Raw genomic sequence first — 57,671 nt, 5'->3', positions numbered from 1 at the left:
ACAGGCCGGTGCGCGGCAGCAGACCGTTGAGAACGTACTGGGCGCTCTCCGTGCCGAGGTCGGCACGCAACCAGGCCAGGGCCTCGTCGGCGGCGGCCCGTGCCTCCGCCGGTGACAAGTCGGTGCGCCGGAGCAGCTTGCGCAGAGCGGGAGCCGACTTCTCCTGGTCGGCGGGCCCTCCATGGTCCGCCCGCGCGGAATCGGCGAGAGCGCGGAAGCGCTCGGCACGCTCCACGTCGCCGCGGTCGTGCGCGGCCCGGGCGATGGCCTCCAGGTCCGGCGCGGACGCGTGGTCGGCCAGGGCGTTCCACAGGCTTTCGGGTGGGACGAGACGGCTGCGGCGCTCACGTCCGAACCGCACGATGTCGTCCGAGAGCCGGAAGTACATCTGCGAGCCGGACCCCGGTGACACGAGGAACAGGCCCAGGCCTGCCAGGGCGGCGACAGAGACATCCCCCGCAATGGACGGGGCCGATGTGGTGCCGAGGTAGTCTCTGGCCGCCTCCGAGAGGAGCGTGCCGGACATCAGTGGGCCGTGTCCGCATCGGCAGGCATCGGCCGCGGCGTCCACGACGGCCCGCTCGACACCCGTCCCGGAGAGATACCTCTCGATCACGTCACTGGCCTGCGTCGCCCGCACTTCGAGGATCAGGTTCTCCTCGCACAGGGTGCGCGCCTGTGCGTGGGCGTCGTCGGTGGCGGCTGGGGGGACTGTCGTCAGGTCGGTCCATTCCTCGGTCCTCAGCGATCCCAGCACGAGTACGGGACCGCGGTCGGCCGCGTGCAGGAGTGTTCTCAGACCGGCCGCGACGCGCTCGCCCCGGCCGCCGTCCGACCGGTCCAGGAGGTAGCGGTCCGCGTTGTCCAGCCAGACCACCGTGCGCGGGCGGATCGTGGACGGGCTGTCCAGGCACGCTTCCAGCTCGGCAACGGAGTCCGGTTCCCACAGCCACCAGTCGCCCGGAAGCAGGCGCGCGGCCTCCACGCTCGACCGGCTCTTGCCGGAGCCGGGCGGCCCCACGAGCAGTGCCATCACGCTCGCCCCGGCGGCGCAGTCCCGCACGACGTCACGGAACCGCAGGTCGGTGTCGCGCACGTGGTAGGGGGGCAGATGGAGTCGCTCGGCGCCCGCGACGAGTTCGGCCACGGGACGGCCGAGCCGTGAGCGTCGCTCCGACGGCCCGTTGCCCCGCCGCTTCTCCGCCGCGGCGGCGTGATGCCGCAGTGCGGCGAGCCGGAACAGGGAGCGGCCGGCTTCGGCCTCCGGATCCGCCCGTGCGACGAGATGGTGCGTCAGCCAGTCGAAGGCCTCTGTGTCCTTCGGGACGCTCTGTCCGGTGAACCACTCGTACAGCGTGGTGGACCGCAGGATCACGGGAGGCGACTCCCCGGCGGCCTGTCTGATCAGCTCCGAGTGTGTCGGGCGCCCGGCCCGGCCGTGCAGGGCCCGCAGGGCGTCGGCGAGCTCGGCCGGACTGTCGGACGGTGCGGGACCGTACAGGGTCTGGAGGCGGATCACGATCGCCACGCCCGGCCGGGGACCCTCCCGCTCGACCACCGCGACGCACCTCTCCAGAGGCATGAGACCGTCGGGCTTGTCCGACTCGTCGAGCACCACCACGAACTCGATGACGGAACTGACCGCGGGCCTGCCACCCAGGGCGGCTTCGACGGCGTGCGCGTCCGACGGCGCCGTGGCCAGGGCGACCGTGACGTACAGGGGCCCGCCGGGGCAGTGCCACCGTATGTCCCGTCCGGTCACGTCGTCCGCCGGGAGGAGTTCCAGGTTGACGGGCAAGGTGGCGGCAGACTCCTGGGCGAGGGTTCCGACCACATCGGCGAGCGTGAGCGGGCGGCCCCGCAGCTCACGGAGGTGGTCAAAGGCTGTCTCCTGCCCCGGCCGGAGCCCCAGGGAAGCCGGCAGATACGCGCGCGCCCAGCCGAGCAGCTCCCGCAGCAGGATTTCGGCATCCTGGAGCGTGCTGTCGGCCGCAGGGCCCAGCACAGCCCGCACGCTCTCCCGCACGTTCTGTATGACGTCCGACCACTCATCGGCCGGATCTGCCGGACCTGCCGCCCGGTCTTCGCCCGTGACCGGGCGTGCACCTTCCGCCCCCACTTGCGCGCCACCGTGCGCGGCTGTCGTCCTCCCGCCCCCCGCCGGGCGCGAGGGAACCGCGACGGAGTCCGCCAACGACGATTCCTCCACCGGGAGTTCGGTCGTCGCCCACACGTCGTGCAGGACGGCCGCGATGCCCTGCGGGGCATACGGCTGCGCCGCGGCATGCCGGCCGAAAGCGGCCCGGGCCTGCCATGCGTCGTGGGTCGTCAGATGTGTCCGCAGATACGTCCGGGCGGACGCGTGCAGGGCCAGCACCGGATCGCCGTCCGGGACGCGTCGAACCGCGAACAGGCCGCTGGTCAGGACCTCGGCGAGATCGGCGTACGCGGCCTCGGGCACTGCCTGGTCGCGCAGTACGTGCAGCAGGGGAAGGGGCAGTTCCCGCACCACGGAGCAGAGGACGGCCAGGCGTACGGCGGGCGCCGGTGCCGTATGGACGAACGCCTCCGCCAGCAGGGCGGGATCGGACGGGGCCGGAGCCTGGCCGGTCCGCCCCCGGGGAAGGCGGCCGGTGGCGGGGACGAGGACGGCGCCGCAGCCGGCGGGGTCGGCGCGCATGAGGGTGTTCGCCCAGGCGCCCAAGGAGTGCGGGGTGCACGACAGGACGGGCAGAGCGGACCAGGGCCCGGCCGACTGCTCCTCGCCCTCGCGGGGTCTCAGCCGGGGCGGCACCGTGAAGCGCAGGGAGCCGTTGTGACCGCCGGCCCGGCCACCGGCCACGCGTACGGCGGGAAGGTTCAGGGCGGAGCGGCGCCACAGACGCGGGGGCAGCGGGTCGAGCAGGGCCACCGGGATCTGCCGGCCCCACTCGCGCAGGAGCAGCCACGGCGCCGGGGCGTGCCAGCCGCGGGCGGCGCAGTCGGAAAGCACCAGGACCAGCCTCCTGCCCTGGGTGCCGCTGCCGTGGTGGGGGACGCGCGTACCCAGGACCTCGCGGCCGTGGTGGTCGAGCACGCGCGGCTCGGCGCCCTGCCACTCCAGGCGCCAGGTGTGGACGGCGCGGAAGCCTCCCAGGGTGTTCAGGAGCCGGATCACCGCGCGTGAGGTCTCCTCCCACACGCTCATGCTCAGGGAGGAGTCGACCAGGACGACCGCCTCGAACCAGGGTTCCGGAGCAGGGCGGAACAGCGGCACCAGGGGACCGCCGCGCGCGTAGTGCTCCACGGTGGCCTCGACGTCCAGCCTGTTCCGCCCGCCACGTCGCCACGGCCGGCGGAACGGCTGGATCGCACGGCCGACAGCGAGGGCGTCCGGCAGCGGATCGGCACGTCCCAGGGACAGCGGAACGCCCCGCACCGTGGTCTCCGACCCGGACCTGCGCAGGGACAGCTCCGTCCTCCCCGCGCTCGGTGCACCGGCGGTCCGCACGTCCTGCGGCGTGTCGGAGTCAGCAGCCACCGCCTCTCCGGACCCCGCGTCCGGTGCCGTCTCGCCGGCCACCGCGGCCGCCGACGGTTCGGTTCCTTCTCCGACCACACCGGAGGCCGCCAGCCACACGGCGTCGGCGAGCGTGCTCGCGTCGGCGCCGTCGGGCAGCGGCACCCGGCTCAGCGCCCGGAGGAGGCGGGCCAGGGTGTCAGACACGGGAGAGTTCACGCAGGATCAGCTTGCGCAGCTCCTTGTACTGGTCCGGTCCGGGTGCGTGGCCGCCGGTGAGCAGGGCCACGGCGTTCAGCAGCTGGTCGATGGCCAGGTGCTCGCCGGACCTGACACGATCGGCGAACAGCGTGATGACCTCCTCGGCACCGCTCGGCAGCTCGTCGAAGTGAGCCCTGACGATGCCTTCGAGCAGTTCGTCGTCCAGCGGACGCATGGTGTAGCGGATGCACCGCCGCAGGAAGGCCGGTGAGAAGTCCCGCTCGTTGTTGCTGGTCAGGAGGATGAACGGGAACTGTGTGCACCGCACCCGACCGCGCTCGACGGAGTGCTCCTCGTCGCTCTGCCACTGACGGACCTGGACCCGGGGGCGGCGGTACCGCACGAGTTCGGGGATCTCGAACTCCCCGCGCTCCAGCACTTCCAGCAGATCGCTGGGCAGATCCAGGTCGCTCTTGTCGATCTCGTCGATGAGCAGGGCTCGGGGCCGGTCCCCGGGCAGCAGAGCGGTGCCCAGCGGGCCCAGTTGGAGGAAGGGGGAGATGTCGTCCCTGCTGCGTCCCTGCCCCGCCCGGCCCGTGCGGCCCTGCGGCATGGCCGCACGCAGGCTCTGGGCGTGGATGCGCCCCAACGCGTCGTAACGGTAAAGGGCTTCGGTCAGCGAGCTGCGGGACGTGATGTGCCAGCGCAGCACGGGACCGAGGTTCAGCTCGTGAGCCACCTGCTCGATCACGGTGGACTTGCCCGATCCCGCAGGCCCGCTGACGAGGAGCGGCCGGCGCAGGTGCAGGGCGGTGTTGACCGCGTCGGTCAGACCGGGCGGTGGCTGGTACTGCCGGTGCTGCGGCGTACGGGGGAACGTGCGCCACGGGGGCGGATCGGCCAGCGGAGTGTCCCGCTGCTCGCCGTCACCTCGGTAATAGGGCTTCCAGCTCACCATTCCTCCTCGGGTCCGACCACGACGCGTTGTTCGAAGGGTCGGCAGAACTCCAGCCATGCCTCGTCGTGCCAGACGGTGCGTACGTCTCCCAGACACGCCCCGCAGCCCTCGTGCTCCTGGGACCACCGCTGCCGGTAGGCGGCGGGCAGGCCGTCCGGAAGGCTGTGCCAGTGCTGCCGCACCAGGGACGGCAGCGCTCCGGCCGTCCGGGTGCCCGGGCGCGGCCACAGGATGATCGGAGCGTAGGGCAGCAGCAGCTCCAGGGCGTCCTGCAAGGTGTCGGGGTGGTGGTCGAGTCCGACGGCGGTGTCGTACCGGCCGGTCGTGAGGCCCCGTTCGAGTCCCTGCCGGTCGTCCAGGACCGACACCCCGATCCACTCCACCGACACGGCGCCGCATGAGGCCATGGCGCGCAGTGCCTTGCGGGCGGCGTCGTTCATCTCGGCGTTCTCCTCGGCCGGGTCCATCCGGCCGCTCCACCGGACCACGACGTCGTGGTTGACCCCGAGCAGCCGGCGACCGACCTTTTCCTCCTCGGGCTGCCAGCGTGCCAGCAGGTGGGCGGGGGCCGCGACGTCCACGTTGACCAGTTGTTCCGGCGACGGGAGTCGGCCACGCGCCCACGCCAGCACGGCACCGATCGCCCGGCCCGTGCCCAGGCGGTCCGCGGACTCGCACCGGAAGCGGTGGTGCACCGGCAGTCGCTCCCCGGTGCCGACCAGCCAGGCGTCCACCTCCTCCGGCCAGTCGGTCAGCGCGCCGGCCAGGCTGACGACGAGGCGGAGCTCCCCCTGCTGCCGCTTCCGCGCCAGCTCCGTCCGGGCATCGTTGAACTCGGTGACGGCCCCGAGGCCACCCGCCCAACTCCGCAGCCGTGCCACGACGTCGGCACTGCCGGACAGTTCGGCCAGCGCCGCCACGAGACGCGCGGGCGCCTTCCAGCGGGGCTCGTCCACGCCCGACGCGCGCAGCGCCGCGTACTCGACCAGGCCACGCAGCAGCTGGGCACCCTCCGCCTCCGGGGGCAGCCCCGCCAACTGGCGTGCCTCACGCAGGAGATCACTGGTGAGGACGTCGGCGAGCACCGTGTTGAGGAGCGACACCGTGTCGGCACAGGTGAGGAGCGTCTCCACCACCTGGATGACCCGATCGCGCCACTGCGGGTCGGCCGTGTCGTCGATCCGGCCCTCCCGCGCGAACGTGTACAGCTCATCGAGGTCCCCGCGGGTCCGGGGGGTCGGCAGTCGCATATCGGCTCGCCACATGGACACGGCCTGTTCGAGGTCCCTCATGCCTGCCGGCCCGACCACTCCGCCTCCGGCGCCGGGAGCGGAGCGCACGTTGCGGGCCAGCCAGAGCCCCTCGGCGACGAAAGGGTCGTTGTCGTACTCGAACCTCCCGATGGCCTGTCCCCTGACCCGGCCGCGCAGGTTCTCGATGAGCAGTGCGTCCGCGTACACCGTGGTGTGTGCTCCGGCGATGCCTTCCCGTAACGCCGCGACCAGGGCGAAGCTCAGTCGCATGTCGCGGGCTTCCTGGCCGGCGGCCGCGGCGGTGACGACGGACATCCTCGTACGGCCGGCCCGGACCCCGCCCGTGATCCGGCGCATGTCGGGCATCCCGCCAGTGGCGTGGCAGGTGTCGACGAGGGCGATCACGCCCTCGACCCCGGGCTCGTCGACGGCGTCCGTGAGCAACTGGCCGACGTTCAGGGCGGAGATGGTGCTTCCGGTCGTGGAACCGGCGACCATGAAGTACAGGTCGGCCTGGAGCGGAGGGGTGAAGCCGTGTCCGAGCAGTGCCAGTACCAGCACCGCGTTGTCCTCCCGCGCGCACCGGACCGCCTCGCGCACGGCGGCACGGACGTCCTCGGTGGTGAGCGTCGAACCGAGCAGGAGCGAGCCGTTGGCGCCGGTGCGGGGGGTGCACGCCCCGAGTGCCGGGGTCGTCAGCACGTCGTGCAGGGCCCGGGCGGCCTCCTCCAGCCGGGACAGCCTGCGCATGGCCGTGCACTGCGCACCCACGACCAGCACATGCCGGCGTTGCTCGTCGGTCACCTCTTCAGTGCTTCGACCAGGGGACCGGCGACCCCCGGCTGCCGGAGGTACTTCGTCGCGGTGTGGACCCACAGACCGTCGGAATCCACCCGGCTGGTCTCTGGCACGACCCCCGCCTCATTGGGCAGCATCCACTTGTCGAGGCGCGGCCGGCCCACCACCACGTCGTCGCGGTCCCAGAAGTTCAGCCACCGCTCGACGCGGTCGGGGGTGCGGGGCGGCTGCGGAACCAGCCGTTGCAGAACCGCGGCCCCGGTGGCCAGCGGCGACCCCAGCGTCATGAGCAGCGGAACCGGCCCTTTGTGCTGGCGCAGCGCCTCGAACGCGACCACGGTGCCCAGCGAGTGGCTCACCACGATCAGCGGCCGGCCGGGATCCGTCCCCTCCAGCACCCGCTCGCGGATCCGGACGTCCAGGGTGTGCCCCCTGTCGTCGGCCTCCCGCCTGCGGAGGTAGCGCCCGACCTGGGCCAGGTGCCACAGCAACGGCGTGCCGCTCGCCCACTGCGCGCACCCCCGCAGCCCCGGCGTCTGCGACAAGGTCGTCAGCACCTGCCCGAGCACCCGGAACGGCTCCCCGGCGCCCTGCTCCTCGGTCTCGCCGGCACCCGGCAGTTGCGCACGGGCGTCCTCGGCCACGGCCGCCGTCCGCCGGTCTCCCCGTTCCGCTGCCTGCCGTGCGAGTTCGTCGACCAGGGACGCGACGAACTCGGTCATGAAGGCGGCGTCCTCCGGCTCGTCGAGCGTCCAGGGCCCGTCGCCCTGGGCCTCGGCGTCCGTGAACAGGTCGCTGTAGTCGGCGAAGCGCACCTCCGCCAGCCAGCCCTGCGTCAGCCCGGAGACCGCGTCGGCGTGCCCGGCCGCGCGTGCTCCCTCGGCCAGCGCCACGAGCCACTCACGTCGTTCGCCCGCGGCGTCCCGCGGACCGCCGATCCCGTGGACGAACACCAGTTGAGGAGTGCCCGAAACGCTCACTCGTGCCCCCGAAGTACCTTGCGCCGACTATCGGATGAACCATAGCGACAACTCACGGGCCCGGGGCGTGAATCAGTCAGGTGACGGACCGTCCGGCCGTGCGACGGGAATCGCGCCCCCGCCCGCCCCGGGCTGCCGATCAGCAGGGCGCCGGGGCTCCGGCGTCAGGGCCGCACCGACGCCGCGCAGCGGAAGCCCCCGTGTCCGGTCGTGCTGTCGGGGGTGTTGGAGGTCCGCGCGGCGACCCGGTAGCGGTTGCAGTACGAGCGGTGGCACAGGTATGAGCCGCCGCGCAGCACGCGGTTCTCGCCGTGCGGTGGTCCGGCCGGGTCCGAGCGGGTCTCCGGCCGGGCTTCGGCGTGCCAGTCGGCGCTGAACCGGTCGGCGCACCACTCCCACACGTTGCCCGAGGTGTTGTGGAGGCCGAGGCCGTTGGGGGCGTACGTCTTGACGGGCGCGGTGCCCGTGAAGCCGTCCTCGTGCGTGTTGCGTACGGGGAAGTCGCCCTGCCAGATGTTGCAGCGGTGCCGGCCGTTCGGCGTCAGTTCGTCACCCCAGGGGAAGCGCGCCCGGACGAGTCCGCCGCGGGCCGCCTTCTCCCACTCGGCCTCGGTCGGCAGCCGCTTGCCCGCCCAGCGGGCGTAGGCCGTCGCGTCGTTCCACGACATGTGGACCACCGGGTGGTCGCGGCGGTCTCCGACCGAGGTGCCCGGGCCTTCGGGGGCACGCCAGTGCGCTCCGGCCACCGCGCGCCACCAGGGGGCGCCGGGCACCGTGCCCGGCAGCACGGCGTGGCGGGCCCGGGGCGGGACGAAGGAGCCGAACACATAGGACCAGCCGATGAGTTCGGCCTCCGTGCGATAGCCGGTGGCCTTGACGAAGACGGCGAAACGGGCGTTGGTGACACAGGCCGCGTCGATGTGGAACGGGGCGAGCGTGACCTCCCGTACGGGCCCCTCGCCGTCGGCCGGGAACGCGTCCTCGTCCTCGCCGCCCATCAGGAACGGACCGCCGGGCACCGCCACCATGCCGCGCAGCAGCTCGGCGGTGCGGCGCTGCGGGACGGCGAAGTCCGCCGGGGGAGCGGTCGTGGCGCTCCCGCGGGCGGGCCCGCAGCAGGCGCTCACCGCGAGACCCCCGGGTCCAGCAGCTCCGCCAGGTCCTGGCCGGTGGTGCGCAGCAGCAGGGCCACCCCGCCGAGCGCGGCGGCGTCGCCGCCCAGCGTGGAGCCGCGCACCTCGATCGTGCGGGGGGCGGACGGCAGGGAGAGCGCGGCCAGCTGTTCGCGGATCGGGGTGAGGACGAGCGCGTCGAGGGCCGCCGGTTCCCCGTAGACGACGATGCACTCGGGGTCGACCTGCGCGGCGAGTGCCGCGAGCACCCGCCCCGCCACGACGGCGGCGTTCCGGATCACCTCGGCCGTCTGCGGACTGCCCTCGGCCGCGAGGGCGATCAGTTCCGCGGCGTCCGCGGCGTTCACTCCGCGATCGGCGCAGGCGGCGAGCAGCGCCGGGATGGAGATGAGTCCCTCCAGGCAGCCGCGGCCCCCGCAGTGGCAGGGCTTTCCCTCGGGGTCGCAGCTGGTGTGGCCGATCTCCCCGGCGGTGCCGTGGGCGCCGTGCACCAGCGCGCCGTTGACGACGAGCCCGCCGCCGACCCCTTCGGACCAGCGCAGGTACACGGCGTTCTCGATCCCGCGTGCCGCTCCCCAGGTCACCTCGGCGAGGGCCGCGAGCCGGGAGTTGTTGTCGGTGAGCACGGGGGCGTCGAAGTGCCGGCCCAGCTCCTCGGCGACATGGCCCGCGAACGGCGTCATGGTGTGCGGGTCGCCGGAGGCCGGGTTCTGCACGAAGCCGGGAAGGCCGAGACCGATGCCGGCGACGGGCGCGAGGCTGATGTTCTCGCGCCGCACCAGGTCCTCGACGGCGCGGATCGCCTGCGAGGCGCGTTCGGCCGCGCCGCTGTCCGCCGGGACGGGGGCGCTGTGGCGGCCGACGATCTCGTGGGCGCAGTTGGCCACCACCACATGGATGTGGTGGCGCTGGAGATCGATGCCGATCAGCTCGGCGCCGCGGGAGTTGAGCGAGATCTCCAGGGCCGGTCTGCCGCGCCCGCGCGGCTGCTCGGAGTCCGGGGCCTGCTGCTCGACGACGGCCTTGCGTTCCAGCAGATCGGACACGATCGCGAACAGGGTCGTGCGGGAGAGACCGACCCGCGCCTTCAGCTCGCCGCGGCTCAGCGCGCCCGACCTGCGCAGTTCACCGAGTACGGCGGCTTCGTTGGCCCTGCGCAGGCGCTGGAGGGCATCGGTGCGTTCCGTCATGGACGCATGGTCGATCGGTCAAGGGGTTTCTGTCAACGCCCGGGACGAATTCACACAATGTTTATTCCCAAGGGTTGACGTAAAAAAGTCACCGTCCCTACAGTTCCGGTCAATTGCCGGCAGCGGCACGCGTCGGGACATCACCTGGCGGCGTGTCGGCCGGTTCCCCGGCAGCACCGTGAGCGACCACCGAAAGGGCGGCCCGAGTGGCTCCGCGCAACGTCCTGTTCCTGATGACCGACCAGCACCGGGTCGACACCCTGGGCTGTTACGGCAACCCACTCGTCGACACCCCCGCCCTGGACGCACTGGCGGCCGAGGGGACACGCCTCGACCGCTTCTACACCCCGACCGCGATCTGCACGCCGGCCCGTGCCTCGCTCGCCACCGGGCTCCACCCCTTCCGCCACGGCATGCTGAACAACCCCGAGCGCAACGGCGGGAGCAAGGACGAGCTCTCCGACGAAGACCCCATGCTCTGGAGCCAGTTGAAGGACCAGGGCTACTCGGTCGGCCATGTCGGCAAGTGGCACATCGGCCGCGAGCGTGGACCCGAGTTCTACGGCCTGGACGGCGAGCACCTGCCCGGCGCCCTCAACCCCGTCCACCACCCCTCGTACGAGAAGTGGCTGGAGGAGAACGGCTTCCCGCCCTTCTCGGTGAGCGAACCCGTCTTCGGCACAGCGGCCAACGGCACCGGCCGCGGCCACCTCATCGCCGGACGGCTCCAGCAGCCCGCCGAAGCCACCATCGAGGCCTTCCTCACCGACCGCACGCTCGGCCTGCTCGACCGCTACGCCGCCGAGTGGAAGGCGAACGCCACCCCGTTCATGCTCTCCTGCCACTGGTACGGCCCGCACCTGCCCTACCTGATCCCGGACAGCTACTACGACCTGTACGACCCCGACGACGTACCCCTGCCCGCCTCGATGGCCGAGACCTTCGCCGGGAAGCCCGAGGTGCAGCGCCAGTACAGCGCCTACTGGTCCTCGGACGACTTCGACGCCGCCGCCTGGCGCAAGCTCATCGCCGTCTACTGGGGCTACGTCACGATGATCGACCACCAGGCCGGCCGGCTGATCGAGGCCCTCAAGGGCCACGGCCTGTGGGACGACACCGCGGTCTTCTTCACCGCGGACCACGGCGAGTTCACCGGCGCTCACCGGCTCAACGACAAGGGCCCGGCGATGTACGAGGACATCTACCACATCCCCGGCATCGCCCGCGTCCCCGGCGCCCCCGCCCAGGTCAGCGACGACTTCGCCTCCCTCATCGACCTCAACCCGACCATTCTCGAACTGGCCGGGGCCCCCGTGCCCGAGCAGTGCGACGGCACCAGCCTGCTGCCCCTGCTGCACGGGGCCGACTCCGGGGGCACCCGCGACGAGATCGTCGCCGAGTTCCACGGCCACCACTTCCCGTACTCCCAGCGCATGCTCCGCGACCGGCGCCACAAGCTGGTGCACAACCCGGAGAGTGTGCACGAGCTGTACGACCTGGAGACCGACCCGCACGAACTGCACAACGTGTACGACGCGCCCGCCTACGCCGAAGTCCGGCGCGACCTCACTGTCCGGCTCTACCGCGAACTGCTGCGCCGCGGCGACCCCGCCTACACCTGGATGAGCTACATGGCCGACATCGGCGGCGACCGGGCCGCGGACGTCGACGGAGTCGCGGAGGAAGTGGCATGAAGACACCCGTCAACGCTCCGGCGGAGCACCGGACCGAGCGCGCGGACCCGGAGCGCGTCGAAAGCCCGAAGCGCACGGGCGGCACCAGGAAGAAGGCGCGGGAAACGGGCCGGATCACCGCCGTGCTGCTCGCCCTCGCCTCCGCCGCGCTGGGACTGCTCGTCTGGGTGGTGCTCGCCAACAGCGGCATCGAGGGCTTCCCCGGTCCGGTCGTCGTGGCCCGCCGAGCGGGTGAACTCATCGCCGACGGAACGCTCTTCGAGGACGCGGGCGCCAGCCTGAAGCGAGTCCTCATCGGCTACGTCCTCGGTGTCGTCCTGGCGGTGCCCGTCGGTTTCGTCATGGGCTGGTACCCCGTGGTCCGCAGGCTGATCGAGCCGTGGCTCCAGTTCTTCCGTATGGTGCCCCCGCTCGCGATCATCCCGCTCGCCATCGTCCTCATGGGCATCGACGAGACCCCGAAGATCTTCGTGATCTTCCTGGCCTCGTTCCTCTCATCGGTCGTCTCCACCTTCCAGGGCGTCGTAGCCGTCGACGTCACCCTCGTCAACGCGGCCCGGGTACTCGGCGCCCGCGACCCGCAGGTCTTCCTCGGCGTCGTCGTACCGGCCTCCACCCCCTTCATCCTGGTCGGCATGCGGATCGGGCTCGGCGCCTCCTGGGCGACCGTCGTCGCCGCCGAACTCATCGCGGCCCAGGGCGGACTGGGCTTCCGGATGCAGCAGGCACAGCTCTACTACGACCTGCCGACCATCTTCGTCCAGCTCATCGCGATCGGTGCGATCGGACTCGCCATGGACCGGCTGCTGCTCGTCGCCGAGCGCAGGCTCACCCACTGGCAGGAACGGCGGTAACCATGCCCACCATCCAATTCCACGACGTGACAAGGGACTTCGCGGTCAAGGACGGCGACTTCCTGGCCCTGGACCGGGTGAACCTCGACATCCAGGACGGCGAGTTCGTCACCGTCGTCGGCCCGTCCGGCTGCGGCAAGAGCACCTTGATGAACATCGCCGCCGGACTCCTCGACGCCACCGACGGAGAAGTCACCGTGGACGGCGTCCCCGTCCACGGCCCGGCCCCCGAGCGGGGTGTCATCTTCCAGCAGTACGCGCTCTTCCCCTGGATGACCGTCACCGCCAACGTCGAGTACGGCCTCAAGGTCGCGGGCGTCAAGAAGGCGGAGCGCCGGCGCAGGGCCCGCGAGGTCATCGAGCTCGTCGGCCTCACCGACTTCGCCGACTCCCTGCCCAAGACCCTGTCCGGCGGCATGAAACAGCGCTGCGCCATCGCCCGCGCCTACGCCGTGGACCCCAAGGTCCTGCTCATGGACGAACCCTTCGGCGCGCTCGACTCACTCACCCGGGTCCGTATGCAGGAGTCGCTCCTCGACACCTGGGGCCGCGACCGGCGCACCGTCATGTTCATCACCCACGACGTCGACGAGGCCGTCTTCCTCGCCAACCGCGTCGTCGTCATGGCGGCCCGCCCGGGCCGCATCCACACCGTCATCCCGGTCACGCTGCCCTACCCCCGTACAGAGGAGCAGCGCCTGTCGCCCGGGTTCGCCGAACTGCGGGCCCAGGTGTGGCACGCCGTCCACCACCAGCCCGCCCCGCTCGAAGGAATGGTGTCATGAAGTCGATCCCTGCCGTCCGCCGCCGAACCGCCGGCCTGCTCCTGGCCCTGGCGCTCGTCTCCACCGCCACCGCCTGCGGGGACGACTCCGCGGACGCCGCCGGCGGAGCGCAGAAGGTGAAGTTCGGCTACATCGCCGACTACAGCGGCTCCGTCGCCCTGGCCGTAGCCCAGAAGCAGGGGCTGTGGAAGAAGGCGGGCGTCACCCCCGACCTGAGAGTCTTCACCAACGGACCGCTCCAGGTCACCGCTCTGGGAACCGGTGACCTGGACTTCGGCTACCTCGGCCCCGGCGCCCTGTGGCTGCCCGCCTCGGGCCGCGCCTCCATCGTCTCCGTCAACATGCTGGGCCTCGCCGACCGGGTCATCGCCCGGCCCGGTTCCGGCATCGAGAAGCCGGCCGACCTCAAGGGCAAGAAGGTGGCCGTCGCCGAAGGCACCTCGGGCGACATGATCCTGAACCTCGCTCTGAACGAGGCCGGTCTGAAGCCGGACGACATCACGAAGGTCGCCATGGACGCCTCGACCGTCGTCACGGCGTTCTCGTCGGGCCAGGTCGACGCGGCCGCCACCTGGTACCCGCTGATCGACACGATGAAGAAGAAGGTCCCCGGCCTCAAGGAGATCAGCCGGACGCAGGACTACTACCCCAAGCTGACCTTCCCCAACGTCTTCGTCACCCAGCCGAAGCTGGCCTCCGGCAACCCGGAGCTCGTCAAGAAGGTGACCGGAGTGCTCAAGGAGGCCGGTGACTGGATCGCCGCGCATCCCGAGGAGTCGGAGACCGTCGCCGCCGACTTCCTGAAGCTGCCGGCCGACCAGCTCAAGGGCTCCACGAAGTACGTGAAGATCCTGCCCTCCGACGAGCTGACGAAGCTCACCCAGGACGGAACCGTCGACGGCTGGTTCGACGAACTGGCCGGTGTCTTCGGCCGGATGGGCAAGCTGCCCGAGGCGGGCAAGGCCTCGGACTACTACCTCGGTGACCTGTACACCGCAGCCGGAAAGGCGGACCGCTCATGAACGACGCCCCGTACGAAGGCCAGGCCGACGCCCTGAGACGGCGCGGGTTCCTCGTGGGAGCCGCCGGCCTGGCCGGCGCCGCCCTCCTGCCCGGGTTCACCGCCACCGAAGCCGCGGCGGCCACCGCACAGCCGGCGGGGGCCCCGCTCAAGGTGGTCTCCGGCGGCCGGGCCGGGGCCACGTTGCTCTGGTGGGGCGGGGGCAGCGCGGAGTTCGCCGCCACCGAACTCCGTGACTACCTCCACCGGATCACCGGCGCCCGGCTCCCGTTGCGCGCCGTCCCCGACCCCGGCGCCGCCCGGCCCGAGGGCGTCACCGGCCTGGTGGCCCTGCACGCCGGAACCGGCGCACGGGACGCGATACCCGAGGCGCGGCTCGCGGACGCCGGCCGGGAACTCTCCGGCGCCCCCGAGGACTCCTTCACCCTGCTCGGTGACAACACCTGCCTCCTGCTGACGGGGCAGGGCGACCGGGCGCCGCTGTACGCCGTCTACGCCCTCCTGGAACGGACCGGCGTGCGCTTCTTCGCCCCGGCCTTCCCCGCGTACGAGGGCCACCACGAGTACGTACCGAAAACCCGCACCCTCGCCCTGCCCGCCGTGCGCCTCACCGACCGTCCGGGCTCGCAGTTGCGCCGGCAGTACGCCGAGGAGGGCTTCAGCCACACAGCGAAGAGCCTGCCGCCGCTGCTCGACTGGATGGCGAAGAACCGCCTCAACACCTACGTCCACCCGACCGACTACCTGGGCCTCGGCGTCACCACGTACGACGGTGTACGGGACGTACTGGTCCGCGAGGCCGGCAAGCGCGCGCTGCGCGTCGAGACCGGCGGCCACGGCTACGACAGCTTCCTGCCGAAGGCCGACTACCCGCAGTACTACGCGTCCGGCGGGCCGCTCTTCGACATCTACAACCCCGAGGCCCTGGACGCGTACGTGGCCAAGGTCCTGGCCTTCCTGCGTGAGCGTCCGGAGATCACGGTCTTCGACTGCTGGCCGCCGGACGTCGGCGCCTTCCAGAAGCCGATCCTCGACCGCTACGGCAGCCCGGCCAACGCGGAGTCGGTGGTCGTCAACGAACTCGTCCGGGTGCTGCGCGAGGAACTGCCCGGGGTCCGGGTCGAACGGATCGCGTACGCCTCCACCGTCCAGCCGCCCGACCCGGAGTACGCGAGCGACCCCGAGGTCATCGTGGACTTCGCCCCGTACTCCCGGAACTACGACGGCCACCTCGGCGACCCCGCGACCGGGGCCAACGTCTCCTTCGCGAAGGCACTGCGGGCCTGGCGCACCACACACCGCGGACCGCTCGCGATGTACGAGTACTACCGGCGCTACCGCTGGCGCAGCCTGCCGGTGCACCCGCTCGCCACCATCGCGGGCGACGTCGGTTTCGAGGCGGCTCTCGGGATCAACGGCTACGGGATGTACAGCGAGCCGGGCGACTGGATCACGTACGAACACGTCCAGAACCTGTTCGCCGCGCTGGCCTGGGACAGCACCCTGGACGCCGGTGCCTTCCTCGACGGCTACCTCCGGGCGCGGTTCGGCGCCCGTGCGGCAGCGGCGACGGGGCGCTACTACGACCTCACGCGCCTCGACCCGGACACCCACGGCCCGGCCGTGCTCACCACGAACTACACGCAGGCCCGTGCGGCCCTCCAGGAGGCGACCGGGCAGGCGGCCGGTGCGGCGGCGCGCACCGTGCTCGACCGGCTGACCCGCAACCTCGACATCGCCCTGGCCGACATGAGGATCGGCCTGGCTCCGGCGGGCAGCACCGAACTCGACACCGCCCGCCAGGAGTACCGGGCGCTCGTGCACCGCAACCGGTTCACCGGCATCTGCCTGCCCAACATGCAGGCCTGGTGGCGATGGAACGGCCCGCAGGGCCAGGCACCGTACGACGACGCGGGGATCCGCCAGGGCGTCGTCGACACGTATGCGAGTCCGGCGGCCGGCTTCGGCAACCCGGGCCTCCTCGTGCTCGAACCGGCCGGTGACTCCGTGCCCCTCGACGTGGAGGCCCAGGACGTCGACTTCACCGGCCACACCGTCCACTGGTCGGCCACCGCTCCGGAAGGCGTCCTCGTGGAGCCGGCCGGCGGCACGCTGACGGTCCGCGGGACCCGGGGCGGGATCCAGCGCGTGGCCGTGCGGGCCGGCGCCGGCACGGCATCCGGCAGGCAGCGGATCACGCTGGACTTCCGACTGGCCGACGGGACCCGGCTGGTCCCCTCGGAGGTGGCGGTCGACATTCGCTGACCGAACGGCCACCCGCCGGCTCCGCTGCTCCGAGCCGCCGGAGCCGGTCGGACGAACCGCAGCATCAGCGCACCATCAGCGCTTCAGCGAAAGGGCGTTCATGACGAAACACTCCCACCGGCCGCGCGCCTTACGGCGCCGCGCCGTCGTCGGCGGCCTGGCCACCGGCCTCGTGCTGTCCCTCGCGGCGCCCCTGCCTGTTTCCGCGCACCCCGCGGGACCGCCGGCGGCACCATCGGCCGCCACGGCCACCACCCACCGCTTCCCGGGCAACGACAGCCGCCCCCACACCGTCGCCTGGGACGAGAAGTCCCTGAAGGTCGACGGCGAGCGGCTGGTCGTGTGGTCCGGTGAGTTCCACTACTGGCGGCTGCCGAGCCCCGACCAGTGGCGCGACGTCCTGCAGAAGCTCAAGGCATCGGGCTTCAACGCCGTGTCGTTGTACTTCTTCTGGGGCTACCACTCCAGCAAGCCGGGATCCTACGACTTCACCGGCGTCCGCGACATCGACCGGCTCCTCACCATGGCTGAGCAGGAGGGCCTCTACGTCATCGCGCGCCCCGGCCCGTACATCAACGCCGAAGTGAGCATGGGCGGCCTGCCGCCCTACATGAGTACGTACGCGGGCGAGCAGCGCACGGCCGATCCGCAGAACCTGGCGGCCGACCTGGAGTGGCTGAAGGCCGTCAACGGCATCATCGGCAGGCACCAGATCACCGACGGCGGCGGCAGCGTCATCGCCTACCAGGTCGAGAACGAGCAGATCGACAACTCGGCCGAGCACACCGACTACATCGAGAAGCTGCAGAGCGCCGTCGTCGGGCAGGGCATCACCGTGCCGCTGTTCCACAACGACTACGGCAACGGCCACGGCTGGAACGTGCCCGGCGGACCCGGTGGGTCCCAGTTGGACCTCTACGCCTTCGACACGTATCCGCTGGGCTTCGACTGCGCGGGCAGCCGGGGCCGGCTGAGCGACTACGAGTCCCGGGTCCGCGGCTACTCACCCGGCACGCCCGTCTTCGTGGCCGAGGGGCAGGGCGGCGCGTTCACCGCGTGGGGCCGCGACTTCCAGACGGGCGACTGCGCGAAGTTCACCGACGCGGCCTTCATCCGCCAGTTCGCCGTGAACAACCTCGCCAACGGTGCCACCCTGTTCAACTCCTATATGGAGTACGGCGGCACCAACTGGGGCTGGACCGGCGACCCCGGCTCCGGATTCACCTCCTACGACTACGGGGCGGCGATATCCGAGAACCGTAGGATCACCCCGAACCTCGCCGTCCAGAAGGAATTCGGCTACCTGCAGCACGCGGTGAAGCCGATCGCCTCCGCAGGCCCCGTCACCGCCCCGCCGGTCACCGTCACGGGGGGCGGCCCCGTCAGGTCCCAGCAGCGCCTGTCCACCGAACACGCGGCCGGTACGTCCGTCTCGGGCAACGGCATGCGGCTGATCACGTTGCGCCACCCCGATTCCAACGACACCACGACCAGCCGCGTCACCTTCCCCCTGGACCCGGCCGTTCCCCCCGCCCTGTCGCAGGAGCCCGCGCAGGCCGCGGCGACCCCGGAATACCCCCGCGTCCCCCAGAAGCCGGGCACCGCGATCACCATCGACGGCCGTGATGCCACGACCCTCGTCGCGGACTACGCCTTCGGACCGCACCGGCTCGTCTACTCCACCTCACAGGTGCTCACCCAGCTGAACGCGGGGCGCGATCTGCTGGTCCTCGACGGCGCGAGGGGCACCGACGGCGAGACCGTGCTGCGCTACGCGGAGAGGCCCGAAGTCACCACCCTGGACGGGGCGCCGGTGGAAAGCACCTGGGACCCGGAGCGCAAGGACCTGCGGATCAACTACGTGCACGACGGCACCCGGACCGTACGCGTCTCGGGCGGCGGCCGGGTGCTCACCCTCGTGATCTCCGACCGGCAAGCCGTCGCCGGCACGTGGCAGCTCGACGCAGGGGGCAGCGACGTACTGGTCACCGGGCCCGAACTCGCCCGCACCGCCCGGGTCACAGGCGCCCGGCTGGAGCTGACCGGCGACACCCGGGAGGCCGGACGGCTGCGCGTCTTCGCCCCCGCCGGCGTGAACACCCTCACCTGGAACAACCGCCCTCTGCGGACGGTCCGGGACGAGGCAGGAGCGCTCGTCGCCGATCTGCCCGGCCCCGCGGACGTGGCGCTGCCGGCCCTGGACACCTGGCGCACCGCCGGGTCCGATCCCGAACGTACGACAGCGTTCGACGACTCGGGCTGGACGAAGGCGGACCGGACCACGGCCGCCAACCCGCGCCACGGGCCCGGCGCGGTCTCCGGCGTCGTACTGGACACGGACGAGTACGGATTCCACGAGGGCGACACCTGGTACCGCGGCCACTACACACCGGCCGCCGCCGGCAGCACGGTCGAGGTCACGGTGAAGACCGGCACCGCCGGCCACGCCCTCGTCTGGCTGAACGGCCACTACCTCGGCGCCCAGGGCGACGGAACCGCCACCCATACGGTCCCGGCGGGTCTGACCGAGCCGGGCAGGCCCGCCGTACTGGCGGTCCTCGTGCGGAACATGGGCCAGTACGAGGACTGGAGTTCCGACGGCCGGTCCAAGGGGGGCCGCGGCCTGGCCGACGTCGGCATCGCCGGAGCGGGCAGGGTCGACTGGCGGATCCAGGGCGCACCCGGCGGCCCGGCCCCCGCCGACACCGCACGCGGTCTCTACAACAACGGAGGTCTGTACGGAGAGCGCATGGGCTGGCACCTGCCGGGCGCGCCGGACTCGTCCTGGGAGCGGACCGGCGCGCTCAAGAGCGCGCGCCCGGGCGTGCGGTGGTACCGCACCACCGTCCGCCTGAACCTGCCCAGGGGTGCGGACACGGCGGTCGGCCTGCGGATCGACGACCACAGCGCGAAGGCGGACAAGTACCGCGTCCAGATCTTCGTCAACGGCTGGAACACCGGCCAGTACGTCAACAACGTCGGTCCGCAGAAGGAGTTCGTCATCCCCGCCGGCTTCCTGAAGGCGCAGGGCGAGAACACCCTCGCGCTGGCGGTCACCGCAGAGCAGGCCGGCGTCGGACCCGACGCGGTCGCGCTCGTGAACCAGGGCACCGTGCTGGGAGGTGTCGCGGGTACGCAGAACTCGGCGCCCGGCTACGCGGCGGTCGCCGCACGGCGCGCCGCGCGGTAACCGGCCCGCACACCGAGCCGTGTCCGCCCCCGTCGCCCGTCGACCGTCGACCGTCGGGGCGGGCACGGCCGTGTCCGCCCCGCTCAGCCGAAGAGCTTGGCGACGTACGCCGCGAGATTCGCCTTCGTACGGTCGATCTGCTCCTCCACGGTCAGCGACTCCTTGAAACGGGCGCCCGAGGCGACGGCCTTCTTCCCCCGCACGTAGAGCGAGCAGGCCAGGTCGGTGCACATATACAGACCGACCGAGTTGCCCTCACGCCCCGCCGGGCCCGCCTTGCGGGCGGTCTGCAGCGATACCCCGCTGCCCGGGTGCGTGGTCAGGCACAGCGAGCACATGCTGCGGTGGAGGAACCCGCGCTGCTGGGAGGGGAAGCGCAGCGAGATGCCGGTCAGCCGGCCCTCGTGCTCGGTGACGATATAGCTCCGCCCGGGGGCGGAGAGATCGCGCCACCCCAGGAAGTCGAGATCGTCCCACGGCAGCTCGTCGAGATCGCGGGGCAGCGGCAGACGCCCTGCTTCTCCCTTGGAGCAGTTGACGAACGATGTGCGGATGTCCTGCTCGGTCACGGCCTTCATACCGACGACGCTAACTCTGCCTATGAGCCCTAGGCAAATGATTAATGGATATAGGGCTATGCCTGAGTGCTGCTCTCGGAACCCTGGGGGTCTTCGGTGCTCCCGTTGCTCCCGGACGCGATGTCCAGCCGGTGCACGGGCGGGTGCGCGATCCCGAGGTCGGGGCGCCAGGCCGCGATGATCTGTGCCGAGGGATCGAAGAGCGGTGCGGGCAGGTCCTCTGGCCGGATCCATCGCCAGGTGCTGATGAGATGGGGTTCGGTCACCCGCGCGGTGCCGTCCCCGACGGTCACCAGCGCGGCCATCGTCACCCGGTTGATCCCGTGGACCGAGTCGTGCAGCATCGCGAAGACGCGCACCTCGCGTTCGGCGGCCTCCAGCCCCGTTTCCTCCCGCAGCTCACGCACGGCCGCCGCCGCGATCGACTCATGCGTCGGATCGACCTTGCCGCCGGGCAGCTCCCAGGTGCCGCTGTGGTGCCGCCCGAGCAGGATCCGCCCCTGCCCGTCCCGCACCAGCACCCCGACACCCAGCGCCGCCTGGGCCAGAGGGGGGCGGGAGTTGCGGGCGGGGACCGTGTCCATGGTGCTCCTCATGAGGTTCGGTGACCGTACGAGGAACAGAGCGTACGGCCGGGGCCGGTACGCGCGGTCCCGGCCGCAGTCACACCGTCAGCCGCAGCGAGGTGGCCGAGATGCCGAGCCGTACGGTCTGGCCCCAGGTCAGCTCCAGCGCGTCGGTCTCCATGCCGTCGCCGAAGACCACCAGCCGGTCGGACTCGACGGTCAGCCGCAGTCCCTGACCGCTGCCCAGCTCACCCGAGACGAGCGAGGTGCCCGTCGCCGGCGACGGCCAGGCCTCCCGGACGAACCAGAGCAGCCGGGGGTCGGTCGGTGCCGGCAGGACGAGCGGGCTGCGGCGTTCCTGCCACAGGGAGCGCAGCCACCCGGTGGCGCCGGTGCCCGTGCCGACCAGGACGCCGGACGAGGCCTGTGACTCGGCGGGGGAGTCCGCCGGTCCGGCTCCGAGCCGGTAGCGCGCCGTCTGGTGCCCGGACGGCCCGAGGTAGATCTCATTGAGGGCCAGCAGCCGCTGGGTGTCGTCGGCCACCGCCTCCACCATGGTGAGCTCGTCCGCCGCACCGCCCGGCGCCACGGCCGCCCGCAGGAGGGCCGCCGCGTCGCCCGGCCGGTGGCGGACCAGGACGCCGGGGTTGCGGCCGGGGTCGGTGTCGATCCCCACGACCGGCTGGCCGGAGAGGTACTTGGCGGCGTTGGCGACCAGCCCGTCCTGGCCGACGACGACCACCACGTCCTCGGGTGCGAACAGGAACCGGTCCAGATCCGCCCGCTCCACCCGCGAGTGGCGCCACTGGAGCGGAACGGCCGCCGCCACATCGGCCAGCGCCTGCTGGACCCGTTGGTGCCGCCGGGCCACCTCGTCGATGGACCGGCCCCGGCTGGAGAGGAAGAACGCCGCCTGGCCGTGTGTGCCGTGCCGGGCCAGCAACTCCTCGTACTCGGTGGTGCGGTGGACCAGGACCGCCCTCGGGGCCAGGCTCACGCCCGGGTCTCCGGCGCGGTCCGGCCGAGCTTGGAGAGCAGGCCGGTGAGGACGTCGGGGGAGAGGGTGAGGCTCTCGATGCGCGGGAGGTTCTCGGCGAGCCGGGTCGCGGCCAGCGCGTGCAGGGTCGCGGGGGCCACCTCCGCGTGCACCCGGAGCCAGGCCGCCTGCGACTCGGCACGGGCCGCGCCGACCTCACGGGCCGCCTCCGCCTCGGCGCGGGCGAGGCGCACCGTGCGCGCGGCTTCGGCCTCGGCGCGCACTCCGTCGGCCGCCGCGTGCTCCTCGGCCTCGCGGCGGGTGTTGGTCCCGCGCTGCTCGACGAGCTGCTCCTCGCGCCGGGCGAGCTCGATCTGGCTGGCCAGCTCGTTCTCGGCGATCGTCCGCTCGCGCTCGACGGCCACGGCCCGGCGTTCGTAGGTGGCCCGGTCGGCCTCCTGCTGGATCTGCTCCCGGGCGGGGGTGCGCAGCGCACGTTCGACCTCGGCCTCGGGGCGGATGGCGACGACGCGCACCGCCACCACGTCGATGCCGGTGGCGGGGAGCCTGGGCTCAGCGGCGAGGCCGGCCGCCACTCGTTCGCGTACCGAGGCGACGCCGTCCACCAGTGCGGAGGCCAGCGGGGTGCGGGCCAGGACGTCGAGGGTGTGCTGCTGGGCCGTCTCGGTCAGCAGCGTCGCGATCTGCTCCAGCGGGGCGCCGCGCCAGGCGCCGGTGTCAGGGTCGACGGAGAAGTCGAGGCGTGCGGCTGCCTCGGCCGGATCGCTGATCCGGTACGTGACGGTGGCCTGCACGGTGACGTCCTGGAAGTCGGCCGTACGGGCGTGGAACGCCATGGCCAGCTCGCGGTCGTTGACCGGGACCTCGGAGAGCGCGGCGCTCAGCGACCGGTACCAGAAGCTCAGCCCCGCCCCGTCGTGGGCGAGCCGGCCACGCTTGTGGTGGCGGATGTGGGCGGTGGGAGCTGAGCGCAGATGACGCCAGCCGAAGCGCCGGGTGATGTCGGCCATGGTGGGACCCCCTCGTTCTCGTCATGGAGACGATATGGGTCCGCGCTGCATATCGTCAAGCAGACGAGAAGGAGTGGCCGGGAACTCGGCGGTCAAACGCGGGCGGCCGGTGACTTCCGCAGAAGTCACCGGCCGGCCGGGTGGTGCGCCGCCCCCGTCCCCACGGTGCGGCGCGGGCGGACCGTCGTCATCCGCTGGGACGACGGTCCACGTCTGTCAGGACCCGGGCGCTCGAGCGTCCAGGCCGAGTGCGGGAAAGACCGCGCCCTCCACGAAGCGGACGAGGAACGTCTCGTCCGCGTAGGCGCACTCCAGCAGTGGGCGGGCGCGCATCACGCCCACCAGCTGGGTGGCGACGAACTCCGTGGCCGGGTTGTCCGCGGCCACCTCGCCGCGCTCCACGCCGCGCGCGACCATGGCGTCGATCGCCGCCAGCTCGGGCAGGATCAGCGACTCGCGCAGCGCGCACAGCAGCTCCGGGCTCTGCAGGGCGGCATGGCTCAGGGCCAGCATCAGAGGCGTGTCGCGTCCGGAGCCCTCGCCGATGGCGCGTGCCGCCTCGCGCAGGTCGTCGGCCAGCGTGCCCGTGTCGATCCGGCCGAGCAGTCCGCGCCTGGTCCCGTGCAGCGCCGCGACGACCAGTTCGGGTTTCGAGCCCCACTGGCGGTAGAGGGTGGACTTGCCGCAGCGGGAGCGCGAGGCGACGCCTTCCATGGTGAGCGATTCGTAGCCGCTCTCCCTCAGCGTGTCGAGCACGGCCGTGAAGAGCTCCTGTTCCCGCTCCGGCGTGATCTTCGAGCGGCGCGACGCGGTGGCCTGCTCCGGCTCCGTTTCCAGCGACGACATGCGCTTTCCCTCTCTGCGACTCTGCGACGAGGTCCATCGATACGCCAGTGTACCGATACGTGAGTGTTCCGATACGCCTCCGTATCGGTACACTGGCGTATCGATACGGCGTGGACTCGTCCCTGCCGCCGAAACACCGCTTCAACACCGCTTCGTCAGCAAAGGGGCACCGGATGATGTTCGCCGGTAGCAGGCCCGCCGATCGGGAGCCGGACACTACTGCCCGACCGCCCCTCGTCCGCGAGCTTCTTCTTGTCGTAGGACTCTTCGTGATCTACAAGTTCGGCCGCCAGGCGGCCAACGGTCACGTCGACGAGGCGTTCCACAACGCCGGACGCGTATGGGATCTCGAACGTGCCGTGCACCTGCCCGGCGAGGGCGCCGTACAGGGTCTGCTGCTCCACGACGAGACGCTGATCCACCTCGCGAACACCTACTACGCGACCGTGCACTTCCCGGCCACCCTGCTCTTCCTCGGCTGGCTGTACTGGCGCCGGCCGCGCCACTACGTGTGGTCCCGCCGCATCCTCGCCGTGCTCACCGGTGCCGCACTGGCCCTGCACCTGCTGTTCCCGCTCGCCCCGCCGCGGCTGCTCGCCGCCACCGGCCTCGTCGACACCGGCCAGGTCTACGGACCGACGGTGTACGGGTCCACGCCCGCCACCGACTCGATGGCCAACCAGTTCGCCGCGATGCCCTCCCTGCACTTCGGCTGGGCGGTCATGGTCGGCGTCGGCCTCGTCGTCGCCACCCGCTCGCGGTGGCGCTGGCTGTGGCTGCTGCACCCGGCGATCACGCTGCTCGTCATAGTCGGCACCGCCAACCACTACTGGCTGGACTCGATCGTCGTGGCCGCGCTGCTCTCGGTGGCCTTCGCGGCGCTGCGGCTGCCGCGGGCGGAGCCGGTCCGGAAGCATCTGCCGTGGCCGTCCACGGCGGGCGAGCCGGCGTACGCCGTCGCCGCCCGCGACGCGTCAGGCCGTACCTACGCCTCCGCAGGGGCCGGCCGATGAACGCCACCCTGGTCGCCGTAGCGCTGTCGCTCGTCTCCGCCGCCGCCTACGCCTCCGCCGCGGTGGCGCAGGCGCGGCTCGCGGGGCGCACCGCGCCGGGGACGGGGACGCTCCGGCTGCTCGGCAGCGGCGCGTGGTGGTCGGCCGTCGGGCTGAACGCCGGCGGCGCCCTGCTGCACGTCGCCGCACTGAAGTACGGTCCGCTCACCCTCGTCCAGCCGCTCGGCGCGCTCACCCTGGTGGCGGCCGTGCCGCTGGGCGCCCGGGCCGCCGGCCGCAGGGTCTCGACGACCGAGTGGCGCGGCACGCTCCTGACGCTCCTGGGCCTGGGCGCCCTGCTGATGACCGCGGGCGGCTCCGCCCCGCACGAGACGCTGAGCATGGCCGAGGCGCTGGTCGTCGGAGCGGGAACCGTGGCCGTCGTCACCGGGCTCAGCCGCCCCGGCGCCCGCCCCGGCCTGCGGCACGCCGCGGCCTCGGGCATCACCTCGGGCGTCGCCTCCGCACTGACGCAGACGCTGACCGTCGCCGTCACCGACCACACCAGCGGCCCGCTGTTCAGCTGGCGGCTGGTGGTCGTCGCAGTGCTCGTGTCGGCCTTCGCGATGGGCGGACTGCTCCTCTCGCAGACCGCCTACCGGGGCGGTCTCGGCGCGCCGCTCGCCGTCGTCACCCTCGCCAATCCGGTCGCCGCGGCGGCCATCGGCCTGGCCCTGCTTGGGGAGCGGCTCCAGGGCGGGACGATCAGCCTGGTCCCGGCGCTGCTGGGCTCGGCGGCGGCGGTGCGGGGCGTGATCCTGCTCAGCCGCGCCCAGGCGCGGACCGCGCCGGCCGCGGACGCGGTCGTGGCCGGACCGCCTCCCGGTGCCCCGTCGAGGGTGGTCATCCGGAGCCCGCGGGCCGCACTCCACCAGGAACACGGCCACCTGCGGCGGATCCGGGCCGGCCGCTCGTAGGGGCGCTGCCCGTTACCCGAGGTCGGCTGCCGCGGCGCCGGCGTCCTCGGCCAGTGCCCGGGTCAGCCAGCCGACCCAGAAGTTCTCCAGATCGATGCCGCCGCGCAGCACGAGATGGCGCAGCCGGTCCTGAGCGGCGTCCCGCCCGGGCGGGAAGTCCCGCTCCCCGATCTCCAGATACTCCGCGAGCCGGAGCCGGTGCAGCGCGAGGTGGCGGCGCAGCTCCGCGTCGAGACCGGGCGCACCGACGACCGCCGCCGCCCGCATGCGCAGCAGCAGAGGATCGCGGATCTGCTTCGGGTCCTCCGGACGGGCCACCCAGGCGGACAGCGCCTCGCGGCCCGCGGGCAGTACCTCGTACTCCTTCTTCTGCCCCCGGGCCGGCTGTTCGGGCGCCAGTGCCCTGATCTGTCCGGCCTGCTCCAGCTTTCCCAGCTCGCGGTAGATCTGCTGATGCGTGGCCGACCAGAAGTAGCCGATCGAACGGTCGAACCTGCGGGTCAGCTCCAGCCCCGACGACGGCTTCTCGAGCAGGGCGGTGAGGATCGCGTGCGGGAGTGACATGGGGTGCATCCTAGGGAGTGTCCGCACAGTGTCGTCCGCCCGGAGGGCGGTGCCCGCGGCGTCCGGCGCGTGTACGCGCAACGTGCCGGAGCGTCCCTGCAGCGGGGCTGCCCGGGCGTTTCGGTCACGCCGCGGGCGTGCGGGCCGGGCGTCGCGGGCCGGACGAGACTTCGCGGAAACGACCTGAGGAGCCCGGAGGGCCGGACGGGAGGTCCGGCCCCCGGAGGCCGTGATCAGAGTGAGGCGGCGAGTTCCGTGCCCTGGCGGATCGCCCGCTTGGCGTCCAGCTCGGCCGCCACATCGGCGCCGCCGATCAGATGCGCCGGACGGCCGGCGGCGATGAGCTCCTCGTACAGGTCCCGGCGGGGCTCCTGGCCCGCGCAGAGCACGATCGTGTCGACCGGCAGCAGATGCTGTTCGCCGTCGACCGTGACGTGCAGACCCTCGTCGTCGATCCGGTCGTACCCGACTCCCGCGATCATGGTGACGCCGCGGTGCCGGAGCTCGGTGCGGTGGATCCACCCCGTCGTCTTGCCGAGACCCGCGCCGACCTTGCTCGCCTTGCGCTGGAGCAGATGCACGGTGCGCGCGGACTTCGGGCGCTCGGCGGTGCCGAGTCCGCCCCGCTCGCGGTACTCGGTGTCGACGCCCCACTGCCGGAAGAACGCCTCCGGATCCAGGCTCGCCGCGTCCCCGCCGTCGGTCAGGAACTCGGCCACGTCGAAGCCGATCCCGCCCGCACCGACGAGTGCCACCCGGTCGCCGACCGGCGCCCCGTGCCGCAGCACGTCGAGGTAGCTGACCACGCTCGGGTGGTCCACCCCCGGGATCGCGGGCGTACGGGGAGTGACCCCCGTCGCCAGGACCACCTCGTCGAAGCCGTCGAGCTCCCCGGCGCCGACCGCGGCGCCCAGCCGCAGCTCGACCTTCTCCTCCGCCAGCCGGGTACGGAAGTAGCGCAGCGTCTCGTTGAACTCCTCCTTGCCCGGCACCCGGCGTGCCACGTTGAGCTGCCCGCCGATCTCCCCGGCCGCGTCGAAGAGCGTCACCGCGTGCCCGCGCTCGGCGGCGGTCACGGCGCAGGCGAGACCGGCCGGACCGGCACCGACGACCGCGACGCGCTTTCGGGTGCGGGTCGGCGACAGGGTGAGTTCGGTCTCGTGGCAGGCGCGCGGGTTGACCAGGCAGGAGGTCACCTTGCCGCTGAAGATGTGGTCCAGGCAGGCCTGGTTGCAGCCGATGCAGGTGTTGATCGCGTCCGCGCGGCCCTCGCTCGCCTTCGCGACGAAGTCGGGGTCCGCCAGGAACGGCCGGGCCATCGACACCATGTCCGCGCGGCCCGCCGCGAGGATCTGCTCGGCGACCTCGGGGGTGTTGATGCGGTTGCTCGTCACCAGCGGTACGGAGACGGCGCCGCGCACCTTCTCGGTGACCCAGGTGAAGGCACCGCGCGGCACCGATGTCGCGATGGTGGGGATGCGGGCCTCGTGCCAGCCGATGCCGGTGTTGATGATGGTCGCCCCGGCCGCCTCGATCTCCCGGGCGAGCCGCACGACCTCCTCCAGCGACGATCCGCCGGGCACCAGGTCCAGCATCGAGAGCCGGTAGATCAGGATGAAGTCGCTGCCCACCCGCTCCCGGACCCGGCGCACGATCTCGACGGGGAAGCGGATGCGGTTCTCGTACGACCCGCCCCAGCGGTCCTCGCGGTGATTGGTCGCCGAGGCGATGAACTCGTTGATCAGGTAGCCCTCGGAGCCCATGATCTCGACGCCGTCGTACCCCGCGCTCTGCGCCAGCGCGGCAGCCGTGACGAAGTCCTCGATGGTCGACTCGACCTCGTCGTCGGTCAGGGCGTGCGGGACGAACCCGCTGATCGGCGCCTGGATCGCGCTCGGCGCCACCAGGCCGGGGTGGTGTGCGTAGCGCCCGAAGTGCAGGATCTGCATGGCGATCCGGCCGCCCGCCGCGTGTACGGCCGAGGTCACCACGGCATGCTGCGCCGCCTCCGCCTCGGTCGTCATCTTGGCGCCGCCGGGCAGCGAACAGGCCCGTTCGTTCGGCGCGATGCCTCCGGTGACCATGAGGCCCACACCGCCGCGGGCGCGGGCCGCGTAGAACGCGGCCATGCGCTCGAAGCCGTTCTCGACCTCCTCCAGGCCGATGTGCATCGACCCCATCAGCACCCGGTTGGGGAGGGTGGTGAACCCGAGGTCGAGCGGGCTCAGCAGATGCGGGTACGGGCTCATGCGGGGGCTCCTCGCGCGGTGTGGTTACGCCAGTTCTAGACCACCGGATCGCCGTTGTGCAACAAGTTGCACAATGAGGTACGTCGCACTGTGTCACGGGTCACGCGCCGCTGCCGGGGCGCCCGGACGGCGTAACAACGTGACCCGTCGGGAGTCCGGTGCGCGGAGAGTGGAGTGCGTACCGCACCCGGGCCCCCTCACTTCCGGCCGGGCCCCCGATCCTTCCGGAGACCCTCATGGGCAGCGTCAACCGTCGTGACCTAGGCCTGCTTGTCCTTCGTGTCGGCACCGGCGCGGTGCTGGCCGCGCACGGCAGCCAGAAACTCGCCGGCTGGTTCGGAGGCGGCGGCATCGAGGGCACCACGGCCGCGATGGAGGCCATGGGCTTCCACCCGCCGAAGCACAGCGCGATCGCCGCCGGTCTCGGCGAGGCCGGCGGCGGCGTCCTGCTGGCCCTGGGTCTGGCCACCCCGGCCGCCGGCGCGGCCGCGGCGGGCGCCATGGCGGGAGCCGTGGCCGTCCACGCCCCCGCCGGGTTCTTCGCGCAGGGCGGCGGCTACGAATACCCCGCCTTCCTCGGCTTCACCGCCGCCGCCATCGGCCTGACGGGCCCCGGCCGCTACTCCGTGGACCACGCCACCCGGCACGCGTTCAACCAGCCCTGGATGGTGGCCCTGGCCTTCGTGGGCAGCGCCGCGGCCGCGGTCGCCGTCGTCGGCAAGCGGGCCAAGGGGCAGGTCGCGGAGCCGGAGGAGTTCTGACGCCTGTTCCCGGGCGGGGGCCGGGTGTCCGGCTCAGCGCACTGACCTCCAGCGGCTTCCCTTCGACGCGGCGATCAGTGCGGGAACCGTGTCGAACTTGACGCGCGGACGGCCCTGTTCGCGCCCCCGGGCCTGCTCGGCGCGGTCGATGGCGGCCAGCCCCCGGGCGTCGACCACCTGACGGCCGCGGTTGCGGGCCAGTCGCCCGAACGCCTTCGCCGGGTACGGGGATGAGGGCAGCGCGCCCGCGACGGCATCGGCCAGAAGGGTGCCCACGGTCTCGGCGGCGCAGGTGCGGTTGGCCCCGATGCCGCCCGAGGGGCCGCGCTTGATCCAGCCGACGACATAGCTGCCGGGCACGCCCGCCACCCGGCCGCCCTCGTGCGGCACGGTTCCGGTCGCCTCGTCGAAGGGCAGCCCGGGAACCGGCAGGCCCCGGTAACCGATGGCCCGCAGGAACAGGCCGGTCGGAATCTCCTGATCACCGTCGGCGGCCGTCACCCGCACCGCCTCGACGGCGTCGGCACCGAGCACCGCCACCGGCGAGGAGTGGAAGCGGAAGACGATACGACGCCCGGGCGGCGGGGGCTGCGACCAGTCGACCGTCTCCCGGGGCAACTCCCGCAGCAGGGACGCCTTGGCGCCCGTGGCGGCCTCGTCGATCGCCGCCGCGGTCCGCGGGTCGCCGTCGTCGACCACCAGCTCCACGCCAGGCAGGTGCCCGAGAGCGAGCAGTTCGGACGCGGTGCAGGCGGTGTCGTCGGGGCCGCGCCTGCCGAGCAGGACGACCTCGCGGACCCTGGAGTCCCGCAGGGCCGCCAGCGCGTGCCCGGCGATGTCGGTGCCCGCCAGCGCGGCGGGGTCGGTGACGAGGACGCGCGCCACATCCAGCGCCACGTTGCCGTTGCCGGCGACGATCACCCGCTCCGCGGACAGGTCGAAGGTCTCCGGCGGGACTTCCGGGTGGGCGTTGTACCAGGACACGAACGAGGTGGCCGGGGCGCTGGCCGGAAGATCCTCGCCCGGGATGCCGAGCCGGCGGGAGGCGGATGCGCCGACCGCGTAGATCACCGCGTCGTGATGGGCGGAGAGCTCCTCGGCGGTGAGGTCCTTGCCGACCTCGACCCCCAGGTGCATCCGGACCCGGGGGTGGGAGTGGAATCGCGCGAAGGCCTCGCCGACCCCCTTCGTCGCGGGGTGGTCGGGCGCCACGCCGTACCGGACGAGGCCGCCCGCCACCGGCAGCCGGTCGATCAGCGTCACCTCGGCGTTGGTGTGCAGCAGCAGGTCCTCGGCGGCGTACATCCCGGCCGGGCCCGTGCCGACGACGGCCACCCGGATCGGGGCGAAGTCCGACGGAAGGCTGCGGGGGAACGACGGCTCGCCCCAGGCGTGGAAGTTCGGGCCGGAGGCCGGCTCCGGCTCCCGGCCCGCGTAGTACGCCGCGTTGATGCCGGCGTACTCCTTCTGCGCTCCGAAGAGGCTGTCCACCGGGAAGATCGCGTCGACCGGGCAGGCGTCCGCGCAGGCGCCGCAGTCGATGCAGGTCTCCGGGTCGACGTAGAGCATCTCCGTGCTGCCGAAGGCCTGCTCCTCGGGCGTGGGATGGATGCAGTTGACGGGGCACACGGCGACACAGGTGGCGTCGCTGCAGCAGGTCTGGGTGATGGCGTAGGTCATCGCGTCAGCTCGGGCTCTCGGCTCGGATCAGATCGGGGCGGCGCGCTCGGGAAGGACGGGTCGCAGGAGAGGGGGCGTGCTTGCGGGGGCTCGGGTCAGATCAGGTGGGCGCGCTTGTAGAAGAAGAGAGCCGGCCCGGTGAGGAGACGGGCCGAGGCCAGGAACTCCATCAGGCCCGAACAGCTGGAGCGCATCAGGGACTTGTGGTGCTCGTTGGTCTTCGCCTCGGCGCGGGCGCGTGCGCTGTCCAGCCCCGCGTTCGCGTAGACGTCCGCGTTCACCATGCTGGTGACGATGTAATACGAGGCGATGGCGACCACGAGCGAGTTGATCTGCCGGCGCAGCGGTCCCGCGGTGCGCAGGCGCCTGCGGGTCTCGTCACGGGCGAACTTCATGTGCCGCGACTCCTCAACCACATGGATGTTGTTGATCGTCCGGACGAACGGCGCGACCCGTTCGTCCCGCATCCAGTCCCGCTGCATCACGTCGAGCACCTCCTCCGCCACGAGGATCGCCGCGTACGCCGCCTCGCCGAAGGCAAGTGTCTTGAAGGCGCGGCCCAGTTCGACCACCGGGCGACGCGGCCGGTAGGCGGGTGCGCCCAGCTTCGCGGCGCCGCGGGCGAACATGATGGAGTGCCGGCACTCGTCGGCGACCTCGGTGAGCGCCCACTGGAATCGCGGGTCCGTGGGGTCCTTGGCGTACATGTCGCGCAGCACCATCTGCTGGAGGATCATCTCGAACCAGATGCCGGTGCTGGCTACGGAAGCGGCCTCCTGGCGCGTCAGCGCCTTGCGCTGGTCATCGGTCAACTCCTGCCAGTACGCGGTGCCGTAGAGAGTGCTCCACTCCGGGCTCGCGCCGTGATGCGCGGTGTCCAGGGGGGTGTCCCAGTCCACCTCGGTGGCCGGGTCGTAGGAGAGCTTCGAGGCCGAGTCGAGCAGGCGCCGGGCGACGTCCTCCCCGGCGAGCCGGTCCTGGTCCTCCGGCCGGACGGTACTGCTTGCCATGGTGCGGCTCCTTGAATCGAGACAGATCGACCCGACGGTGCCCGGCCCCTTCTCTCATCCGTGTCTGCCCGATGAGAGCGACGGCCGCCGGGCGCCGCCCCTGGCTTGTTAGACGCGACGTCTAGCAAGCTGTTAGACGGAAGGTATAGCAAGAGGGGTGTGCGGGCCTACCCCCGCGTAGGGAATCCGTACGATCTCTCCACGACGAGGCGTACTTCGGGAGCGGCAGGAGTGCTCCGAGACAGCCGGCCCGTACCCCGGGACAACGGCCTCCGGGGCAGGGCGGCGGGGACCCGCGGCTGCGGCTCAGGCCATGAGCAGACGCAGGCCCAGATCTGCCGCGTCGAGGCCGGCGAGGTCGCTGTTGCGCTCGGCCCACCTGCCGGAGTCGAGGTCGTCGCCGAGGCGGCGTACCGCCCGCCGCTCGGCCTGCGGGCCCACCCTCGTCCACACCGACATCGCGCGCCGCACATGATCCTCCAGATACGCCCCCGGCCGGCGCCAGTACGCCTCGAACAGGCCGTCGGCGCAGTCCCACGGGACGGGTACGGGCTCGACGCGGGCGCTGATCGCGCCGGCCATACCGGCCAGTGACGGGAAGTCCGCGAGAACGGTGGCGAACTCGGGGAGGTAGTCACGAGTGAGCCAGAACCGGTCCTGCCATCCGGGCTCGTCGGTGTCGAACGTGAGCACCACCACGCGCCGGGCCACCCGCCGCATCTCGCGCAGCCCCGCTATCGGGTCCCCCCAGTGGTGAACGGTGGAGACGGCCATCGCGACGTCGAAGGAGCCGTCCTCGAAGGGCAGGCTCTCCGCGGCGGCGGCCACGCACGGCGCCGATCCGGCCGGCCGCTGCTCCCGCATGACCGCCGAGGGTTCGACCGCGGTCACGTCACGGTCGGCCGGCTCGTAGGAGCCGGTGCCGGCCCCGACGTTCAGTACTGTCCGAGCGTCTCCGAGCGCGTCCCAGATCTGTGCGGCGATCCGTGGCTCGGTACGCCGTGTCGCGGTGTAGGCGCCCCCGATCGCGTCGTACAGCCGTGCACCGAGCATCTCCAGCTGTTCCTCCGGTGTCACCTTCAGTCCCTTCGCCCGTGCTTCGAGTTCGCTGTCGATGGCCGTCACCATGGCGTCGGCGCGATCACGCCGCTCCAGCAGCAGGCCGCGCAGCCGGAGCAGGTGCGCGACCGCGTCGGTGGTCGGGTCGCCGACCAGTTCCGCGATCTCCCGCAGCCCGAAGCCCAGCCGCCGGTAGGCCAGTACCTCGCGCAGGCGTTCCACGTCGGCCGCCGAATAGGCCCGGTAGCCGGCCGGGGTCCGCGCCGACGGCCGGACGAGCCTGATCGCGTCGTAGTGATGCAGCGTGCGGACGCTCACACCGGCCAGCTCGGCCACGCGTCCCACGGTCCAGTGATCTTCCACGGCTCCGACTATGCGGCCTGACGCCACGTGAGGGTCAAGCGCGATGTGCGTCGGACGCCGCTTCCACCGCGGGGGCCGGAACAGCCCCGGCGGCGGTGCGCGCCCGACGCCACGGCAGGAGCAGCGCACTCGCCATGCACAGCAGTCCGGCGACGATCAGGGCGCCGCGGACGCCCGCCGCACCGGCGAGGATGCCACCGGCGATCATGAACGCGGCCTGGGAGGTCTTCGCGCCGACCGACCAGGAGGTGGCGACGCGGGACATGAAGGCGTCCGGTGTGGCCGCCATCCGGTAGGTGGTGAACGAGGGATTGAAGATGCCGGCGGCGAAGAGCAGGCCGAAGTCGGCGGCCACGATGGTGAACACGCCGGGGGCGCCGGAAGGCGTCAGCGGCAGCAGGACGATCCACAGCGTGCGCAGGACTCCGGAAAGCAACAGCACGCGGCGCTGTCCGAACCGCCGGGTGAGCAGCGGGGTCAGCCGTGAACCGAGTACGCCGCCCAGACACGGCAGGCCCAGGGCGAGTCCGTACTGCCACGGCGCCAGGCCGAGGTCACGCAGCATGAGGACGGCCATCAGCGGAGACGCCATCATGACGGAGCCGCCGAAGAGCAGAGCGTTGAAGAACAGCGGGCGCAGCCCAGGATGCCGCAGGAGGTACTGCCAGCCGGCGGAGAGGTCGCGGCCCTGGTGCGGGGCGGCCGCGCGCACCGGTGGCGCGGGTTCGGGCTGCCGGATGCGGCGGATTCCGAGGGCCGAGCCGAGGAACGACAGAGCATCGGCCACCATCGTGGCGGCGGCGCCCAGCACCCCGATCAGCAGCCCGCCGACGGGCGGGCCGGCGCTGACACTGATCCAGTTGGTGGTCTCGAACAGGCTGTTGGCGCGGAGCCGGTGCGCGGGCGGGACGAGCGCCTTGAGGTGCGCGCCGCTTGCCGCGTCGAACGCGACGGACGCGGCAGTCTGGAGAATTCCGACGACGCACAGCTGGGTGAACGTGAGCCCGTCGAAGGCCATGGCGACCGGAATGCTCGCCAGCACCGCGCAGCGGACCAGATCGGCGGTGATCATGGCAGGCCGCTTGTACCGGTGCTCGATACGGACACCGAGCGGCAGGGCGATGAGGGCGCTGGCCACGGCGGACATCGCGGCGAGCAGGGAGACCTGGAACGCCGAGCTGTGCAGCACCAGGAGGGCGACCAGCGGCAGCGCCCCCATGCCTACGGCACTGCCCGCCGCGCTGACCGCGTAAGCGCCCCACAGCCGCCGGAAGTCCTGCCCGAGCGCGTTCCCCCGTACCAACCGGACCCTCCCGGATGTGAAGGCGCTCAGCGTAGTGGTTCTCAGCCGCGCGTACGCCGACGCAGCAGCTGGATCACCACCACCGCGAACAGCGCGGCCGCCGCGGGGGCCGCGGCCTTCCTGAGCAGGACGGGCAGAGCGGCCGCGCCGAGGTCGATGGCCTCCGGCTCGGGTGCGGGCCCGCCCCGGAGGGCTTGCGCTGCGCTCGTCGTCGACGCCGGTGACGGGCGGGGACCGGCGTCCCGCAGCAGCTCTTCGAGCCGGGTGGCGAACTGCTGGACGATGCGGTCGCCGACCTCGGTCATGATGCCCCGGCCGAACTGCGCGGGCCGGCCCGTGATGTCGAGGTCCGTGCGGACGCGGACCAGGGTGCCGGCCGCAGCGGTGCTCAGGGTCGCGGTGACCCGGGCCGAAGCGGTGCCCGCGCCACGGGTCTCGCTTCCGCTGAGGTCGAGGAACATCGACCGGGCGGCCGCGTCGCGGGTGACGGTTCCCTCGCCGCGGTAACTCATCTGCACCGCACCGACCTTGACCTTGACCCGGCCGGTGAACGAGTCGTCGTCGAGGGTGTCCAGCACGGCGCCGGGCATACAGGGCGCGACCCGGTCGAGTTCCTGGAAGAGCTTCCAGGCGTCGTCGAGGCCGGCGGGGACGGTGAAGGCGTGGTCCAGTTGCATGATTGTCCAATCTGGGGGCGGCCGGCTGTGGATGAGGAGCCGGTTCGGTTGTCGGGCGGACTCAGGCGTCGGCTGCCGCACGGATCAGCGCGCGTACCCGGCTCGGTGAGAGTGGGCCGCGGCGGACGACCACGTCGAAGGGGCGCAGCGCGTCCTCGACGGCACCGGCGAGCACCGCCTGGGGTGCGATCGCGCCGCCTTCGCCGAGTCCCTTGACGCCGAGGTCGTTCATGGGGCTCGGGGTGAAGATCTCGTCCATGTCGAGGTCGGGGATCTCCGAGGACGTGGGCACCAGGTAGTCCATGTACGTGCCGGTGCGGGGCTGGCCGTCGGGGCCGTAGACCATCTCCTCGTACAGCGCTCCGCCGATGCCCTGCGCGATGCCGCCGGTGACCTGTCCTTCCGCGATCATCGGGTTGACGATGTTGCCCGCGTCATGGACGACGACGTAGTGCAGGATCTCGACCTCGCCGGTGTGCTCGTCGACCTCGACGACGGCTGCGTGCGCTCCGCTCGCGACGGCGAAACCCGGCGGGCGGAAGTGCACGGTCTCGCTGATCTCGGTGCCGTGCCGGCCGTCGGTGGGCTCGGGGATGCCGGGCAGCGGTGCCTTGCCTGCCAGTTCCGCCAGGCTGATGGACGGGCCCCCGGGTTCCCCGGCCCGCACGATTCCGTCGCTGAGGTCGAGGCCGCCCGCATCGACACCGAGGCGGCGGGCTGCCGCTTCGACGATCTTCTCGCGGACGAGCCGGCCGGCCCGGTGTGTGGCGTTCCCGGCGTTGACCAGGGCGCGGCTGGCGATGGTGCCCACGCCGAACGGGGTGGCCTCGGTGTCTCCGCCGACCACGTCGATGACGTCGAACGGCACGCCGATGGCGTCGGCGGCGATCTGCGCCATGGAGGTGCGGTGTCCCTGGCCTTGGGAGGGCGCGCCGATGGCGAGCCGTACCCGTCCGCTGGGGGCGACGTCGATGCGCGCGGTCTCGAACGGTCCGAGGCCGGTGGCCTCTATGTACATGGCGAATCCGATGCCGACGTACTTCCCGTCGCGGGCACCTTCGCGCTGCCGGGCGCGTACCCCTTCGACGTCGGCCTTCGCGACCGCACGCCGCAGGAGTTCGGGGAAGTCCCCGGAGTCGTAGGACTGCGGGCTGCCCGAGCGGTCCACCAGGCCGGTCGCGTACGGCATCTCGTCGGGCCGCACCAGATTGCGCGCCCTCAACTGCGCCGGCTCGATGCCCAGTTCCGCGGCCAGCCGGTCCATGGCCCGCTCCATGGCGAAGACCGTCTCCGGACGTCCGGCTCCCCGGTAGGGCGTGGCGAAGGTGGTGTTGGTGAGCACGCCGGTGACATCGATGTGCACGTTCGGCACGCGATAGGGCCCCAGCAGATGGCACAGCGAGTTGTACGGCACGACCAGGCCGGTCATGTTGTACGCGCCGAAGTTGACGGTGATCCGGTCGCGTACGGCGACGATGCGGCCTTCGGCGTCCGCGGCGAGTTCGATGCGGTGGATCTGTTCACGGGCGTGCGAGGAGGCGGTGAGGTTCTCGTTGCGGTCCTCGCGCCACAGCACGGGGCGGCCGAGACGACGGGCGGCGTGCGGTACGAGGAGTTCCTCGACGTAGAGGATGCCCTTCTGGCCGAAGCCACCGCCGACGTCGGCCGCGATGACGTGGACCGTGGCGGACTCGAGGCCGAGGGTGTGGGCGATGGCGTCCCGGAGCCGGTGCGGGGTCTGGGTGCCCGACCAGACGGTCAGCCGGCCGCTGTACGGATCGACCTGGGCCGAGACGGCCCGGGTCTCGATCGGCGAGGCGACGTACCGGTGGGCCTCGAACCGCTCGCTCACCACGGCGTGCGCGCCGGCGAACGCCGCCTCCGGGTCACCGACACGGGTGGCGACGGCGACCGCGGTGTTGTCCGGCAGGTCCTCGTGCAGCCGGACCGCGTCCTCGCCCAGGGCGTGCTCGGGGTCGACCAGAACCCGCAGCGGGGCGTACCGCACCTCGACAAGCTCCAGCGCGTCCTCGGCGAGGTAGCGGTTCTCCGCGAGGACGACGGCGACGGGCTGGCCGACGTAGAGGACCTTGTCGCGGGCCAGCAGCGGCATGGGAGTCATCCGGACCAGCGGATCGAGGAGAGCGGCGAGACCTGGCGGGGTGCGCAGCTCCTCCTTGTTCAGCATCGCGGGCAGGTCCGCCACGTCGTCGCCGGTCCACACGGCGACGACGCCTGGCGCGGTCAGGGCCGCGGTCACGTCGACGGACTCGATACGGGCGTGGGCGTGCGGGCTGCGCAGGAAGGCGGCCTCGACGGCGCCGGGGAGGGCGATGTCGTCGACGTAGCGGCCGTTGCCGCGCAGCAGGCGGTCGTCCTCGACGCGCGGGACGGACCGGCCGATCCAGGTGCCGTTGCTGTTGCCTTGGTCGGACCGGTCCCGGTCGGAGGCGTGGGACATGCGGGTCACTCCCCGAATCGCTCGTCGAGTGCCTGGCACACGGCACGGCGGATGTTGCGGTAGCCGGTGCACCGGCAGAGGTGCCCGCTGAGCGCGTCGGCGACCTGCTCCTCGTCGGGGCGTTCGTCCTGCTCGGTCAGGGCGGTCGTCGTCATGACGAATCCGGGTGTGCAGAACCCGCACTGCATGCCGTGGCACTCATGGAAGGCCCGCTGCACGGGGGTGAGCGGGGCGTCGGCGGGAGCGAGGCCCTCGACGGTGCGGAGTTCGACCTCGTCGCACTGCACGGCCAGGGTCAGACAGGCGCGCACCGGCTCGTCGTTGACGAGGACGGTGCAGGCACCGCAGACCCCGTGCTCGCAGCCGACGTGGGTGCCGGTCAGACCGAGGCGGTCGCGCAGGAAGTCGCTGAGCAGCAGTCGCGCCTCGACCTGGGCGGTGACCGGCCGTCCGTTGACGATGAGGCTGATCCCGTGCCAGGCGGAGGGCTCGGCGAGCGGCGGCGTGCGCGCGGCGAGCGGGGCGGGGACGGAGGTGGTCATCAGCAGCGCTCCCAGGCGGTGGTGCAGGCGCGGACGAGGAGGTGGGCGGCGCCCTCGCGCCGGTACTCGGCGGTGGCGTGGACATCGTCGGCAGGGGCGAGGCGGGCCAGCGCGACGCGGGCCGCGGCAGCGAGAGCGTGCTCGCCGACATCGGTGCCGACGAGGGCGTCCTCGACGGCGGGCAGGCGGACGGGGACGGGCCCCGCGCCGCAGAAGACGACGCGGGCGGAGCGGACGGTGTCCGTGGCGGTGTCCCGTTCCAGGACGACGGCCACTCCGACGGTGGCGAAGTCGCCGTGCCTGCGGGTGAGTTCCTCGAAGGCCCAGCCGTGGTGCGCCGGGAGTGGCGGGAACACGGCCTCGGTGAGGAGTTCGTCGGCTTCGACGGCCGTGGAGAAGGTGGCGACGAAGAAGTCCTCGGCGCCGACGGTACGGGTGCCCCGGGGGCCGGTGATCACGAAGCGGGCGTCCAGGCACACCGCGGCGGTGGGGAGTTCGGCGGCCGGGTCGTGGTGGGCGAGGCTGCCGCAGACGGTGCCGCGGTGGCGGATCTGAGGGTGCCCGATGCGGCCGATCGCGACGGCCAGGAGCGGCCAGCCCTCCCGTACCGCGCCGTCCGCCGCGGCGCGGGCCTGCCGCACGGCTGCTCCGATACGCAGTTTGCCCGACCCGTCCACGTGGAGGCGGCCGAGTTCGGGGATCCGCGTGATGTCCACGAGCAGCTCGGGCCTGGCGAGGCGCATGTTCAGCATGGGGATCAGGGACTGGCCGCCCGCGACGACCTTGGCCTCCCGTTCCTCGTCGCCGAGGAGGGCGACCGCTTCGCCGACGGTGCTGGGGGCGGTGTAGTCGAAGGATGTGGGTTTCAACCCGCTGCCACCGAACCTCTCGTGTTCTCGTCGCACCGTGGTCTTCGGCGCAGGCAACTTATCTAGTACCTGAAATGATTTACATTAAAGTTTCCTCTTGGCAAGAGGCTGTCCGAAAATTCATGGCCCGTGGAGGGCGATATGCGACATGTCATCGACCAGGCGGCCGCCTGGCAACGCTCCGGAACCCGCTTCGTCGTGGCGACCGTCGTGCGCACCTGGGGCTCGTCCCCGCACGGGCCGGGCGCCTCGATGCTCGTGTCCGAGGGTGGCCGCGTCGTCGGCAGCGTCTCCGGGGGCTGTGTCGAGGCCGAGGTCTGTGCGCTGGCGGAGGACGTGCTCGCGGGCGCGGCCCCGGTGCTCGCACGCTGGGGGATCGGCGACGAGGACGCCTTCGCGGTGGGCCTGACCTGTGGCGGCACGATCGAGGAGCTGATCAGGGAGATGGGTGCGCAGGTGCCTCTCGGCCGGCTCGCCGCCGATGTCGCGGCCGGCGTGCCGGTGGCTCTGGTCACCCCGGTGGACGGCGGCGGCTGCCTGGTCGTCGGCGGCGGAACGGTGAGCGGCTCGCTGGGCGACCCGCGGACGGACAGGGCTGCGGCATTGGCGGCAGAGGGGATGCTCGGCCGTGGCGCCGACGGGCTGGTGACCGGCGGAGGCGATGCGGCCGACGGGCTGGTGACCAGGGGAAACGAGGCTGCCGACGGGCTGGTCGACCGCGGAGACGATGGCGCCGACGGGATGGTGACCGGCGGAGGCGATGCGGCCGACGGGCTGGTCAGCAGTGGGAACGATGCTGACGGCGGTGCGGTCTGTGCGCCGGGGCGTGAGCTGCTGGTGCAGTCCTTCGGCTCGCGGCCCCGCCTGCTGATCTTCGGTGCGGCGGAGTTCGCCCGGCCCCTGGCGGACATGGGTGCCGCGCTCGGCTACCGGGTGACGGTCTGCGACGCCCGGCCCGCCTTCGCGACGGCCGAGCGGTTCCCGCGGGCCGACGAGGTCGTCGTGGAGCGGCCGGACCGCTGGTTCCGTGCGCACGAGGACCGGATCGACGCCACGACCGCCGTCTGCGTGCTGAGTCACGACATGCGGTTCGACGTGCCGGTCCTCACCCTCGCCCTGCGCAGCGCGGCCGGATACGTCGGAGCCATGGGAAGTCGCCGGACGCACGAGGACCGGATGGAGCGACTGCGCACGGCGGGTGTGACGGAAGCGGAGACGGCGAGGCTGCGCTCGCCGATCGGGCTCGATCTGGGCGGCCGGGGCCCTGAGGAGGCCGCCCTGTCCATCCTGGCCGAGATCGTGGCAGTGCGGCAGGGCGGAACCGCTCTTCCGCTCACCGTGCGGACGGGCCCCGTCCACACGGGGTGACTATTTTTGAACGACTGTTTTTATGAACGGGCGTTTAATTTGAACACTCGTTTAATGTGGAGCCTGTGGATCCAGAGCACCAGGGCCGTCGACGGCCGGCCGAGCGCCCGGAGCCGGGGCAGGCATCGCAGCGCCGCCCCGGCTCGCACGACCCGGAGGGCAACCGCCAAGCGGTCCTCGAAGCGGCCCGGCGGCTTTTCGGCGCGCACGGGTACAGGGGCGTGGGAGTCCGTGCCATCGCGGCCGAGGCCGGAGTGACACCCGGCCTCGTGATGGCGTACTTCGGTACCAAGGACGGCCTGTTCCGTGAGGCGGTGGCGGGCGGAACGGGCGTCACCGGTGACGTGCTGTCCGCCATGTCCGCCGGAACGGGTGAACTGCCCGCGGCGCTGGCCCGCGCCTACCTCGACCGGTGGGACCGCCTGCCGGCCGACGATCCCTGGCCCGCCCTGATCCGCTCGGCCCTCAGCCATCCACCGAGCGCCGAACTCCTGCGCACGATCCTGGAGAAGCAGGTCGGCGAGCCCCTCGCGCGCCTGCTCGGCGACTCGGCCGGCGCGGACGTGCGTGCCGCCGTCGTCCGGAGCGTCCTGTTCGGCGTGATCATGGAGCGCTACCTCTTCGCGCATGAACCGGCGGCCTCCGTCCCGGCCGGGGAACTCGCCCCGGCGCTGACGGATGTGCTTGTCACCGCTTTCGGCGACGCCCTCGACTCCGTACCCCCGCCTGCGCAGGACGGGGCGGCGGACGGCGGGGCGGCCTCCGGTCGCCTTGCCCCGGCCGCCCCGACTCCCGTACGCCCCGCGGACTTTCGTCCGGAGGGCCCGGGTCCGGCGGCGGACGCACTTCCCGCCGCACTCTTCGCGCAGCTCGACGCATGTGCCGCCGCCCATCAGGAACTGATCGGCAGAACTCTTCGCGAGTACGGCGTCAGCCTGCCCGCCTACGACGTGCTCGCCGCGCTCCGCGATGCGGGGGAGCCCTACCGGCGGACGACGGGTGAGGTGGCGGCGGCCGGCCGGGTCCGCGCGGGTGGCCTCACCCAGCATGTGGACCGTCTGGAGGCGGCGGGCCTGGTCGAGCGGGAACGCGACGCGGACGACCGCCGGATCATCCGGCTCCGCCTCACCCCGGAGGGTCTGGAACTTGCCGACCGGGTCCACGCCGTGCGGTCGGCCCAGGAGCAGGAACTGCTCGCAGGTCTGAGTACGGCGGACAGGCGACGGCTCGCCGGTCTGCTCGGTGCGCTGGGGAGCGGCGTGCAGGCCCGTACCCAGGCGCGCTGAAGCCGAGTGTGCTGGCCCGCGGTGTTGTTGACGCGGGGGAGGGGTGGTCGGCCGCGCGGAGGGCCGACCGGCGGGCGGGCCCGCCCTGCCGGGAGGCCACGGCTTCAGGCCTTCCGCATGCGGTCCCGTATCTCCGGCCGCGCCTCGAACCCGGCCGCCCTGTACGTGGCGATGCCACCGGCGTTGGAACTCGGCGTGCGGACGCGCACGCCCGACGAGCCCATCCCCCGCAGCGCGGCCGCCCCGGCCACGGTGATCGCCCGGCCGTAGCCGCGACCACGGTGGTCCTCGTGCACGCCCATCGGCTCGACCAGCCCCGGCTTCCCCGGACCGGCCGACCACACCTTCACCACCGCCGCCACGTTGCCCCGGTCGTCGTAGGCGCCCAGGCAGCGGGCTTCCCGCAGCGAGGCCACGGCCTCGCGGACCCCGTCGACCGCCGGCGTTCCCAGCACAATCGTCATATCAGGGATCAGACCCCCCGACCGCGAGGCCACGCAACCGATCAACCGACCCAGTAGTGCCCCAGCAACCGACTCAGCAGTGCCCCGGCAGCAGCCCGGCCGAGACCTCCGCCGCGCAGAGGTCCGGCCCCGCAGGCCGTCGCCTCGGGCCCGCTCGCTCATCCGCCGCGTGGAGCGCATGCGTCGGCAGTCGCAGGGCAGGAGGCCGGAGACCGCGGCTCCAGTGGCGCCGGACAACGAGCAGGTCGAACCTGAATGAGGTGGGCACGCGCCTGGCGATACGAGCGGGATCCCGAACCTGTCAGTGCCCCCATGGAGGATTCCGATGACGACCGCTGCCGCACGGCCCGCCGATTTCGGGAACCTGTGGACGCTGCCGGGGGTCTACGCTCCGCAGGCCGATACCTACCTGCTCGCCCGGGCTCTTCACCGCGAAGGGGTCACAGCGGGCATGGAAGTTCTCGACGTCTGTACCGGAAGCGGCGCGCTCGCTCTGCTGGCCGCGCGGATGCGCGCCCGGGTGACAGCGACCGACATCTCCCGGCGTGCAGTGATGACGGCACGGATGAACGCCGCCCGCGCCGGCCACCGCATCCGGGTGATGCGCGGGGACCTCACCGGGCCGGTCGCCGGTCGGCGCTTCGACCTGGTGACGAGCAACCCGCCGTACGTGCCCACACCCCTGGAACACCGTTCCCGCCCCCATGGGTCCGCGGTCGCCTGGGACGCCGGACTCGGCGGACGGCAGGCCCTTGACCGCATATGCGCCCACGCACGGGACGTGCTCCGGCCGCACGGCGTACTGCTCCTGGTGCAGTCCGGGCTCTGCGGTGTCGAGGAGACGCTCAGCAGAATGACGGATTCCGGCCTGAGTTGCTCCGTGACGGAGCGGTCCTACGTGCCCTACGGGCCCGTGATGACCAAGAGGCTGCCGTGGCTGTCGGATCAGGGCCTGGTCGACGCCGACGACGACGCAGAGGAACTGGTGGTCATCCGTGCCGAACGAAGCTGACCGAGCCAGGCGTGTGACCGTTGTCCGCGACGGTCCGGTTCTCGTCGAGGGGCCGGTGGAAATCGTCCAGGAGGACGGCACGACCGCCACCTCCGAACGGTTCGTCGTCGCGGTCTGCACCTGCCGCCGCAGCCGCGCGTACCCCTGGTGCGACACCAGCCACCGCCGCCGTACGAAGTCTTCCGGCAGCGCCGGCCGCGAGGGCGGCGACCGGACTCCCGGAAACGACCCGAAGGGCACCCATGACGGCGACCACCACTGAGCACAGCCCTGCCGGCCCCGCCGTGCCCTGCCCCCGAGGGCCGCTCTCGGCCGGTCTGTACGCTGCCCTCGCATCGCCGCAGCACGCTCCTCCAGGGGTGGACGAGGCCGCAGCCGCGGATCCGTACGGGGAGGATCTGCAACTTGCCCTCTACATGCTCTACGAGTTGCACTACCAGGGGTTCGCCGCAGTCGCCGAGGACCGTGAATGGGACCCGGCACTGATGCCGTTGCGCCGGGCGCTCGAACGGCGGTTCCTCGATGCTCTGCGGGCCGATGTTCCTGCCGGACGCTCCGCTGACGAGGCCGTCGGAGAACTGCTGGTCGAGCCCGCGGACGATCGTGGCAGTGTCGCCCACCACCTCGAGCACGAGGGAGAACGGTGGCAGATGCGCGAGTACGCCGCCCTGCGCTCGCTCTACCACCTCAAGGAGGCGGACCCGCACGCCTGGGTGATCCCCCGGCTGCGCGGGCGGGCCAAGGCCGGCATGGTCGCCATCGAATACGACGAGTTCGGCGCCGGGCGGGCCGAGAACATTCACGCTCATCTCTTCGCCGAGCTGATGGACGACCTCGGCCTGGACACCGGCTACGGCCGTTACGTGGAGGCGGCGCCCGCCCCCGCGCTCGCCGTCGTGAACGTCATGACGCTGTTCGGCCTGCACCGAGCCCTGCGGGGCGCGCTGGTGGGCCATTTCGCATGCGTGGAGATCACCTCGTCGCCGGGTTCCCGCCGGCTTGCTGCGGCGATGCGGCGCATCGGCGCCGGGCCCGCGGCCGAACGCTTCTACACCGAGCACGTGGAGGCGGACGCCGTCCACGAGCAGGTCGTCAGGCGAGAGGTGATCGGCGGGCTGCTCGCCGAAGAGCCGGGCCTGGACTCCGAGGTGGCATTCGGAGCCGACGCCACTGTGTACCTGGAAAGCCGGCTGGCGTCCCATCTGATGGCGGCCTGGCAGCTCGGGCGGTCGGCGCTGCGCGACGGCGAGGGCTCCATCCGGCTGCCACACTGAGGCTTCGGGCTCGTGGAGCGACGGTGATCACCAGTGTCCGCGCCGCTGCGCGAGCGGCACGGCGAGCCGGCTTGTGCGTCGCACGTCGGGCAGGCCTCCTGCCCGCTCACTTGTGATTGCGGAGGAAGGCCGGGATGTCAGCCCGGGTCGGGTAGTCGGGCAGCGGTGCGGGCTCGTCCTGGAGGAACGCGGTGATGACGGCTGCCGCTCGTTGGTCGTTGCTCCCCAGGCCGTTCCACATGTGGTGGCCGACGCCGGGCATGTACTGGGTGCGTTGGATGGCGGGGTTGTCCGCGAGGATGGTCGTCGCCCACTGCCGGACCTGGGAGGAGCACTCGGCGATCATCAGCATCGCGGCTGTCCGGGAGCGCCTCAGCTGAGGAGTGATGGAAGCGGAGTCTTTGATCGTTTGCTGGACACGAAGGCTGGCGGCGGCGCTGAAGGAGAAGTTGTGCGCCGTGTCCTCGACCGGGATGCGCCGCGCGTCCCGCGCGCAGTAGGCGGACGCGGTGTCGCTGCCGAGGTCGGCGGCGGTGAAGGCGTTGTCGCCCTCCGCCTGTCCTACCAGCCCGTTGTCCGGACTGAGCAGTCCGAGCCGCATGAGGCCGAACGCGACCGCGTACCGCGGGACGTGTGTGGAGCGCGGTCCGGTCACGGCCGGTGCGATGCCGCGGGCCGACGGTCGGCCCTTCTGCCCCGTGATCCGGGCGGTGGGGCCGTCCATCGGGCCCGGCTCGGCGACGACCGCCCGGCGCAGGTGCGCGGCGGTGGCCGGGTCGGCCAGCGCGCGGGTGAGCACGACCGCGCCCGAGGAGAATCCCAGCACGTCGACGCGGCCCCTGCCGAGCTTGCCGACGAACGCGCCGAGGTCATGCACGGACCGGGTGATCGAGTACTGGTCCATGGGCAGCAGGTCGCTGCGTCCGCCGCCGGCCTGCTCGTAGGCGTACACGTCGTAGCCCTGTCCCGCGAGCCGTTGCAGGAAGCGGTGGTCGAGCAGTGAGATGCCGCGCACCGGGCCGCCGTTGAGGTAGACGAGCGGGACGCGTTTGCGGGGGCTGTTGCCGGTGGGCGGGTAGTGGTAGACCGCGACCCGGCTGCCGGTGGACAGGCGCCAGTGCTCGGTGGTCACGAACGACAGGGCGGGCGGGTGTTGGCGCGTCGTGGGGACGGTGGGGACGCACACCGACAGCGTCAGGGCCGCTGCGACGAGCACCGGCAGTAATGGCATCATCCGTCCCCGCCAGGGGCGGCGGCGGCCGCGCCACATCGCCGCGGCAACCGCGATCCCGACAGCCGCTGACCATGCGGCCAACCCCGATCCCGCGCCGTCGGTGGCGACGATCAGCGCCACGAAGACGGCGACCAGCCCCACCACCGCGGCGGCGACCGCCAGGAGGCGGCCGACAAGGCGCAAGGAACGTATGACGGACGGCGGCATGATGAGCTCCCCAGAGTTTTGGAACGCTGTTTTGAAACGATGTTATCAGGGCGGATAGACTGCTTGCCATGGGAAGACCGAGGACGAACGACGCCGCCGTCAGAGAACGGCTCATCGCATGCGCGACCGAGATGTTCGCCACCCGTCCCCAGGAGTCGGTCACGGTTCGCGCGCTGGCCACCGCCGCCGGAACGTCGACGGCGGCGGTGTACACCTTGTTCCAGGGCAAGGACGGGCTGATCCGTGAGGTGCGCGACCAGGCGGTCGCCGGCCTGTTCCGGGACCTGACGGCTGTTCCCGTCTCGGAGGCCGCCCTGGAGGATCTGTACGCGTTGGCCGCGGCATATCGCCTCTGGGGACGCGAACACCGCCACCTGTACACGGTGCTGTTCGGTGGTGCGCAGTCCTTCGTGCCGTCGGCCCGCGTCGGCGACCGGGACCCGGTGCGGCCGCTTGTCGCGGCGATCGACCGCGCCGTGGTGGGCCACATCCTCGCGGGCGACACCACGCAGATCGCCGTCTCGTTGTGGGTCGCCCTGCACGGGCTCGTGACCCTCGAACTCGCCGGCAGCCTCGACGGTGCCGTAGCCGAGACCGCGTTCCGGTCAACGATTGATGCCGTCCTGCGCGGCTGGGCAACTCCCGCCGCCTTCGCTGCCCTTCGACGTACGGACCCGGCGCTGTAAGGCCGTTGCCGGGGGGCTGTCCCGCAAGGAATTGCGGGACAGCCCTGAGGGCAGGGCGGCCGGCCTGGGGGCTTCAGGCCGGGCCGGACCGGCCATGCGTCGGCCGGGCTGCGGGTGCTCCCGGCGCGGTGCGGGGGCCGGCGGATGGGGTTGTTGTTGTCAACGGCTGCTCGTGGAAACCTCGTTCGAGGTGGCGACCGCATCTGGATCGGTGGAACGTTGCGGCCCTTCGGGGCCTTCCGCGGCCTTGGACCTCGCCAGCCACAGGCCGGTGAACACGGCGGCGGCCAATGTGATGGCGCCGGCGGCGAGGAAGGCGCTGTTGAGACCGGCCTCGAAGGAGGCGCCGCCGGACTGACGGGAGCGGACGATGGCTCCGAGCAGCGCCACGCCGAGCACCGCGCCGATCTGCCGGGTGGTGCTGCTGATTCCTGATGCGAGGCCGCCTTCCTGCGGGCTGACCGCTTGGATGGCGGCTCCCGTCAGTGGGGACAGGGTCAGGGCGAAGCCGGTGCCGACGAGTCCCAGCCGCCACCACACGCTCTCGTAGCCGGTGTCGGCGTGCACCGTGCCGAGCGCCACCAGCCCTGTTCCTGCCAGGGCCAGACCGGTCGTGACCACAATTCGGAAGCCGTGCCGGGCGGCGAACCGGCCCGCGAACGGACTGACGATCACCATGGCGAGTGAGAGCGGGAGGGTCTGCAGGCCGGCGCGCAGGATCGAGCTGCCCTGGACGTACACGAAGAACTGGGAGAAGAAGAACGACGAGCCCATGAGCGCGAACCCGACCACGACCATGGCGGTGTTGGACACGGTGAACAGCCGCTCCCGGAACAGCCGCAGCGGCAGCATCGGAGCGGAGTGACGCGCTTCGACGGCGACGAAGGCGGCCAGGAGGAGCACCGAGGCGGCGAAGCTGCCCAGGATGACCGGTGACGTCCAGCCGCGTGCACCGCCCTCGATCAGTCCGTAGGTCAGCGCCCCCACCCCCAGGACGGACAGCGCCGTGCCCGGGATGTCGATCGCGGGGGCGCTCGGATTGCGGGACTCGCCGAGGTGGCGCAGGCCGAACAGCAGAAGCACCATGCCGATGGGCAGATTGACCAGGAAGATGGCGGGCCAGCCGAAGGCTTCTGTCAGCACTCCGCCGGCCACAGGGCCTGCGGCCAGACCGAGGCCGCTGAATCCGGCCCACAGCCCGATCGCCTTCATTCGTTCCTGCGGCACGGGATGGGCAGCGGCGAGCAGGGCCAGCGACGCGGGGCTCACTGCCGCGGCCCCGATGCCCTGCAGCACCCGGCCGGCGACCAGCCAGCCGACCGAGGGCGCGAGGCTGCACAGTACCGACGCGGCGGTGAACACCGCCACACCGGTCAGGTACACCCGCTTGCGGCCGAACCGGTCGGCGAAGATGCCTCCGGACAGCAGCAGCATGGCGACCAGCAGTACGTACGCGTCGACGATCCATTGCAGACCGGTCAGCTGAGTGTGCAGCCGGTGCTGCATGTCGGGCAGCGCCGCTCCAACGATCGTGTTGTCGAGCAGAACCATGAACTGGCCCAGGCAGGTCACCGTGAGCAGCGCGGCCCGGCTTGATCGACTGCCTTCTGTCGCATGCGATGCGGCGATGGGGATTCCTTTCAATCATCAGGTGCGCCCTGCCGTGGTCGACGAGGGTGGCGATGCACCCGTGCGCTCTAAAGCAGTCGGTGACTGCGTTAGTAGACTATAGGGAGGGCTCCACGCAAACGCAAGTACTGACTGCGTTAAGGTGGAGGTATGAACGAGCGACAGCAAGCCCGGCGGCCCGGCGGGCGCAGCGCCCGCGTCGGCGCGGAGGTGCACCAGGCCGTCACCGACCTGATCAGCGAGCGCGGCTACGGCAACTTCACCGTCGGCGAGGTCTCAGCACGCGCGGGCGTGGCCGACAGCAGCATCTACCGCCGGTGGGGCAACCTGGAAACCCTGCTCACCGACGTGGCGCTCACCCGTCTCAACGCGCAGTCACCGATGCCCGACACCGGGAGCCTGGCCGGCGACCTGCGCACCTACGCGGCCAACGTGGCCCGCGAGATCACCGGACCCGACGGTCTGGCGGTGGTGCGCTTGGCCGTCGCCCTGTCCGGCAACGGTCAGCAGGGCCTTAAGGCCGGTGACGACCTCCGCGCCGAACGCATGCGCCAACTGCAGACCATGCTTGACCGCGCCTGCGAACGTGGCGAACAGGCACCCGACGCGTTCACGGTGCTGGACCACATCCTGGCCCCGATGTACATCCGCGTCCTGTTCGGCATGGTCCCGCTCGCCCCGGACTACGTCGACGGGCTGGTCGACCGATTGCTGTGACCCGACCCATCCCCGGGGGTCAGCCCTCGGTCGTGGTGTCAGGGCTCCGTGAGGTGCGGGTGCCGCCCCGGAGTCGGAGACGTTCTCCCTGTACGTGCATCCACGACAGTGGTCGGCACCTGCGGCCCCGGCCCTACCGCCGGTACGAGGTCCTGCACGAGCCCGCGGACCTGGGCCGCCCGGGTGGACCGGTCGCGGCTGACCACGACGCCAGCACTGGACAACTCCGAAGCGGAAGCGGCCGACACGCGAGTGCTGCCCCACGCACCGTTCCGGCTGATCATCGTCCACACGCGCGGCGAGCCTCGCCCGCCCCGCGACACCGAGGCCATCAACGAAGCAGCCGCCCGTCCGGCGGTCCTCGCACCGGAACACGCCACCCCTGCCGGACGGCCGGGGGAGTGGCGTGCGAGGTTCGCGGCTATCGCCCCGCAGACCGCAGACCGCAGACCGCAGACCGCAGACCGCAGACCGCGGACGGCATCCGCGTCACCCACGGCACCACCACGGTGCAGGTCGCCCTCGCCTCGGCAGCCGGCGGAGCCCGGACGATACTCCGCTTCGACCAGGAGCACCTGGCAAGAGCTGAGGTGCGCGAACGGTAACGGGCGCACTGGCAGCGCGTCATGGACCAGGTCGCTACGCCCTCGACCGGCAGTGACGACGGCGTGTGACACCTGACGAGGCCGACGAGCACCATGACTTCGGAACTCCTCCCACGGACGAGGGGTGCACCAGGGGGCGCGCGGCCATCCGCATGCAGGGCCGCCACCCGGTAGAGCCGGCGGCCCAGCAGCGCGCCATTCGGTCAGCGACCGGGCACCGTCTCCCGGGTGGCCGCGGCCGGTACGGGGCCCGCGGACTTGGCTTTGGCGTGGTTGTGTACCAGCAGGCAGGCGAGTGCTCCGGCCACGACCACGGCGATCGGCAGGATCGCGGTGACGTGCATCGTGGCGATGAACGCGTCGGCGTACGTCTTGCCGGCGGCCGACTCGGCAGCCAGCCGGCCCTGCAGCAGGGCCCCGATCGCCGCCGCGCCGATGACGGAGCCGATCTGACGGATCGTGTTGTTGACGCCTGAGGCGGCGCCTGCCAGCCGGGGCTCGACGTTCCGCATCGCCTCGGTGGACATCGGTGCGACCACGCAGCCGATTCCCAGGCCCGTGACCACGGTCGCCGGGATGAACGCGTACCAGGGGGTGGCCACCCCCGCGATCAGTACGATCGCGAGCATCCCGGTTGCGTATAGCGTCAGTCCGGCCACAAGCAGGTATTTGCCGCCGATGCGGTCGGAGAACCGTCCCGCGAACGGCCCGACGGTCATCGACACCAGCGAGGACGGGGCGAGCACCATTCCGGCCTTGATCGCGCTCATGTGCAGTACCGACTGCAGATAGAGGTTGAACGGCAGCACCAGGCCGATCATGGCCATCGACACCAGCGCGACCAACACGGTCATGACGGTGAAATTGCGGTCGCGGAAGAGCGTGAACGGCACCAGCGGCTCCTGGTCCTGTTTGCCGCGCTGGTGCAGCAGGAAGCCCGCGACGAGCGAGGCGCCGGCGGCCAGCAGTGCCCAGATACCGGGGCCCCAGTGGTAGTGCTCGCCCTCCTGGAGGCCGAAGGACAAACAGAACAGCGCCGCTGTGGCGATAAGCACGCCCATCACGTCGAAGCGGTGCTTGCGGCCGTGGCGGATGTCGGGGACGACCAGAAAGGTGAGGGCGAGCGCGGCCAGGCCGATGGGCACGTTCACCAGGAAGATCCAGCGCCAGCCGACCGTGGAGACCAGGAGGCCGCCCAAAGTGGGGCCGGACAGGGTGGCGAGACCGGCGACCATGCCCCAGATCCCCATGGCGGCACCACGCCGCTGGGCCGGGAAGACCGAGATGATGAGGGTCATTGTCTGGGGCACGAGCAAGGCGGCGCCCAGTCCCTGGACGGCGCGGGCGGCGATCAGCGCGGCGGGGCCCGCGGCGATCCCGCACGCGATGCTGGCCAGGGTGAAGACAGCCAGCCCCGCGACGAAGAGATTGCGCGGCCCGAACAGGTCGCCGAGGCGGCCGGCGGTGATCAGCAGCACCGCCAGGACCAGTGCGTAGCCGCTGACCACCCAGAGCGTCTGATCGAGCGAGGCGCCGAGCCCGTCGATCATCTCCGGGATCGCGATGTTCACGATCGTCAGATCCAGCAGGGTCATGAAGAACCCGAGTGAGAGCGTCACCAGGACAGCCCATGGGTTTGCATGCCATTTCCGCACGGAATCCACCCCTTCGCCGGTCCCGGAACTTCCGGGACCCAACCATGACGCTATTTCATCCAACTCGATACATCAAGATAGATGCATCCAGTTCGATGTATTGTGAGGGTATGAATGGAGTAGAGCTGTTCCTGCTGGGGCGAACCCTGATGAAGATCGGCGAAGAGGCCATGCCGGAGCCGGAAAGCGGTGGCGGAGGCCACCCCGGTACTGTCCGGTCCGTCTTGATCGCGGCGAGCGACATTGCTGCCCACCCGGACAGTGCCGTCGGTGAGATCGCCGCGCGCACCGGCCTGCCGCAGAGTCAGGTGTCAACCGCCGTCGCTCGCCTCAAGGAGGCGGGCGCGATCACGACAGCACCCGACCCCGCGGACCGCCGCCGCCTCTTGGTCCGGCAGTCTCCCGACCTCTCGGGCCGAGTGGCACAGGTCCGGGCGACCACGATCGACGACGCACTCGCCAAGGCGCTCGGTGCCGGCGACCCGCAACGGATTCAGGAAGTCGCCGATGCTCTTGGCGTACTCGCCCGACACCTGACTCCGCAGGCGCTGGCCAACCTCCGCCCATAAGTGGGCGAGGAGCGGTCGGGCGCGGTCGCGCGCATCAATTGGCCGGTCAAGCCCCCTTGAGGGCTATGGGGCTGAGGGCATTCAAGCGGGGGCAGGATGGCCGACTCGGACGGGGGAGTGCAGACGGGAGCAAGGGGGCCATGGGGGTCTGGCCCGTTGCACGGTGGAAGGACACCATGCCGCCGGAGAGCACCACTCTGACGCCCGGGTCGGGGTCGAGGAAGCGTGCCGGCGTCGCTTGCAGGTCTTCTTCCCCTGATACTGGTTGTCCTGTGTCGGCGAACCATGAGCGAATGTCACCGAACATTGGCCATTGGGTAGTTCTTGCCGTCGAAGTCTGACCGCCCGGGGAAGTGCAGGTCAGGGTTCATACTTTCGCGAGCTGATGGCCACCGCCCGGTACCCCGCTCGGAACGTCCAGAGGTATCCGGTAGCGCCCTGGATGCCGGCCGGCGCATGGTGTTGCGACGACCGGTTGAGTCCAAGCAATACATCAGCCAGCAATTCGTCTCCCTGGCAGCAGAGTTCGGGGTCCGGCTGTCGGTCGGCCGCACCGGCCAGTGCTGGGACAACGCGCTCGCCGAGTCGTTCTTCTCGACCATCAAACGCGAACTGCTCGGCACCTCCGCCTGGCCCAGCCGGGCCGCCGCCCGCACCGCGATCTTCGATTTCATCGAATGCTGGTACAACTTGCACCGACTGCACAGCAGCGTCGGCCACCTCAGCCCCGCCGAGTACGAGACCGCACTCGCAGCCTGACCACCACACCAATGGCGTCCGTCGAAGCGGAACAAGCACACCCAGGCGTTCTGCAACAATCTTTAGCTTGACTCTGTCGGGGATCTTGGAGTGGTCGAGGTCAGGTGCCCAGGGTTCGCCAGGATTTCAGTCGGGGCAGCTCGCGCTGGTCGAGGTAGTTCTGGAAGGCAGTCGGTCGGCGGGGTGCAGGTGCGTCCTCAGCAGGTGGCAGTTTGCTGAGGCGCTCGATGTTGACGGCGATGGCCGTCAGGACGTGCTGGATGTGGGCTTTCCCCTGTCCTCGGTAGCGGCAGCGTCGCATGCCGTGTCCGTGGGCGAACTCGTTGACCGTGCCCTCCACTCCGGAGCGGATCGCGTAGCGGGCCTTCCATTCGGGCGTCTGCTGCTCTGTTCGGACACGGAGTTGCAGATCGCGGAGTTCTCGCGGGGGAAAGCCCACCGTGCGGGCGCTGTCTGCGGTGCTGGTGCACTGCGCGCGGGTTGGGCAGGGGCGGCACTGACTCTTGGTGAACCTGGCCACGATCAGCGGAGCCGCGGTGGGTGAGGATGTCGGGTAGGGGCCGTGCCAGCCGGCGCTGACCTGTCCCTGGGGGCAGGTGACCTGTTGGCGGTCGTAGTCGATGTGGAAGTCGTCCCGGGCGAAGCCCTCGTTCCGACGGTGCTGGCGGGTGGGGTTGCTGTTCAGCGGCCCGGAGACGGTGACCTGGTGGTCACGGGTGGCTTGTTCCAGGTGGGGCAGGGAGGTGTAGCCAGCGTCGACCAGGTGCTCGGCGGGCAGCAGTCCGCGACGGGCCAGGCGGGTGTGGATGCCGGGCAGGACCTTGCTGTCGTGGGTGGTGGCCGCGGTGGTGGCCACGTCCGTGATCACGTTGGGGCTGTCGGGAGCACAGGTCTCGGTCAGGTGAGCGGTAAACCCCTTCCAGCTGATGATGTGTCCATGGCGTGCGTAGCGGGCCGAGGTGTCGTAGGGGGAGACGATCGCCCGGGACGAGGGCGGCAGTCCGGGCCCGTCTTCCTTTTCGGCGGTGCGCCAGCGCAGGTGTCCTGCGGTGTCATGGTGGTAGTTCTGCACGATGATCTGGCGCAGGGCCTGGACGCGAGGGCCGGACGCGCGGCCTGCTCCGTGCTGGTAGAGGTGTTCCAGGAGCCGGACAGCATCATTTCCGGTGGCAAGGATCCTAGTCTTGGGCCTGGTGGGGTTCTTGCCCAGGCGGACCGGCCGCCCGTAGCGGTGCCCCCAGTCCTCGTCGACCAGTTCGTCCAGCAGGTGAGGGGCGGTGCCGGCGACTTCTTCGAGTGCGGCGCGGACCGCCTCGGTGATCAGCTCCAGGCGGGTCAAGTCGCGCACCAAGGCCAGGACGTGGGTGGAGTCGGTTCGCTGCGTGGTGCGCTCGCGCACCAGTCCGGCCTCCTTGAGGCGGGTCAGCGCGAGGTCGAGGAGGCGGTCGGCGCGGTCATCTTCGGCGAGACGGTCGCGGAAATCGGCCAGCACGCTGTGGTGGAAGCCGGGGTCATCCAGCTCCATGGCCATCGCGTACTTGAAGTCGATGCGGCAGCGGACCGCCTCGGCGGCCTGCCGGTCCGACAGACCGAGCAAGAACTGCAGCACACAGACGGTGGCCAGTTGAGCAGGCGAGAGACCCGGACGCCCGTCACGCGGGTACCAGTCCGCGAAGTCCTCGTCGCACCACAGCCCATCCAGCCGATCGCGCACCCATATCGCCGTCGTGCCAGTTGGGTTGCTCGCCCGCGCGATCCGCGCAGTCAGAGGCGGAACTTGCTCACCGGAACGGGGGCGAAGGGACAACGGGCACCTCGACAGCTGCATCGGTCGGCGGAACTATCCGAGCATGCCCGTCGATCGTGCTGCCGCACCGGGAAACTCCAAGATCCCCGACAGAGTCCAAGTTTAGGGCGTGTTGCGATAGTGGGGATAGGTTCCGGCCCGGGCTACGGGCCGGTGCTCAGCGAGGTCCAAGTCCCGTTCGACCGTCGAGTAGTTCGCGGGCGATGTCCAGATGCCCGGCGTGACGCGCGGTCTCTTCGATGACATGCATGATGATCCCGCGCAGGTCGGCGAGTTCGTCTCCCAGCGGTTCGGGATGGCGGCCCTGTGGGGGGCCAGACAACGGCGTGCGGGCTATCACCGCATCGGAACGGCGGCACTGGTCGTCGTAGAAGGCGAAAACCACCTTCGGCTCTCGCGGTGTCGTCAGGGGGGCATGGTCATCGGGCCATGGCAACGGCTCGGCCGCTCCGGTGACGATCTCCTGGAGCCAGTGCCTCTCGGCATGCCCCAAATGTTCTATGAGTCCGAGGGGCGTCCAGCCGGAGGGCAGAACCGCCGTGGTCAGTGCCTGTGTGTCAAGCCCGTCGACGATGGCCAGCACGCTGGCTCGCTGTGCCGCGAGGAAGGCCAACAGAGTCTTCTTTTCCGTGCGATCTGACTTCATGGGCGCATGGTTGCAGTAGCCACTGACAACCGCGGCAGCAGCCGGCCCACCACGCGACGACGGAGGGGCATAGCCACTCGTTGATGGCAGCGACGAGGACGGTCGCCTCGTATCGGACCGCGAGTTTGTCGCAGCGCGTGGCGACAGCGCGGTTTCTCTTGAGGCGGTTGATCTCGCACTCGGCGGCGTGACGCTCACGGTGTTCAATCGGGTCGAAGCGCGGTGGCCGGCCGCCGTGAGATCCGAGCTTTTGGCGGTTGCGGGCCTGATCAGCTTGTCGGGGATGGTGCAGCGTATGCCGCGGCGACGCAGGTAGGCACGGTCCTTGCGGTACGCGTACCCCTTGTCCGCGCGGACCCGATCGGGGCGGACACGTGGCCGGCCCCGCCCGATGCCAGGCACGCGGACTTTCTCCAGCACGGGCTCGAACTGCGGTGCGTCGCCGCGCTGCCCAGCCGTGACCACGATCGGCATGAGCTTTTGGCCTTGCGCGATAGCCAGGTGCAGCTTGGTCGTGAACCCGCCGCGCGAGAGTCCCAGTCCGTGCTCTCCGGGCTCGATGAACACACCGCCCGGTGGTTCCTTCTGCAGGTCGCCCCGCTTGCGGGCCCCTGCGGCAAGCTGCTGGGTGCGGCACACCGTGGAGTCGGCGCTCAGGTGCCACGTGATCGCACCCTTCGCGTTGGTCAGGGCCTGAAGCCGGGTGAGGATGTGGCTCCAGGTGCCGTTCCGCTGCCACCGGCGGAACAGGTCGTAGACCCGGCCCCACGGCCCGCACTCGACGGGCACGTCCCGCCACGGAACACCGGTCCGGACCCGGAACCGGATGCCGTTGATCAGTTGCCGCAGAGGCCAGACGGGCGGCCGCCCCGCTTTCGTCCCCCTCGGCAACAACGGTTCCAGAGTTGCCCACTGCTCGTCCGTGAGATCTCCCCGGCCCATGAACCGTGATCATTCGAGCACGATCGCGTGAACTGCTCTCCGCCGGAGCGGGATGCTCGGCGTTGATGCGCTGAGCAGCCTCGAGCTGGTCCTTCGAGACAACGATGCGGCAGGCGGCCGATGGACGGCACCCGCGGAACGTCTCGGCTCCTGCCAACCCCGCACGGAGAAGGCTGCGGACGGCATAGGGTCTGTAGCGCGGTTGGTCAGGGGCACGTCAATCGGTGCCCAGGAAATCGGATAACGGAGTATTCCGCTGTGACGGATATGCACAACGAGGAAGTGCTCGCCCGGATTGCCAAGGGGCTCGTCTACACCGAGTCGGAAGCAGCCTTTCAGGCCCCTCTGCGCCGCACGGAGCAGATCTTCGAGTACAACCTGACGCCACCGAGCAAACCGGAGAGGCGCCGGTCGCTGCTCACCGAGATCCTCGGTTCGGTCGGTGAACGCACGGTGCTGTTGCCACCGTTCCACGCTGGGTTCGGCAGCAACGTCCACATCGGCGACGACTTCTTCGGGAACGTGAATCTGACGTTCGTCGATGACGTGGAGATTCGTATAGGCGACGGCGTCATGATCGCTCCCAGCGTGACCCTGACCACGACGGGGCACCCGGTGCATCCCGCACGCCGAGCTGACTTCGGTCGCTTCTCCGAGCCGATCGTGATCGAGGACAAGGTCTGGATCGGCAGCAACGTCGTGGTCCTGCCCGGCGTTCGTATCGGATACGGATCCGTCATCGGTGCCGGCAGCGTCGTCAGCCGCAGCATTCCGCCGATGACCATTGCACTCGGAACACCTTGCCGGGTGGTCCGCCACATCACGGACGAGGACCTCACCACACGCACCGCCGGAAGCGAGATCGGCTAAGGGCTTGCAGGGAATTAACCTGCTGTCGAACAGCCGGCCTGAAATGTGGTGTCAAGACTGGCAACACGCAACTTATTCTTCTGCAAGCCCTAAGAACTCCTAACGAAATGATCTTCGAGGTGATTGGATCGCTCCGGGACTGATGATCCGGGGGTGCGGGGTGGCTCGGCCGAAGCCGTGGGAAGTCGATGACGAGTTGTGGGCGGTGATCGAGCCGCTGTTGCCCAAGGTTGAGCGCCGGGCCCGGCACCCCGGGCGCAAGCGGCATCCGGACCGGCTCGTGTTCCAGGGCATCCTGTTCGTCCTGCACACCGGAATCGCCTGGGAACACCTCCCGCAGGAACTCGGCTTCGGCTCCGGCATGACCTGCTGGCGCCGACTGGCCGAGTGGACCGAGGCCGAGGTGTGGCCGCGACTGCACGAGGCCCGCCTCGTCAGGCTCCGCAGCGCGAACGCCCTGGACTTCTCCCGGGCGGCCGTCGACGGCTCCCATATCCGCGCGTTAAAGGGGGCTCCAAGACGGGACGAAGCCCTGTTGACCGGGGCAGGACGGGCAGCAAGCACCACCTGATCACCGACGCCACCGGCATCCCGCTCGCCGCCACCCTGACCGGCG

General features: G+C 71.4%; 46 protein-coding genes and 3 pseudogenes (1 of these 49 running past the window's edge). 21 read left to right on the top strand and 28 right to left on the bottom strand.

Annotated features, from left to right (window positions below):
• The 6 genes from JGS39_RS09530 to JGS39_RS09505 all read right to left on the bottom strand — a co-directional run.
• Positions 1 to 3,706, bottom strand: the 5' portion of a protein-coding gene (locus tag JGS39_RS09530; RefSeq protein WP_219568322.1) for an SAV_2336 N-terminal domain-related protein. It extends 1,397 nt beyond the left edge of the window; 3,706 of the gene's 5,103 nt are visible here — the first part of the coding sequence; the start codon lies at positions 3,704 to 3,706; its stop codon lies off the left edge, out of view.
• Positions 3,699 to 4,655 (bottom strand): AAA family ATPase, encoded by a 957-nt coding sequence (locus JGS39_RS09525; protein ID WP_219568346.1) that lies wholly within the window; start codon positions 4,653 to 4,655, stop codon positions 3,699 to 3,701. The genes JGS39_RS09530 and JGS39_RS09525 overlap by 8 nt, the downstream gene beginning before the upstream one ends.
• Positions 4,652 to 6,715, bottom strand: coding sequence for a vWA-MoxR associated conflict system protein (locus JGS39_RS09520; protein ID WP_308120282.1), 2,064 nt, complete (start codon positions 6,713 to 6,715; stop codon positions 4,652 to 4,654). Before JGS39_RS09520 ends, JGS39_RS09525 begins: the two co-directional genes overlap by 4 nt.
• Positions 6,712 to 7,689 (bottom strand): hypothetical protein, encoded by a 978-nt coding sequence (locus JGS39_RS09515; protein ID WP_308120281.1) that lies wholly within the window; start codon positions 7,687 to 7,689, stop codon positions 6,712 to 6,714. The genes JGS39_RS09520 and JGS39_RS09515 overlap by 4 nt, the downstream gene beginning before the upstream one ends.
• Before the next feature lie 164 nt (positions 7,690 to 7,853).
• Complete coding sequence (locus JGS39_RS09510) at positions 7,854 to 8,816, bottom strand: formylglycine-generating enzyme family protein (RefSeq protein WP_219568321.1); 963 nt, start codon at positions 8,814 to 8,816, stop codon at positions 7,854 to 7,856.
• Positions 8,813 to 10,012 carry an ROK family transcriptional regulator gene (locus JGS39_RS09505; protein WP_219568320.1) on the bottom strand — a complete coding sequence of 400 codons (1,200 nt, stop codon included), beginning with the start codon at positions 10,010 to 10,012 and terminating at the stop codon, positions 8,813 to 8,815. Before JGS39_RS09505 ends, JGS39_RS09510 begins: the two co-directional genes overlap by 4 nt.
• Positions 10,013 to 10,218: 206 nt before the next feature.
• Between JGS39_RS09505 and JGS39_RS09500 the strand changes: the two genes are divergently transcribed.
• The 6 genes from JGS39_RS09500 (at position 10,219) to JGS39_RS09475 (ending at position 19,821) form a co-directional block, all read left to right on the top strand.
• Positions 10,219 to 11,706 (top strand): sulfatase family protein, encoded by a 1,488-nt coding sequence (locus JGS39_RS09500; RefSeq protein ID WP_219568319.1) that lies wholly within the window; start codon positions 10,219 to 10,221, stop codon positions 11,704 to 11,706.
• A complete protein-coding gene (locus tag JGS39_RS09495) occupies positions 11,703 to 12,560 on the top strand; it encodes an ABC transporter permease (RefSeq protein ID WP_236063144.1) in 858 nt (285 codons plus the stop codon). The genes JGS39_RS09500 and JGS39_RS09495 overlap by 4 nt, the downstream gene beginning before the upstream one ends.
• A 2-nt stretch (positions 12,561 to 12,562) precedes the next feature.
• Complete coding sequence (locus tag JGS39_RS09490) at positions 12,563 to 13,345, top strand: ABC transporter ATP-binding protein (protein WP_219568318.1); 783 nt, start codon at positions 12,563 to 12,565, stop codon at positions 13,343 to 13,345.
• On the top strand, positions 13,342 to 14,367 hold the full coding sequence (locus tag JGS39_RS09485) for an aliphatic sulfonate ABC transporter substrate-binding protein (protein ID WP_219568317.1): 1,026 nt from the start codon (positions 13,342 to 13,344) through the stop codon (positions 14,365 to 14,367). The genes JGS39_RS09490 and JGS39_RS09485 overlap by 4 nt, the downstream gene beginning before the upstream one ends.
• The gene (locus JGS39_RS09480) at positions 14,364 to 16,631 is read left to right on the top strand and encodes a DUF4838 domain-containing protein (RefSeq protein WP_219568316.1); all 2,268 of its coding nucleotides are present in this window, start codon (positions 14,364 to 14,366) and stop codon (positions 16,629 to 16,631) included. Before JGS39_RS09485 ends, JGS39_RS09480 begins: the two co-directional genes overlap by 4 nt.
• Positions 16,632 to 16,731: 100 nt before the next feature.
• On the top strand, positions 16,732 to 19,821 hold the full coding sequence (locus JGS39_RS09475) for a beta-galactosidase (RefSeq protein WP_219568315.1): 3,090 nt from the start codon (positions 16,732 to 16,734) through the stop codon (positions 19,819 to 19,821).
• Between the two features lie 83 nt (positions 19,822 to 19,904).
• Here the strand turns inward: JGS39_RS09475 and JGS39_RS09470 are convergent, their stop codons facing one another.
• The 5 genes from JGS39_RS09470 to JGS39_RS09450 form a co-directional block, all read right to left on the bottom strand.
• Entirely contained in the window at positions 19,905 to 20,399 is a 495-nt protein-coding gene (locus JGS39_RS09470; RefSeq protein WP_219568314.1) for an FBP domain-containing protein, read from the bottom strand.
• A 56-nt stretch (positions 20,400 to 20,455) separates the two neighbouring features.
• Complete coding sequence (locus JGS39_RS09465; protein WP_219568313.1) at positions 20,456 to 20,983, bottom strand: nucleotide triphosphate diphosphatase NUDT15; 528 nt, start codon at positions 20,981 to 20,983, stop codon at positions 20,456 to 20,458.
• 79 nt (positions 20,984 to 21,062) lie between these two features.
• Entirely contained in the window at positions 21,063 to 21,962 is a 900-nt protein-coding gene (locus tag JGS39_RS09460; RefSeq protein ID WP_219568312.1) for a hypothetical protein, read from the bottom strand.
• Positions 21,959 to 22,972 carry an SPFH domain-containing protein gene (locus JGS39_RS09455; protein WP_219568311.1) on the bottom strand — a complete coding sequence of 338 codons (1,014 nt, stop codon included), beginning with the start codon at positions 22,970 to 22,972 and terminating at the stop codon, positions 21,959 to 21,961. The genes JGS39_RS09460 and JGS39_RS09455 overlap by 4 nt, the downstream gene beginning before the upstream one ends.
• 216 nt (positions 22,973 to 23,188) lie before the next feature.
• Positions 23,189 to 23,818, bottom strand: a complete 630-nt coding sequence (locus tag JGS39_RS09450; RefSeq protein WP_219568310.1) for a TetR/AcrR family transcriptional regulator — start codon at positions 23,816 to 23,818, stop codon at positions 23,189 to 23,191.
• A 173-nt stretch (positions 23,819 to 23,991) separates the two neighbouring features.
• Here JGS39_RS09450 and JGS39_RS09445 point away from each other — a divergent pair, with 173 nt between their 5' ends.
• Both JGS39_RS09445 and JGS39_RS09440 read left to right on the top strand, forming a co-directional pair.
• Complete coding sequence (locus JGS39_RS09445) at positions 23,992 to 24,831, top strand: phosphatase PAP2 family protein (RefSeq protein WP_219568309.1); 840 nt, start codon at positions 23,992 to 23,994, stop codon at positions 24,829 to 24,831.
• Complete coding sequence (locus JGS39_RS09440) at positions 24,828 to 25,787, top strand: DMT family protein (protein ID WP_219568308.1); 960 nt, start codon at positions 24,828 to 24,830, stop codon at positions 25,785 to 25,787. The genes JGS39_RS09445 and JGS39_RS09440 overlap by 4 nt, the downstream gene beginning before the upstream one ends.
• A 12-nt stretch (positions 25,788 to 25,799) precedes the next feature.
• On the opposite strand, the gene JGS39_RS09435 is transcribed toward JGS39_RS09440, so the two are convergent.
• Together JGS39_RS09435 and JGS39_RS09430 are read right to left on the bottom strand one after the other, a co-directional pair.
• Complete coding sequence (locus JGS39_RS09435; RefSeq protein ID WP_219568307.1) at positions 25,800 to 26,351, bottom strand: PadR family transcriptional regulator; 552 nt, start codon at positions 26,349 to 26,351, stop codon at positions 25,800 to 25,802.
• A 233-nt stretch (positions 26,352 to 26,584) separates the two neighbouring features.
• Positions 26,585 to 28,600, bottom strand: coding sequence for an NADPH-dependent 2,4-dienoyl-CoA reductase (locus tag JGS39_RS09430; protein ID WP_219568306.1), 2,016 nt, complete (start codon positions 28,598 to 28,600; stop codon positions 26,585 to 26,587).
• A gap of 236 nt (positions 28,601 to 28,836) precedes the next feature.
• Here JGS39_RS09430 and JGS39_RS09425 point away from each other — a divergent pair, with 236 nt between their 5' ends.
• On the top strand, positions 28,837 to 29,361 hold the full coding sequence (locus tag JGS39_RS09425; protein WP_148017109.1) for a DoxX family protein: 525 nt from the start codon (positions 28,837 to 28,839) through the stop codon (positions 29,359 to 29,361).
• 33 nt (positions 29,362 to 29,394) lie between these two features.
• Here JGS39_RS09425 and JGS39_RS09420 read toward each other — a convergent pair whose 3' ends face one another.
• The 8 genes from JGS39_RS09420 to JGS39_RS09385 all read right to left on the bottom strand — a co-directional run bounded on the left by JGS39_RS09420 (position 29,395) and on the right by JGS39_RS09385 (position 39,325).
• Positions 29,395 to 31,041, bottom strand: a complete 1,647-nt coding sequence (locus tag JGS39_RS09420; RefSeq protein ID WP_219568305.1) for an FAD-dependent oxidoreductase — start codon at positions 31,039 to 31,041, stop codon at positions 29,395 to 29,397.
• A gap of 95 nt (positions 31,042 to 31,136) precedes the next feature.
• On the bottom strand, positions 31,137 to 32,051 hold the full coding sequence (locus tag JGS39_RS09415; RefSeq protein ID WP_219568304.1) for an AurF N-oxygenase family protein: 915 nt from the start codon (positions 32,049 to 32,051) through the stop codon (positions 31,137 to 31,139).
• Positions 32,052 to 32,357: 306 nt separating this feature from the next.
• Entirely contained in the window at positions 32,358 to 33,455 is a 1,098-nt protein-coding gene (locus tag JGS39_RS09410; protein WP_219568343.1) for a MerR family transcriptional regulator, read from the bottom strand.
• Positions 33,456 to 33,507: 52 nt separating this feature from the next.
• Positions 33,508 to 34,776, bottom strand: a complete 1,269-nt coding sequence (locus JGS39_RS09405; RefSeq protein ID WP_219568303.1) for an MFS transporter — start codon at positions 34,774 to 34,776, stop codon at positions 33,508 to 33,510.
• 41 nt (positions 34,777 to 34,817) lie between these two features.
• A complete protein-coding gene (locus JGS39_RS09400) occupies positions 34,818 to 35,453 on the bottom strand; it encodes an SRPBCC family protein (RefSeq protein WP_219568302.1) in 636 nt (211 codons plus the stop codon).
• Positions 35,454 to 35,514: 61 nt separating this feature from the next.
• Positions 35,515 to 37,914, bottom strand: a complete 2,400-nt coding sequence (locus tag JGS39_RS09395) for a xanthine dehydrogenase family protein molybdopterin-binding subunit (RefSeq protein ID WP_219568301.1) — start codon at positions 37,912 to 37,914, stop codon at positions 35,515 to 35,517.
• A 5-nt stretch (positions 37,915 to 37,919) separates the two neighbouring features.
• A complete protein-coding gene (locus JGS39_RS09390; RefSeq protein WP_219568300.1) occupies positions 37,920 to 38,456 on the bottom strand; it encodes a (2Fe-2S)-binding protein in 537 nt (178 codons plus the stop codon).
• Entirely contained in the window at positions 38,456 to 39,325 is an 870-nt protein-coding gene (locus JGS39_RS09385) for an FAD binding domain-containing protein (protein ID WP_219568299.1), read from the bottom strand. Before JGS39_RS09385 ends, JGS39_RS09390 begins: the two co-directional genes overlap by 1 nt.
• 141 nt (positions 39,326 to 39,466) lie before the next feature.
• Here JGS39_RS09385 and JGS39_RS09380 point away from each other — a divergent pair, with 141 nt between their 5' ends.
• Both JGS39_RS09380 and JGS39_RS09375 read left to right on the top strand, forming a co-directional pair.
• Positions 39,467 to 40,693, top strand: coding sequence for an XdhC family protein (locus tag JGS39_RS09380; protein WP_219568298.1), 1,227 nt, complete (start codon positions 39,467 to 39,469; stop codon positions 40,691 to 40,693).
• A gap of 65 nt (positions 40,694 to 40,758) precedes the next feature.
• Positions 40,759 to 41,979, top strand: coding sequence for a TetR/AcrR family transcriptional regulator (locus tag JGS39_RS09375; RefSeq protein ID WP_219568297.1), 1,221 nt, complete (start codon positions 40,759 to 40,761; stop codon positions 41,977 to 41,979).
• A gap of 104 nt (positions 41,980 to 42,083) precedes the next feature.
• On the opposite strand, the pseudogene JGS39_RS09370 reads toward JGS39_RS09375, so the two are convergent.
• Positions 42,084 to 42,380, bottom strand: a pseudogene (locus JGS39_RS09370) (GNAT family N-acetyltransferase); the annotation flags it as partial.
• A gap of 388 nt (positions 42,381 to 42,768) precedes the next feature.
• Between JGS39_RS09370 and JGS39_RS09365 the strand changes: the two are divergent.
• The 3 genes from JGS39_RS09365 to JGS39_RS09355 are packed head-to-tail and all read left to right on the top strand — an operon-like array spanning position 42,769 to position 44,729.
• The gene (locus JGS39_RS09365; RefSeq protein WP_219568296.1) at positions 42,769 to 43,455 is read left to right on the top strand and encodes a HemK2/MTQ2 family protein methyltransferase; all 687 of its coding nucleotides are present in this window, start codon (positions 42,769 to 42,771) and stop codon (positions 43,453 to 43,455) included.
• A gap of 13 nt (positions 43,456 to 43,468) precedes the next feature.
• Positions 43,469 to 43,717, top strand: coding sequence for a CDGSH iron-sulfur domain-containing protein (locus tag JGS39_RS40690; protein ID WP_306084089.1), 249 nt, complete (start codon positions 43,469 to 43,471; stop codon positions 43,715 to 43,717).
• Positions 43,698 to 44,729: an iron-containing redox enzyme family protein gene (locus tag JGS39_RS09355; protein WP_219568294.1), complete on the top strand. Its 1,032-nt coding sequence runs from the start codon at positions 43,698 to 43,700 to the stop codon at positions 44,727 to 44,729. The genes JGS39_RS40690 and JGS39_RS09355 overlap by 20 nt, the downstream gene beginning before the upstream one ends.
• Before the next feature lie 106 nt (positions 44,730 to 44,835).
• On the opposite strand, the gene JGS39_RS09350 is transcribed toward JGS39_RS09355, so the two are convergent.
• Positions 44,836 to 46,146 (bottom strand): alpha/beta hydrolase, encoded by a 1,311-nt coding sequence (locus JGS39_RS09350; protein WP_236065705.1) that lies wholly within the window; start codon positions 46,144 to 46,146, stop codon positions 44,836 to 44,838.
• A 92-nt stretch (positions 46,147 to 46,238) separates the two neighbouring features.
• Between JGS39_RS09350 and JGS39_RS09345 the strand changes: the two genes are divergently transcribed.
• The gene (locus tag JGS39_RS09345; RefSeq protein ID WP_219568292.1) at positions 46,239 to 46,856 is read left to right on the top strand and encodes a TetR/AcrR family transcriptional regulator; all 618 of its coding nucleotides are present in this window, start codon (positions 46,239 to 46,241) and stop codon (positions 46,854 to 46,856) included.
• Between the two features lie 159 nt (positions 46,857 to 47,015).
• On the opposite strand, the gene JGS39_RS09340 is transcribed toward JGS39_RS09345, so the two are convergent.
• Positions 47,016 to 48,485 (bottom strand): MFS transporter, encoded by a 1,470-nt coding sequence (locus tag JGS39_RS09340; RefSeq protein WP_308120285.1) that lies wholly within the window; start codon positions 48,483 to 48,485, stop codon positions 47,016 to 47,018.
• Positions 48,486 to 48,635: 150 nt separating this feature from the next.
• Here JGS39_RS09340 and JGS39_RS09335 point away from each other — a divergent pair, with 150 nt between their 5' ends.
• On the top strand, positions 48,636 to 49,202 hold the full coding sequence (locus JGS39_RS09335) for a TetR/AcrR family transcriptional regulator (RefSeq protein WP_219568290.1): 567 nt from the start codon (positions 48,636 to 48,638) through the stop codon (positions 49,200 to 49,202).
• A gap of 401 nt (positions 49,203 to 49,603) precedes the next feature.
• Positions 49,604 to 49,807 carry a hypothetical protein gene (locus tag JGS39_RS09330; RefSeq protein ID WP_236063143.1) on the top strand — a complete coding sequence of 68 codons (204 nt, stop codon included), beginning with the start codon at positions 49,604 to 49,606 and terminating at the stop codon, positions 49,805 to 49,807.
• A 203-nt stretch (positions 49,808 to 50,010) separates the two neighbouring features.
• Here the strand turns inward: JGS39_RS09330 and JGS39_RS09325 are convergent, their stop codons facing one another.
• Positions 50,011 to 51,426: a DHA2 family efflux MFS transporter permease subunit gene (locus JGS39_RS09325; RefSeq protein ID WP_308120280.1), complete on the bottom strand. Its 1,416-nt coding sequence runs from the start codon at positions 51,424 to 51,426 to the stop codon at positions 50,011 to 50,013.
• Positions 51,427 to 51,572: 146 nt separating this feature from the next.
• Between JGS39_RS09325 and JGS39_RS09320 the strand changes: the two genes are divergently transcribed.
• Both JGS39_RS09320 and JGS39_RS09315 read left to right on the top strand, forming a co-directional pair.
• Positions 51,573 to 52,031 (top strand): MarR family transcriptional regulator, encoded by a 459-nt coding sequence (locus tag JGS39_RS09320; RefSeq protein ID WP_219568342.1) that lies wholly within the window; start codon positions 51,573 to 51,575, stop codon positions 52,029 to 52,031.
• Positions 52,032 to 52,487: 456 nt separating this feature from the next.
• Positions 52,488 to 52,790 (top strand): integrase core domain-containing protein, encoded by a 303-nt coding sequence (locus JGS39_RS09315; RefSeq protein WP_372456136.1) that lies wholly within the window; start codon positions 52,488 to 52,490, stop codon positions 52,788 to 52,790.
• Between the two features lie 100 nt (positions 52,791 to 52,890).
• On the opposite strand, the gene JGS39_RS09310 is transcribed toward JGS39_RS09315, so the two are convergent.
• The 3 genes and pseudogenes from JGS39_RS09310 to JGS39_RS09300 form a co-directional block, all read right to left on the bottom strand.
• On the bottom strand, positions 52,891 to 54,504 hold the full coding sequence (locus JGS39_RS09310; protein WP_308120279.1) for an IS1182 family transposase: 1,614 nt from the start codon (positions 54,502 to 54,504) through the stop codon (positions 52,891 to 52,893).
• Between the two features lie 250 nt (positions 54,505 to 54,754).
• Positions 54,755 to 55,243 (bottom strand): DinB family protein, encoded by a 489-nt coding sequence (locus tag JGS39_RS09305; RefSeq protein WP_219568287.1) that lies wholly within the window; start codon positions 55,241 to 55,243, stop codon positions 54,755 to 54,757.
• Between the two features lie 70 nt (positions 55,244 to 55,313).
• Positions 55,314 to 56,185 (bottom strand): annotated as a pseudogene (locus tag JGS39_RS09300) (IS5 family transposase); the annotation flags it as partial.
• 267 nt (positions 56,186 to 56,452) lie between these two features.
• Between JGS39_RS09300 and JGS39_RS09295 the strand changes: the two are divergent.
• Entirely contained in the window at positions 56,453 to 57,055 is a 603-nt protein-coding gene (locus tag JGS39_RS09295) for a sugar O-acetyltransferase (protein ID WP_236063146.1), read from the top strand.
• Between the two features lie 142 nt (positions 57,056 to 57,197).
• Positions 57,198 to 57,671: pseudogene (locus JGS39_RS09290) on the top strand (IS5 family transposase); the annotation flags it as partial.

Source organism: Streptomyces poriferorum, from assembly GCF_019399235.1.
GTDB lineage: Bacteria > Actinomycetota > Actinomycetes > Streptomycetales > Streptomycetaceae > Streptomyces > Streptomyces poriferorum.
The sequence above is the reverse complement of the archived record's forward strand: the minus strand, read 5'-3'. Positions and strand labels throughout refer to the sequence as shown.

Excerpts from the sequence above, each read along its gene's own strand:
- JGS39_RS09435 (WP_219568307.1), bottom strand. The coding sequence starts at position 26,351 with ATGTCACTCCCGCACGCGATCCTCACCGCCCTGCTCGAGAAGCCGTCG.
- JGS39_RS09335 (WP_219568290.1), top strand. The coding sequence starts at position 48,636 with ATGAACGAGCGACAGCAAGCCCGGCGGCCCGGCGGGCGCAGCGCCCGC.
- JGS39_RS09505 (WP_219568320.1), bottom strand. The coding sequence starts at position 10,012 with ATGACGGAACGCACCGATGCCCTCCAGCGCCTGCGCAGGGCCAACGAA.
- JGS39_RS09450 (WP_219568310.1), bottom strand. The coding sequence starts at position 23,818 with ATGTCGTCGCTGGAAACGGAGCCGGAGCAGGCCACCGCGTCGCGCCGC.
- JGS39_RS09305 (WP_219568287.1), bottom strand. The coding sequence starts at position 55,243 with ATGAAGTCAGATCGCACGGAAAAGAAGACTCTGTTGGCCTTCCTCGCG.
- JGS39_RS09485 (WP_219568317.1), top strand. The coding sequence starts at position 13,342 with ATGAAGTCGATCCCTGCCGTCCGCCGCCGAACCGCCGGCCTGCTCCTG.
- JGS39_RS09345 (WP_219568292.1), top strand. The coding sequence starts at position 46,239 with ATGGGAAGACCGAGGACGAACGACGCCGCCGTCAGAGAACGGCTCATC.
- JGS39_RS09315 (WP_372456136.1), top strand. The coding sequence starts at position 52,488 with ATGGTGTTGCGACGACCGGTTGAGTCCAAGCAATACATCAGCCAGCAA.
- JGS39_RS09475 (WP_219568315.1), top strand. The coding sequence starts at position 16,732 with ATGACGAAACACTCCCACCGGCCGCGCGCCTTACGGCGCCGCGCCGTC.
- JGS39_RS09445 (WP_219568309.1), top strand. The coding sequence starts at position 23,992 with ATGATGTTCGCCGGTAGCAGGCCCGCCGATCGGGAGCCGGACACTACT.
- JGS39_RS09390 (WP_219568300.1), bottom strand. The coding sequence starts at position 38,456 with ATGACCACCTCCGTCCCCGCCCCGCTCGCCGCGCGCACGCCGCCGCTC.
- JGS39_RS09430 (WP_219568306.1), bottom strand. The coding sequence starts at position 28,600 with ATGAGCCCGTACCCGCATCTGCTGAGCCCGCTCGACCTCGGGTTCACC.
- JGS39_RS09415 (WP_219568304.1), bottom strand. The coding sequence starts at position 32,051 with ATGGCAAGCAGTACCGTCCGGCCGGAGGACCAGGACCGGCTCGCCGGG.
- JGS39_RS09480 (WP_219568316.1), top strand. The coding sequence starts at position 14,364 with ATGAACGACGCCCCGTACGAAGGCCAGGCCGACGCCCTGAGACGGCGC.
- JGS39_RS09365 (WP_219568296.1), top strand. The coding sequence starts at position 42,769 with ATGACGACCGCTGCCGCACGGCCCGCCGATTTCGGGAACCTGTGGACG.
- JGS39_RS09440 (WP_219568308.1), top strand. The coding sequence starts at position 24,828 with ATGAACGCCACCCTGGTCGCCGTAGCGCTGTCGCTCGTCTCCGCCGCC.
- JGS39_RS09395 (WP_219568301.1), bottom strand. The coding sequence starts at position 37,914 with ATGTCCCACGCCTCCGACCGGGACCGGTCCGACCAAGGCAACAGCAAC.
- JGS39_RS09420 (WP_219568305.1), bottom strand. The coding sequence starts at position 31,041 with ATGACCTACGCCATCACCCAGACCTGCTGCAGCGACGCCACCTGTGTC.
- JGS39_RS09470 (WP_219568314.1), bottom strand. The coding sequence starts at position 20,399 with ATGAAGGCCGTGACCGAGCAGGACATCCGCACATCGTTCGTCAACTGC.
- JGS39_RS09455 (WP_219568311.1), bottom strand. The coding sequence starts at position 22,972 with ATGGCCGACATCACCCGGCGCTTCGGCTGGCGTCATCTGCGCTCAGCT.
- JGS39_RS09400 (WP_219568302.1), bottom strand. The coding sequence starts at position 35,453 with ATGCAACTGGACCACGCCTTCACCGTCCCCGCCGGCCTCGACGACGCC.
- JGS39_RS09380 (WP_219568298.1), top strand. The coding sequence starts at position 39,467 with ATGCGACATGTCATCGACCAGGCGGCCGCCTGGCAACGCTCCGGAACC.
- JGS39_RS09320 (WP_219568342.1), top strand. The coding sequence starts at position 51,573 with ATGAATGGAGTAGAGCTGTTCCTGCTGGGGCGAACCCTGATGAAGATC.
- JGS39_RS09425 (WP_148017109.1), top strand. The coding sequence starts at position 28,837 with ATGGGCAGCGTCAACCGTCGTGACCTAGGCCTGCTTGTCCTTCGTGTC.
- JGS39_RS09490 (WP_219568318.1), top strand. The coding sequence starts at position 12,563 with ATGCCCACCATCCAATTCCACGACGTGACAAGGGACTTCGCGGTCAAG.
- JGS39_RS09355 (WP_219568294.1), top strand. The coding sequence starts at position 43,698 with ATGACGGCGACCACCACTGAGCACAGCCCTGCCGGCCCCGCCGTGCCC.
- JGS39_RS09495 (WP_236063144.1), top strand. The coding sequence starts at position 11,703 with ATGAAGACACCCGTCAACGCTCCGGCGGAGCACCGGACCGAGCGCGCG.
- JGS39_RS09295 (WP_236063146.1), top strand. The coding sequence starts at position 56,453 with ATGCACAACGAGGAAGTGCTCGCCCGGATTGCCAAGGGGCTCGTCTAC.
- JGS39_RS09465 (WP_219568313.1), bottom strand. The coding sequence starts at position 20,983 with ATGGACACGGTCCCCGCCCGCAACTCCCGCCCCCCTCTGGCCCAGGCG.